Source organism: Amycolatopsis rifamycinica (assembly GCF_000695625.1).
GTDB classification, from domain to species: domain Bacteria; phylum Actinomycetota; class Actinomycetes; order Mycobacteriales; family Pseudonocardiaceae; genus Amycolatopsis; species Amycolatopsis rifamycinica.
Genome location: NZ_JMQI01000011.1, coordinates 275,666 through 332,270, shown reverse-complemented (window position 1 = coordinate 332,270; position 56,605 = coordinate 275,666). Strand labels below are relative to the sequence as shown.

General features: G+C 69.4%; 54 protein-coding genes (2 of these 54 cut by a window edge). 33 read left to right on the top strand and 21 right to left on the bottom strand.

From position 1 onward, the window contains the following. The 5 genes from DV20_RS06330 to DV20_RS06310 all read right to left on the bottom strand — a co-directional run. A protein-coding gene (locus DV20_RS06330) for a multifunctional oxoglutarate decarboxylase/oxoglutarate dehydrogenase thiamine pyrophosphate-binding subunit/dihydrolipoyllysine-residue succinyltransferase subunit (protein WP_084093340.1) crosses the window boundary here: on the bottom strand, window positions 1–1,056 show its 5' end (the start). The gene continues 2,658 nt to the left of window position 1, outside the view; the window shows 1,056 of its 3,714 coding nt (coding positions 1–1,056); the start codon lies at window positions 1,054–1,056; its stop codon lies off the left edge, out of view. 201 nt (window positions 1,057–1,257) lie between these two features. Beyond that, entirely contained in the window at window positions 1,258–1,761 is a 504-nt protein-coding gene (locus DV20_RS06325) for a DUF4291 family protein (RefSeq protein WP_051735813.1), read from the bottom strand. A gap of 180 nt (window positions 1,762–1,941) precedes the next feature. Then, on the bottom strand, window positions 1,942–5,688 hold the full coding sequence (locus DV20_RS06320; protein ID WP_043777129.1) for an ABC transporter ATP-binding protein: 3,747 nt from the start codon (window positions 5,686–5,688) through the stop codon (window positions 1,942–1,944). A 96-nt stretch (window positions 5,689–5,784) separates the two neighbouring features. Then, entirely contained in the window at window positions 5,785–6,666 is an 882-nt protein-coding gene (locus DV20_RS06315) for an ABC transporter permease subunit (RefSeq protein WP_043777126.1), read from the bottom strand. Beyond that, window positions 6,666–7,727, bottom strand: coding sequence for an ABC transporter ATP-binding protein (locus DV20_RS06310; RefSeq protein WP_043777125.1), 1,062 nt, complete (start codon window positions 7,725–7,727; stop codon window positions 6,666–6,668). Before DV20_RS06310 ends, DV20_RS06315 begins: the two co-directional genes overlap by 1 nt. A gap of 438 nt (window positions 7,728–8,165) precedes the next feature. Between DV20_RS06310 and DV20_RS06305 the strand changes: the two genes are divergently transcribed. From DV20_RS06305 to DV20_RS45430, 4 genes are all read left to right on the top strand, one after another. Next, window positions 8,166–8,843 (top strand): response regulator transcription factor, encoded by a 678-nt coding sequence (locus DV20_RS06305; protein ID WP_043777249.1) that lies wholly within the window; start codon window positions 8,166–8,168, stop codon window positions 8,841–8,843. Further along, window positions 8,836–9,282 carry a hypothetical protein gene (locus DV20_RS06300; protein ID WP_235190719.1) on the top strand — a complete coding sequence of 149 codons (447 nt, stop codon included), beginning with the start codon at window positions 8,836–8,838 and terminating at the stop codon, window positions 9,280–9,282. The genes DV20_RS06305 and DV20_RS06300 overlap by 8 nt, the downstream gene beginning before the upstream one ends. Continuing rightward, entirely contained in the window at window positions 9,246–9,539 is a 294-nt protein-coding gene (locus DV20_RS44725; RefSeq protein WP_043777122.1) for a hypothetical protein, read from the top strand. Before DV20_RS06300 ends, DV20_RS44725 begins: the two co-directional genes overlap by 37 nt. Before the next feature lie 65 nt (window positions 9,540–9,604). Then, window positions 9,605–9,781, top strand: a complete 177-nt coding sequence (locus DV20_RS45430; RefSeq protein WP_160169702.1) for a hypothetical protein — start codon at window positions 9,605–9,607, stop codon at window positions 9,779–9,781. 1 nt (window position 9,782) lies between these two features. Here the strand turns inward: DV20_RS45430 and ald are convergent, their stop codons facing one another. Beyond that, window positions 9,783–10,898 carry an alanine dehydrogenase gene (gene ald, locus DV20_RS06285; RefSeq protein ID WP_043777121.1) on the bottom strand — a complete coding sequence of 372 codons (1,116 nt, stop codon included), beginning with the start codon at window positions 10,896–10,898 and terminating at the stop codon, window positions 9,783–9,785. Window positions 10,899–11,070: 172 nt separating this feature from the next. On the opposite strand from ald, the gene DV20_RS06280 reads away from it, so the two are divergent. Both DV20_RS06280 and DV20_RS06275 read left to right on the top strand, forming a co-directional pair. Beyond that, window positions 11,071–12,006 (top strand): zinc-binding dehydrogenase, encoded by a 936-nt coding sequence (locus DV20_RS06280; protein ID WP_043777245.1) that lies wholly within the window; start codon window positions 11,071–11,073, stop codon window positions 12,004–12,006. Between the two features lie 176 nt (window positions 12,007–12,182). Continuing rightward, window positions 12,183–12,380 carry a hypothetical protein gene (locus DV20_RS06275; protein ID WP_043777119.1) on the top strand — a complete coding sequence of 66 codons (198 nt, stop codon included), beginning with the start codon at window positions 12,183–12,185 and terminating at the stop codon, window positions 12,378–12,380. A 50-nt stretch (window positions 12,381–12,430) separates the two neighbouring features. Here the strand turns inward: DV20_RS06275 and DV20_RS06270 are convergent, their stop codons facing one another. Together DV20_RS06270 and DV20_RS06265 are read right to left on the bottom strand one after the other, a co-directional pair. Then, window positions 12,431–13,348, bottom strand: coding sequence for a zinc metalloprotease (locus DV20_RS06270; protein ID WP_043777117.1), 918 nt, complete (start codon window positions 13,346–13,348; stop codon window positions 12,431–12,433). A gap of 164 nt (window positions 13,349–13,512) precedes the next feature. Continuing rightward, window positions 13,513–15,069, bottom strand: coding sequence for a PucR family transcriptional regulator (locus tag DV20_RS06265; RefSeq protein WP_043777114.1), 1,557 nt, complete (start codon window positions 15,067–15,069; stop codon window positions 13,513–13,515). A gap of 711 nt (window positions 15,070–15,780) precedes the next feature. Here DV20_RS06265 and DV20_RS06255 point away from each other — a divergent pair. Both DV20_RS06255 and metX read left to right on the top strand, forming a co-directional pair. Continuing rightward, window positions 15,781–17,085, top strand: a complete 1,305-nt coding sequence (locus DV20_RS06255) for a bifunctional o-acetylhomoserine/o-acetylserine sulfhydrylase (protein ID WP_043777111.1) — start codon at window positions 15,781–15,783, stop codon at window positions 17,083–17,085. After that, a complete protein-coding gene (gene metX / locus DV20_RS06250; RefSeq protein WP_043777108.1) occupies window positions 17,082–18,191 on the top strand; it encodes a homoserine O-acetyltransferase MetX in 1,110 nt (369 codons plus the stop codon). The genes DV20_RS06255 and metX overlap by 4 nt, the downstream gene beginning before the upstream one ends. 57 nt (window positions 18,192–18,248) lie before the next feature. Here the strand turns inward: metX and DV20_RS06245 are convergent, their stop codons facing one another. From DV20_RS06245 to DV20_RS06235, 3 genes are all read right to left on the bottom strand, one after another. Further along, entirely contained in the window at window positions 18,249–18,755 is a 507-nt protein-coding gene (locus DV20_RS06245; protein ID WP_013229665.1) for a hypothetical protein, read from the bottom strand. 49 nt (window positions 18,756–18,804) lie between these two features. Then, window positions 18,805–19,392: an SACE_7040 family transcriptional regulator gene (locus DV20_RS06240; protein ID WP_043777105.1), complete on the bottom strand. Its 588-nt coding sequence runs from the start codon at window positions 19,390–19,392 to the stop codon at window positions 18,805–18,807. Between the two features lie 68 nt (window positions 19,393–19,460). Then, entirely contained in the window at window positions 19,461–19,925 is a 465-nt protein-coding gene (locus tag DV20_RS06235; RefSeq protein WP_043777103.1) for a hypothetical protein, read from the bottom strand. Between the two features lie 278 nt (window positions 19,926–20,203). Here DV20_RS06235 and DV20_RS06230 point away from each other — a divergent pair, with 278 nt between their 5' ends. The 4 genes from DV20_RS06230 to DV20_RS06215 all read left to right on the top strand — a co-directional run bounded on the left by DV20_RS06230 (window position 20,204) and on the right by DV20_RS06215 (window position 25,854). Continuing rightward, window positions 20,204–20,974 carry an SGNH/GDSL hydrolase family protein gene (locus tag DV20_RS06230; RefSeq protein WP_043777101.1) on the top strand — a complete coding sequence of 257 codons (771 nt, stop codon included), beginning with the start codon at window positions 20,204–20,206 and terminating at the stop codon, window positions 20,972–20,974. A 127-nt stretch (window positions 20,975–21,101) separates the two neighbouring features. Further along, complete coding sequence (locus tag DV20_RS06225) at window positions 21,102–22,715, top strand: carboxyl transferase domain-containing protein (RefSeq protein WP_043777097.1); 1,614 nt, start codon at window positions 21,102–21,104, stop codon at window positions 22,713–22,715. Window positions 22,716–22,717: 2 nt separating this feature from the next. Beyond that, the gene (locus DV20_RS06220) at window positions 22,718–24,703 is read left to right on the top strand and encodes an acetyl/propionyl/methylcrotonyl-CoA carboxylase subunit alpha (RefSeq protein ID WP_043777096.1); all 1,986 of its coding nucleotides are present in this window, start codon (window positions 22,718–22,720) and stop codon (window positions 24,701–24,703) included. Beyond that, window positions 24,700–25,854 carry an acyl-CoA dehydrogenase family protein gene (locus DV20_RS06215; RefSeq protein WP_043777092.1) on the top strand — a complete coding sequence of 385 codons (1,155 nt, stop codon included), beginning with the start codon at window positions 24,700–24,702 and terminating at the stop codon, window positions 25,852–25,854. Before DV20_RS06220 ends, DV20_RS06215 begins: the two co-directional genes overlap by 4 nt. Before the next feature lie 42 nt (window positions 25,855–25,896). Here the strand turns inward: DV20_RS06215 and DV20_RS06210 are convergent, their stop codons facing one another. Genes DV20_RS06210 through DV20_RS06200 form a run of 3 tightly spaced genes read right to left on the bottom strand, consistent with a single transcriptional unit; the run spans window position 25,897 to window position 28,079 of the window. Beyond that, window positions 25,897–27,201, bottom strand: a complete 1,305-nt coding sequence (locus DV20_RS06210; RefSeq protein ID WP_043777089.1) for a hypothetical protein — start codon at window positions 27,199–27,201, stop codon at window positions 25,897–25,899. Beyond that, entirely contained in the window at window positions 27,198–27,533 is a 336-nt protein-coding gene (locus tag DV20_RS06205) for a hypothetical protein (RefSeq protein ID WP_043777086.1), read from the bottom strand. Before DV20_RS06205 ends, DV20_RS06210 begins: the two co-directional genes overlap by 4 nt. 12 nt (window positions 27,534–27,545) lie before the next feature. After that, window positions 27,546–28,079: a YbaB/EbfC family nucleoid-associated protein gene (locus DV20_RS06200; RefSeq protein ID WP_235190718.1), complete on the bottom strand. Its 534-nt coding sequence runs from the start codon at window positions 28,077–28,079 to the stop codon at window positions 27,546–27,548. 137 nt (window positions 28,080–28,216) lie between these two features. Between DV20_RS06200 and map the strand changes: the two genes are divergently transcribed. The 7 genes from map to DV20_RS43695 all read left to right on the top strand — a co-directional run bounded on the left by map (window position 28,217) and on the right by DV20_RS43695 (window position 34,078). Continuing rightward, window positions 28,217–28,981: a type I methionyl aminopeptidase gene (map, locus tag DV20_RS06195; RefSeq protein WP_043777082.1), complete on the top strand. Its 765-nt coding sequence runs from the start codon at window positions 28,217–28,219 to the stop codon at window positions 28,979–28,981. Between the two features lie 9 nt (window positions 28,982–28,990). Further along, window positions 28,991–29,503: a GNAT family N-acetyltransferase gene (locus DV20_RS06190; RefSeq protein WP_043777080.1), complete on the top strand. Its 513-nt coding sequence runs from the start codon at window positions 28,991–28,993 to the stop codon at window positions 29,501–29,503. Between the two features lie 59 nt (window positions 29,504–29,562). Next, the gene (locus DV20_RS06185; RefSeq protein ID WP_043777077.1) at window positions 29,563–30,414 is read left to right on the top strand and encodes an SDR family oxidoreductase; all 852 of its coding nucleotides are present in this window, start codon (window positions 29,563–29,565) and stop codon (window positions 30,412–30,414) included. A gap of 101 nt (window positions 30,415–30,515) precedes the next feature. Continuing rightward, window positions 30,516–31,571: an alpha/beta fold hydrolase gene (locus DV20_RS06180; protein WP_043777075.1), complete on the top strand. Its 1,056-nt coding sequence runs from the start codon at window positions 30,516–30,518 to the stop codon at window positions 31,569–31,571. Between the two features lie 694 nt (window positions 31,572–32,265). Next, on the top strand, window positions 32,266–32,778 hold the full coding sequence (locus DV20_RS06175; RefSeq protein ID WP_043777073.1) for a TIR domain-containing protein: 513 nt from the start codon (window positions 32,266–32,268) through the stop codon (window positions 32,776–32,778). Continuing rightward, window positions 32,775–33,635: a macro domain-containing protein gene (locus DV20_RS44720; protein ID WP_152603637.1), complete on the top strand. Its 861-nt coding sequence runs from the start codon at window positions 32,775–32,777 to the stop codon at window positions 33,633–33,635. Before DV20_RS06175 ends, DV20_RS44720 begins: the two co-directional genes overlap by 4 nt. 2 nt (window positions 33,636–33,637) lie before the next feature. After that, the gene (locus DV20_RS43695; protein ID WP_084093338.1) at window positions 33,638–34,078 is read left to right on the top strand and encodes an HIT family protein; all 441 of its coding nucleotides are present in this window, start codon (window positions 33,638–33,640) and stop codon (window positions 34,076–34,078) included. On the opposite strand, the gene DV20_RS06170 is transcribed toward DV20_RS43695, so the two are convergent. After that, window positions 34,075–34,545, bottom strand: coding sequence for an NUDIX hydrolase (locus DV20_RS06170; protein WP_043777071.1), 471 nt, complete (start codon window positions 34,543–34,545; stop codon window positions 34,075–34,077). The two genes, DV20_RS43695 and DV20_RS06170, sit on opposite strands and share 4 nt — an antisense overlap. A gap of 9 nt (window positions 34,546–34,554) precedes the next feature. Continuing rightward, a complete protein-coding gene (locus tag DV20_RS06165; protein ID WP_043777068.1) occupies window positions 34,555–35,298 on the bottom strand; it encodes a DUF5919 domain-containing protein in 744 nt (247 codons plus the stop codon). 237 nt (window positions 35,299–35,535) lie between these two features. Between DV20_RS06165 and DV20_RS43690 the strand changes: the two genes are divergently transcribed. From DV20_RS43690 to DV20_RS06125, 9 genes are all read left to right on the top strand, one after another. After that, window positions 35,536–35,760, top strand: coding sequence for a hypothetical protein (locus DV20_RS43690; RefSeq protein ID WP_084093337.1), 225 nt, complete (start codon window positions 35,536–35,538; stop codon window positions 35,758–35,760). A gap of 22 nt (window positions 35,761–35,782) precedes the next feature. Next, entirely contained in the window at window positions 35,783–36,229 is a 447-nt protein-coding gene (locus DV20_RS06160; RefSeq protein ID WP_043777067.1) for a hypothetical protein, read from the top strand. Window positions 36,230–36,475: 246 nt separating this feature from the next. Then, entirely contained in the window at window positions 36,476–36,742 is a 267-nt protein-coding gene (locus DV20_RS06155) for a hypothetical protein (protein ID WP_043777064.1), read from the top strand. Beyond that, window positions 36,729–36,974: an AMED_5909 family protein gene (locus DV20_RS06150; RefSeq protein WP_235190721.1), complete on the top strand. Its 246-nt coding sequence runs from the start codon at window positions 36,729–36,731 to the stop codon at window positions 36,972–36,974. Before DV20_RS06155 ends, DV20_RS06150 begins: the two co-directional genes overlap by 14 nt. 334 nt (window positions 36,975–37,308) lie before the next feature. Beyond that, window positions 37,309–38,862 carry an FtsK/SpoIIIE domain-containing protein gene (locus tag DV20_RS06145; RefSeq protein WP_043777060.1) on the top strand — a complete coding sequence of 518 codons (1,554 nt, stop codon included), beginning with the start codon at window positions 37,309–37,311 and terminating at the stop codon, window positions 38,860–38,862. After that, a complete protein-coding gene (locus DV20_RS06140) occupies window positions 38,859–39,245 on the top strand; it encodes a hypothetical protein (RefSeq protein ID WP_043777058.1) in 387 nt (128 codons plus the stop codon). The genes DV20_RS06145 and DV20_RS06140 overlap by 4 nt, the downstream gene beginning before the upstream one ends. Beyond that, a complete protein-coding gene (locus DV20_RS06135) occupies window positions 39,245–40,840 on the top strand; it encodes a replication initiator (RefSeq protein ID WP_043777056.1) in 1,596 nt (531 codons plus the stop codon). The genes DV20_RS06140 and DV20_RS06135 overlap by 1 nt, the downstream gene beginning before the upstream one ends. A 14-nt stretch (window positions 40,841–40,854) precedes the next feature. Then, entirely contained in the window at window positions 40,855–41,043 is a 189-nt protein-coding gene (locus tag DV20_RS06130; protein WP_043777054.1) for a helix-turn-helix domain-containing protein, read from the top strand. Next, the gene (locus DV20_RS06125; RefSeq protein ID WP_043777052.1) at window positions 41,043–42,293 is read left to right on the top strand and encodes a tyrosine-type recombinase/integrase; all 1,251 of its coding nucleotides are present in this window, start codon (window positions 41,043–41,045) and stop codon (window positions 42,291–42,293) included. Before DV20_RS06130 ends, DV20_RS06125 begins: the two co-directional genes overlap by 1 nt. A 92-nt stretch (window positions 42,294–42,385) precedes the next feature. Here DV20_RS06125 and DV20_RS06120 read toward each other — a convergent pair whose 3' ends face one another. From DV20_RS06120 to DV20_RS06110, 3 genes are all read right to left on the bottom strand, one after another. Then, window positions 42,386–43,591 (bottom strand): acyl-CoA dehydrogenase family protein, encoded by a 1,206-nt coding sequence (locus tag DV20_RS06120; protein ID WP_043777050.1) that lies wholly within the window; start codon window positions 43,589–43,591, stop codon window positions 42,386–42,388. 23 nt (window positions 43,592–43,614) lie between these two features. Beyond that, on the bottom strand, window positions 43,615–44,910 hold the full coding sequence (locus tag DV20_RS06115; protein ID WP_043777048.1) for an acyl-CoA dehydrogenase family protein: 1,296 nt from the start codon (window positions 44,908–44,910) through the stop codon (window positions 43,615–43,617). A gap of 96 nt (window positions 44,911–45,006) precedes the next feature. After that, entirely contained in the window at window positions 45,007–45,807 is an 801-nt protein-coding gene (locus tag DV20_RS06110; RefSeq protein WP_043777047.1) for an SDR family NAD(P)-dependent oxidoreductase, read from the bottom strand. Window positions 45,808–45,907: 100 nt separating this feature from the next. On the opposite strand from DV20_RS06110, the gene DV20_RS06105 reads away from it, so the two are divergent. Then, window positions 45,908–46,732 (top strand): helix-turn-helix transcriptional regulator, encoded by an 825-nt coding sequence (locus DV20_RS06105; protein ID WP_043777045.1) that lies wholly within the window; start codon window positions 45,908–45,910, stop codon window positions 46,730–46,732. Here DV20_RS06105 and DV20_RS06100 read toward each other — a convergent pair. Continuing rightward, window positions 46,727–47,947: a low temperature requirement protein A gene (locus tag DV20_RS06100; protein WP_235190717.1), complete on the bottom strand. Its 1,221-nt coding sequence runs from the start codon at window positions 47,945–47,947 to the stop codon at window positions 46,727–46,729. The genes DV20_RS06105 and DV20_RS06100 overlap by 6 nt on opposite strands. A gap of 158 nt (window positions 47,948–48,105) precedes the next feature. Between DV20_RS06100 and DV20_RS06095 the strand changes: the two genes are divergently transcribed. The 4 genes from DV20_RS06095 (at window position 48,106) to fxsT (ending at window position 56,072) form a co-directional block, all read left to right on the top strand. Beyond that, window positions 48,106–49,029, top strand: coding sequence for an effector-associated domain 2-containing protein (locus tag DV20_RS06095; RefSeq protein WP_051735812.1), 924 nt, complete (start codon window positions 48,106–48,108; stop codon window positions 49,027–49,029). A gap of 96 nt (window positions 49,030–49,125) precedes the next feature. Then, window positions 49,126–50,598: a VMAP-C domain-containing protein gene (locus tag DV20_RS06090; protein WP_051735807.1), complete on the top strand. Its 1,473-nt coding sequence runs from the start codon at window positions 49,126–49,128 to the stop codon at window positions 50,596–50,598. Further along, entirely contained in the window at window positions 50,576–51,682 is a 1,107-nt protein-coding gene (locus DV20_RS06085; protein ID WP_043777039.1) for an AAA family ATPase, read from the top strand. Before DV20_RS06090 ends, DV20_RS06085 begins: the two co-directional genes overlap by 23 nt. A 94-nt stretch (window positions 51,683–51,776) precedes the next feature. Next, window positions 51,777–56,072: an FxSxx-COOH system tetratricopeptide repeat protein gene (fxsT, locus tag DV20_RS06080; RefSeq protein ID WP_235190716.1), complete on the top strand. Its 4,296-nt coding sequence runs from the start codon at window positions 51,777–51,779 to the stop codon at window positions 56,070–56,072. Window positions 56,073–56,198: 126 nt separating this feature from the next. On the opposite strand, the gene DV20_RS06075 is transcribed toward fxsT, so the two are convergent. Continuing rightward, window positions 56,199–56,605: the end of an HEXXH motif domain-containing protein gene (locus DV20_RS06075; protein ID WP_043777038.1), read on the bottom strand. Its footprint extends 1,435 nt past the window's final position; 407 of the gene's 1,842 nt are visible here — the last part of the coding sequence; the start codon falls outside the window, past its right edge; the stop codon is at window positions 56,199–56,201.

Below are 56,605 nucleotides of genomic sequence, written 5' to 3'. Positions count from 1 at the left end.
GAGGAACTCGCCGGACTCCGCGCCCTGGATGATGCGGTGGTCGTAGGTCGAGGTCAGCGTCATGATCTTGCTGATGCCGAGGTCGACCAGGGTCTTCTCGCTGGTGCCCTCGAAGGCCGCCGGGTACTGCATGGCGCCGACGCCGATGATGGCGCCCTGGCCGGCCTGCAGGCGCGGGACCGAGTGGTTGGTGCCGATGCCGCCCGGGTTGGTCAGCGAGATCGTGGTGCCGGAGAAGTCGTCCGCGGTCAGCTTGTTGTTGCGGGCCTTCTTGACGATCTCCTCGTACGCCTGCCAGAACTGCAGGAACGACATGTCCTCGACGCCCTTGATCGAGGCGACGACGAGGTTGCGCGAGCCGTCCTTGCCCTTCATGTCGATCGCGAGGCCGAAGTTGACGTGCTCCGGCGTGACCGCGAACGGCTTCCCGTCGATCAGCTGGTAGTGCCGGTTCATGTTCGGGAAGTTCTTCAGCGCCCGCACCATGGCGTAGCCGATGAGGTGCGTGAAGGAGATCTTGCCGCCGCGGGTGCGCTTGAGGTGGTTGTTGATGACGATGCGGTTGTCCGCCATCAGCTTCGCCGGGACCGCGCGCACGCTGGTCGCGGTGGGGACGCTCAGCGAGGCGTCCATGTTCTTGGCGATGGCCGCCGCGGCGCCGCGCAGCTGCTTCGACTCCGGCTCTTCCTTCTTCGCCTCGGCCTTGGGCTCGGCCTTCGCGGCCGCCGGCTTCGGCTTCGGCTCGGCCTTCGCCGGAGCGGTCGTCTTGGCCGGGGCCGGCTTGGCGGGCGCGGCTTGCTTGGCCGCCGACTCCGCGTTCTGCACGGCCTTGGCCGACGGCTGGGCGGCCTGGCCGTTGGTGGACGGCTTGGCGTCGGCCTGCTGCTGCCGGGCGGTGTCCGCCTTGGCCTGCGCGTTCTGCGTCGGCTTGAAGTCCGCGAAGAAGTCGTGCCAGGCGGCATCGACTGAAGAAGGGTCGGCGAGGAACTGGTCGTACATCTCTTCGACCAGCCACTCGTTGGGGCCGAACTGTGACGCAGGGCTGCTGCTGGACACGGCTGGGACTCGCCTCTATCCGTCTCGATCTCGATCTTGAATCCGCTGATGCGCCTACCAGGCTAACCCCCTTGGTAACCGCGATGTGATGGAACCGGCCTGTGTGAGGCGTGGCGCACTAGGGTATCGGTCACTGACTCGATCAAGATGTGCTAAGGGAACCTTAAGCGCTGGACCCGGTACAGGGTTCCGGGCGCTGCCTCAGCCCGCCGCGTCGATGGCCTTGGCCAGGGCTTCGGCGAGCGGGTACGGCGGCTCGTGGGGGACGAGCTTGACCGCCAGGTGCAGCTGGTCGGTGGCCAGCAGCCCGGCGACGTCGCGCATCACCGGTGTGACGTCGCTGATGGCGATCATCCCTTCGCGCGCGGGCTCGCTGCTGATCAGGATCGCCTGGAAGTTCAGGGCCGTGTGGTCGAGATCTCGCTCCGGTACCCATTCGACGTGCTCCCGGAAGAGCCGCTCGAAGCCTTCGCGGGTGAGGTCGACGGCCAGGACGCGCTCGTGCCCCGGCTTGCTCCCGTTGCCGCTGAGGTAGGCCGCCAGGCGGAACGACGGCACAAGCCAGGTGGTCCCGCCCCGCTCGAAGGCCTGCTTCCCGAGCGCGTCATCGGCGACGGCGGGCGAGCAGGCCAGGTAGACCCGGACGGTGGTCTCGGTCTGCATGGCCCGGACCTGCCGGTCGGGCACCCGCTTCTCTTCGAACATGCCCGCCATGCTCCCAGCGCCGGCCGGCCCCGGCCACGAACTTTCGTGCGCAAGGAGGCATCACGCGTGATTGGAGGGGCATCACGCGTGACTGGAGCGGCATCAAGCGTGACTGGAGGGGCATCGGGGTGATGCCTCTCCAGACACACGTGATGCCCCTCTGAGCACGGGTGATGCTCGTCAGCCGAGGGACCAGAGGCGGGCGTAGGGGCCGTTGGCGGCCAGGAGCTCGGTGTGGGTGCCGGTTTCGACGATGCGGCCGTGGTCCAGGACCACGATGCGGTCCGCGCGGGCCGCGGTGGCCAGGCGGTGGGCGACCACGAACGTCGTGCGGCGGCGGGCCACCGTCTCCGTGGCGCGCAGGACCGCCGCCTCCGTCGAGGGGTCCAGGGCCGCCGTGGCCTCGTCGAGGAGGAGGACGTCCGGGTCCACCAGCTCCGCCCGGGCCAGGGCCACCAGCTGGCGCTGGCCCGCCGACAGCGACCGGCCGCGCTCGCCCACCGGCTGCAGGAAGCCCGCCGGCAGGGCCGCGACGCCGTCCAGCGCACCCACCGCGCGGACCGCCGCCTCGACCTCCGCGTCGGAGGCCGACGGACGGCCGTAGCGGACGTTGTCGGCCACCGTGCCCGAGAACAGGTGCGCCTCCTGCGGCACCACGCCCATCCGGCGCCGCAGGCCGGCCAGCTCGTACTCGCGGACGTCCGTGCCGTCGATGCGGACCTCGCCGCCGGTGACGTCGTAGTAGCGCGCCACCAGCTTCACCGCCGTCGACTTGCCCGCGCCGGTTGCGCCGACCAGCGCGATCGTCTCGCCGGCCGCGACGTCCAGCGAGAACTCCGCCAGCGCCGGGGTCTCGGCGCCGGTGTAGGAGAAGCCGACCTCCTTGAACGAGACTTCGCCGCGCAGCCGGGGCGGCACGGCGACCGCGTTCTCCGCCGCCGGCACCGACGTCGGCGTGCGCAGCAGGTCACCGATGCGGTTCAGGCCGACGCTCGCCTGCTGGTAGCCGTCGAACACCGCCGACAGCTGCTGGATCGGCGAGAAGAACTGCTGCAGGTACAGCAGGAACGCGAGCAGCACGCCGGCCGACAGCGTGCCCGCCGCGACGCGGTCCGCGCCCACCACCAGCACCGTCGTGGTCGCCAGGTCCGACAGCAGCGCCACCAGCGGGAAGTACGTCGCCACGTACCGCTGGGCCCGCAGCCGCGAGCGCCGGTAGTCGTCGCTGCGCGACGCGAACGCCTGCGCGGAGCGGTCTTCGCGCGTGTATGCCTGCGCGACCCGCAGCCCGCTGACGTTCTCCTGCATGTCCGCGTTCACGACGCTGACCCGCTCGCGAGCCTCGTTGTACGCCTTGGACGCCGACCGCCGGAAGATCACCGTGGCCACCGCCAGCACCGGCACCATCGCCAGCGCGTACAGCGCCAGCCCGGCGTCGGTGACCAGCAGCGCGGCCGTGATCCCGGCCAGCGTCAGCGCGCTGACCACCGCGGTGGCCAGCCCCGTCTGCAGGAACGTCGAAAGCGCGTCGACGTCCGTGGTCATCCGGGTCATGATCTTCCCGGACAGCTCCCGCTCGTAGTAGTCGAGCCCGAGCCGCTGCAGGTGCGCGTAGCTGCGGACGCGCAGCGCGTACAGCACCGTCTCGCCGACCCGGGACGTCAGCCGTGTCTGCGCGAACACCACCAGCCAGTCGGCCGCGATCACCGCGGCACCGATCCCGGCGGCCAGCCAGATCATCCACTCGACCCCGGCCCGCACGCCGTGGTCGACGCCGAACTGGTACAGCCCCGGCAGCGCGATCGACGCCAGCGCGTCCGCCGCCACCAGGGCGACGACCAGGGACAGCGGCCAGCGGACCGGCCGCAGCAGCCCGGCCAGCCGGAACTTCGGGTCGGGCGCGGTGACGTCCACGCCGGGCAGCCGCGGCTCGTCGACGGCGGCCGGCAGCTTGCGCACGCCTTCGATCAGCTCCGGTGTCGGCGGTACGTCCAGGCCGCCGCCCCCGCCGACGAACCCGCTGCTGTTCGGGTCGCCGCTGCGCATCCGCGCGGCTTCGGCCAGGGCGTCGACCTCGTCGCGGCTCTCGTCCCGCGGCCACAGCGACGGCGTGACCCCGTCCTGGCCGCGGTCGAGGCCTTCGCAGCGGTGCTTCTCTTCGACGTCGTCGCCCGGGCCCGCCACCAGCTCGCGGAACAGCGGGCAGCGCGCCATCAGCTCGGCCTCGGTGCCCACGTCGACCACGCGGCCCTCGTCCAGCACCGCGATCCGGTCGGCCAGGGCCAGGGTGGACCGCCGGTGCGCGATCAGCAGGGTGGTCCGGGCCTCGGTGACCGATCGCAGGGTGTCGTAGATCGCCGCTTCGGTGACGGTGTCGATGGCCGACGTCGCATCGTCGAGGACGAGGATCCGCGGGTCGGTGATCAGCGCCCTGGCCAGCCCGAGCCGCTGCCGCTGCCCGCCCGAGAGCGTGAGCCCGCGCTCGCCGACCAGCGTTTCGTAACCGTCCGGCAAGGCGCGGATGAAGCCGTCCGCCTCCGCGGCCTTGGCCGCCGCGACGATCTCCTCCTCGGTGGCGTCCGGACGGCCGTAGGCGATGTTCTCCCGGATCGACGAGGAGAACAGGAACGCCTCCTCGAACACCACGCCGATCGACTGCCGCAGCTGCCGCAGCGGGACGTCACGGACGTCGAGACCGCCGACCCGCACCGCGCCTTCGTGCACGTCGTAGAACCGCGGCAGCAGCAGCGAGATCGTCGACTTCCCCGAGCCCGCGGTGCCGACCAGCGCGAGGGTCTCGCCCGGGCGCGCGGTGACCGAAAGCCCGGCCAGCACCGGTTCGCTGCGGGTGTAGCCGAACCGGACGCCCTCGAGCTCCACGCCCAGCGGCCCCTCCGGCAGCGGCCGCGCGTCCGGCGCGTCGACGACGTCGGGCTGCGCGTCGATCAGCTCGTACACCCGCTCGGCACCCGCGCGGGTCAGCTGCGCCTGCACGACCAGGCCGGACAGCATCCGGGCCGGCCCGATCAGCGTCGCGAGGTAGGTGGCGAAGGCCAGGAACGTGCCGAGCGTGATGGACCCGTTCAGCGCGAGGACGCCGCCGATGCCGAGCACGGCGACCTGACCGGCGGCCGGCAGCGCCGCCGTGGTCGCCGTCGGGACCGCCGACAGCTTCGCCGCGCGGAGCCGCTCCCCGAACAGCTTGCGCGCGGTGGCTTCCAGCTTCGAGACTTCCCGTGTCTCCTGGCCGAAGCCCTTGACGACCCGCACCCCGGTGACGGTCTCCTCGACCTGCTGCGCGACATCGGCCGCGCGCTGCTGCGCCGACCACGTCGCCGGGAAGAGCCGCTTGCGGCTGCGCGCCACGATGATGCCGACCGCCGGCGTGACGACCAGCGCGATCAGCGTCAGCACCGGGGACAGCCAGAGCATCGCGACGAACGACAACAGCGCGAAGACCACCGAGCCGAACGACAGCGGTACCTGCATCAGGATCCCGGTCACCAGCTGCAGGTCCGAGATCGCGCGCGAGGCGACCTGCCCGGTGCGCAGCGCGTCCTGCTTGCCGCCGTCCAGCCGCGAAACGGCGTTGAAGACACGCTGGCGCAGATCGTGCTGCACGTCGAGAGCGAGCTTCCCGCCGAGGTAGCGGCGCGCGAACGCGGTGCCGAAGGCGACCAGCTGCAGCGCGACCAGGAACACCGCGATCCCGGGCAGCCCGCCGGTCTGCCCGGCCACCGCGTCGTCCACCGCCGAGCGCACCAGCAACGGGCTAGCGGCCTGCACGCCGACGCCGACCGCGGCGGCCAGCAGCGACAGCACCACGAGCACGCGGTGCTCCCACGCCGCGGCGGACAGCCGGCGGATCCAGCCGGCCGTCTCGGCACGTGGGAGCTCTTGACGGGAGCGAGGCGGAGCGATGGTCACGTTGTGACAGTAAGCGCCACCACCGACAAAATATTTCCCCGAACACCGCGAAGGCCACCTCGAGCAGCTCGAGGTGGCCTTCGCGGACAGGGAAAACTACGTGATGTCGCGCTTCTGGTTGCCCGCCCAGCCGAGGCCGAAGAACAGCATCGTCCACGCGAAGAAGATCAGCGCCGACGCCCACCACGAGATCACGCCCGGCGCCCCCGCCGCGAGCTGCAGCCCCAGCGCCGACCAGTGGTCCACGCCGCCCGGCAGGTTCAGCGAGTTGATCCCGAACGCGTCCGCCGCGATCCCGCCCACGATCCCGTTGGCCGTGCCGTTCGGCAGGATCCCGCCCAGGATGTCGGTCTGGCCCCAGAGCGCCACGACCAGGACGTTCTCCACGATCAGGAACCACACCAGGAACAGCACCACGGCCAGCGGCACGTTGCGCAGCACCGCACCGAACCCGATGCCGAACAGCGTCACCAGCACCGAGGCCAGGATCGTCCCGCCGAGCGCGGCCAGCCACTGCCCCGCGCTGGGCCACCGGCCGGAATCGACCGACGCCATCACCGCGATCGCCGAGACGCCGAAGCTGACCAGACCGTAGATCGCGCCCCACGCCACGTACGTGAGCATCTTCGCCGTCAGCGCCGTGACCCGGTTCGGCGCGGTCAGGAAGGTCGTCGTGATCGTCTTGCTGCGGTACTCACCGGCCAGCGCGAAGACACCGAACAGGCCGGGGATCAGCTGCGCGATGTTCACGCCGTGCGCGAACGCCAGCAACCCGACCGGCAGCTTGCTCGCGTCCAGGCCCACCGCCCGCGCGATCTCCCGAGCGTCGGAGCTGCCGATGTAGTCCGCGAAGTCGTTCGTGAGCTTGCCCCAGAAGAACGTCAGCCAGAACGCCACCAGCGCCAGCGGGATCAGCAGCACCCACCACGTCTTGAGCGAGAGCGTCTTGCGGAACTCCGCCTTGATCAGGTTGCCCATCACTGCTGCGGTCCTCCCCAGTACTGCTGTTGCTGCTGCGGACCCGACGGCGGGCCCTGCTGGTAGTGCTGCTGCGGCGGAAACCCGGTCGGCGGCGGGCCCTGGAACTGCGGCTGCGGCGGATAACCCGGCGGCGGGTAACCCGGCGCGCCGGCGTACTGACCCTGCGTCAGCTGGAAGAACATCCGCTCCAGATCGGCGTGCTCCTCCTGCATCCCGTACACCGCGATCCCGGCCTTCGCGGCGATGTCACCGATCTGCTGCACACTCGACCCGGCGACCGCGACCCGGCCGTCCGGCGTCGGCGAAACCCCGCTGATGCCGTTGTCCTGCAAGGCCTTCACCAGCGCCGACGGATCCGCGGGCTGCACCAGCACCCGCGACTGCTGGCTCTTGCGCAGCTGCTCCAGCGGGCCGTAGTAGCGCGTGACCCCCTGGCTGATGATGACGACCTGGTCGATCAGCTGCTCCACCTCGTTGAGCAGGTGACTCGACACGAGCACCGTCCGCCGCTGCTCCCGCGCGTAAGAACGCAGGAAGTTGCGCAGCCACAGGATGCCCTCGGGATCCAGGCCGTTCGTCGGCTCGTCGAGCACCAGCACCTGCGGATCGCCCAGCAACGCCGTCGCCAGCGCCAGCCGCTGCCGCATACCGAGCGAGAACCCGCCCGCCTTCCGATCCGCGGCGCTCCCCAGACCCACCAGGCCCAGCACCTCGTCCGCCCGCCTGTCCGGCACACCGATGGCCGCGGCGTACACCCGCAGGTGGTTGCGCGCCGTCCGCCCCGGGTGGAACCCCTCGTTCTCCAGAACCGAGCCCACCACCCGCGCCGGATTGCCCAGCTGCGAATGCGGCCGCCCGTTGATCGTCGCCGTCCCCGAAGTGGGTGTCACCAACCCGAGCAACATGCGCAACGTCGTCGTCTTGCCGGCGCCGTTCGGACCCAGGAAACCCGTCACCGAACCCGGCTCCACCGTGAAGCTCAAGTTCTGCACGGCGTTCACCTCGCCGAACCGCTTGCTCAGGTTCTGCACCACAATCCGGCCACTGCCGTCGTGCATACCGTCCCCTAACGTTCCCCGCTGATGCGGCGTCATCCTGCCCTACCGGCGGCGCCCGCGCGCACGGAACACCCGAGAGCGACGTTCGTCACTTTCCGCTACCGGCCGGTACCGCCGCGACGGCGCTGACCAGAGGATTCGTGATCTCCGGTCGATCAACTTGGTAAAGAATTCGTGCGACTTGCCGACCCGGTGGCGCAAAGTCCGCCGAAGCCCTCTAAGCTAGGTACCGGCGGCCCGCTCCCAGTGACCCCCAGGCTGGTTGAGCGGGTCGCCCCTTCGTCTCTGCATCGCGGCTTCGCCGCTCATGTCGACTTCGTCCTCTCGCCCGGGGGGCCGAGCCCCCCGGACCCCCACGGTGCCTTTGGCTCGGCTTCCAGCCCTGCCGGGCCTGGCTGGCTTTGCGTGTTCGTTGGGGGGGTGTGGGATTGTGGCCTGATGCGGATCTTGCTCGTCGAGGATGAACGGCGGCTGGCTGCTGCTTTGCGGGCTGGGCTGGGGGCTGAGGGGTATGCCGTTGATGTTGCTCACAATGGGCGGGATGCTCTCTGGTTCGCCGGGGAGCATTCGTATGCCGCCATCGTGCTCGACATCATGCTGCCCGGGCTGAACGGGTACCGCGTTTGTCGGCGGCTTCGGGAGCAGGGGGATCGCACTCCCATTCTCATGCTCACCGCCAAAGATGGTGAGGATGACGAGATCGAGGCTCTGGATACCGGGGCCGATGACTTCCTGGCCAAGCCCTTCTCCTACGGGGTCCTGCTTTCGCGGCTTCGCGCGCTCATCCGGCGTGGGGGTGCCACCCGGCCGGGGGTCCTTCGGCTGGGGGACCTCGAACTCGACCAGGCCGGCCGGATCTGCCGGCGTGGCACCGCCGACATCACGCTCACCAGCAAGGAGTTCGCCCTCCTCGCCTACCTCATGCAGCGGCCCGGGCAGGTCGTCACCAAGGCGGAACTGCTCGACAACCTGTGGGACTTCGCCGCCTCCGCCACCGCGAACCTGGTGGAGGTGCACGTCAGCGCGCTGCGGCGCAAGATCGACGTCCCGTTCGGCGCCGAGACCATCCGGACGGTCCGCGGCGCCGGTTACCACGTGGTGACCGCGGGTGCCTGACCTCCGACGCCATCGTCCAGCTCCTGAACACCGGCGCCGGCCCGCCGACCTCGCCCTGCTCGTCCGCGACTCGATCTACGAAGTCAAGGACGGGCAGGGCGCCTCGGTCGCGTCCTGTCCGGTGCTGCGTGAAGCCACGCTGGCGGCCGACGACCCCGAAGTCACCCTGCGGCCGTACCAGTACGACCGGACCGCCCAGGCGTCCGTCGGCTGCGCGCCCGAGCTGCGCGGGCTCGACGACGACCTCACCCTGCACGTCGTGCACGCCGACAGCGGCGACAGCCGGTACGACGTGTTCGCCGGCGCGCAGCTCGACCCCGAGGGGCAGGCGGCCGTCGATTCCGCCCGCACCGTCCTCACGGCGGGTGTCCCCGCGGTCGCGTTGCTCATCGGCGTCATCGCGTGGCTCGCCGTGCGCCGGCCGCGCTGCTCGTGCTGACGTCGTTCGCCCGCACCGGCAAGACCGCGCTGTGCCTGCTGATCGCCGGTGGCGTGGTGACCGGTGTCCTCTTCGGAACGTTGCCGCTCGCACCTTCGCAGCGGTGGGCGGAGCTCAGCGTGCACTACTGCTCGCTGGTCATCGGCTGCCTGCTCGCGCTGGCGCTGCACCACCCGCGCGGGTTCGCCGTGTTCCGGCCGTTGACCAGCCCGGCCGCGGCGGTGCTGGTCGCACTCGGGTTCGGGGCCGCCCGCTGACCTACATCGGTGATCGGTCGTACGCGCTCTACCTCGCCCAGACCGGCGCCGCGGGCGTGGCCGGTGTGGTGCTCCCGACCGGACCGGCCAAGGCCGTCGCGACGTGCGCGGTCGCGCTGCTCTTCGCGTGCGGGCTGCGGCGATGGGTCGAGCTGCCTTCGATCGCCTTCGGGCAGTGGCTGCTGGAAAAGGGGGAGCGGGCTCCTGCCGGGGTGCGGCAGGAACCCGCTCGGGTGAGGTAGGTCAGGCGAGGACGGTGTCCAGGGAGGTGCAGGGCAGGTCGTGGGCCACCGCGACCGGGCCGTTCGTCAGCGCGCCGTCGTGCGTGTTGAGGCCCTTGGCCAGCGCCGCGTCGGCCCGCAGCGCCGCCTTCCAGCCGTGCTCGGCCAGCTGGACCGCGTACGGCAACGTCACGTTGGTGAGGCCGTAGGTCGAGGTCCGGGGCACCGCGCCCGGCATGTTCGCCACGCAGTAGAAGACCGACTCGTGCACCGTGTACGTCGGGTCGTCGTGCGTGGTCGGGCGCGAGTCGGCGAAGCAGCCGCCCTGGTCGATCGCGATGTCGACCAGCACGCTGCCCGGCTTCATGCGCGCGACGAGCTCGTTCGAGACCAGCTTCGGCGCCTTCGCGCCCGGGACGAGCACCGCGCCGATGACCAGGTCCGCCTGCAGCACCGCCTCTTCGACCGAGAACCGGGTCGACGTCACTGTGCGGATGCGGCCGCCGAAGTCGTGGTCGATCTGGCGGAGGCGGTCGACGTTGGTGTCCAGGATCTCCACGTCCGAGCCGAGGCCGAGCGCGACGCGGGCGGCGTTCAGGCCCGCGACGCCGCCGCCGATGACGACGACGCGCGCCGGGTGGACGCCGGGGATGCCGCCGGGCAGCACACCGCGGCCGCCGCTGGGCTTCATCAGGGAGAACGCGCCGACCTGCGGGGCCAGCCGGCCCGCGACCTCGGACATCGGGGCGAGCAGCGGCAGCGCGCCGTTCGCGGTCTGCACCGTCTCGTAGGCGATGGCGGTCGTGCCGGCGGCCAGCAGCGCGTCGGTCAGCGGCCGGTCGGCGGCGATGTGCAGGTAGGTGAAGAGGACCTGGTCGGCGCGCAGCCGGGGGTACTCCTCGGCGATCGGCTCCTTGACCTTGAGGACGAGCTCGCCCTCGGCCCAGGTCTCCTCGGCGGTGGAGAGGATCTTCGCGCCGGCGGCGACGTACTCCTCGTCGGTGATGGACGAGCCCACTCCGGCGCCGGTCTCGACGAAGACGTCGTGCCCGCGGCCGACCAGCTCGTGCACCCCGGCCGGGGTCAGCGCGACCCGGTATTCGTGCTTCTTGACTTCACGGGGAACGGCGATACGCATGGTCGGCCTCCTGGGTCGGTCAGCGTCCGGAATCGGTGCGGTGTTGCCACTCACGGTGAACCACCCGGACGGCGGTGTCATCGTGCTGTCCGGACAGTTCTGAGCCGCAATCGTGGTGCTATGCGCACAAGTGTCTTGACCTCAACTTCACTTGAAGCTGCACCGTGACGGCATGCGTGCGGTGTGGTTGAGCGAGTTCGGCGGTCCGGAAGTCCTCGTCCCGGGCGAGGCGCCCGATCCGGTTCCCGGCCCGGGCCAGGTGCTGGTGGAGGTGGGCTTCGCGAACACCACGTTCGTCGAGACGCAGTTCCGGGCGGGGGCGCCAGGGCCGTTCAAGGCGTCGCTGCCGGTGATCCCGGGCAACGGCGTCGGCGGGGTGATCAGCGCGGTCGGCGCGGGGGTGGACCCGGCGCTGGCGGGACAGCGGGTGGTCACGTCGACCGGCGGCTCGGGCGGGTACGCCGAGCGCGTCGCGGTCGACGCGGCGGCGGTGTTCGAGGTACCGCCCGCGCTGTCGCTCGACGCGGCGGTGGCGCTGCTGGCGGACGGCCGGACGGCGACCGGCTTGGTGCACGCCACCGCGGTCCGCCCGGGCGATCGGGTCCTGGTCGAGGCCGCCGCGGGCGGCGTCGGCGGCCTGCTGGTCCAGCTGGCGAAGGCGGCGGGAGCGACGGTGGTCGGCGCGGCGGGCGGGCCGGCGAAGGTGGCTCGCGTGCGGGGAGCGGACGCGGTGGTCGACTACCTGCGCCCGGACTGGACGTCTTCGGTGGGGCCGGTCGACGTCGTGTTCGACGGAGTGGGCGGCGAGATCGGCACGGCGGCGTTCGGGCTGGTGCGCCCGGGCGGCCGGATGGCGGTGTACGGGCTGGCGGGCGGCTCGTGGGCCGAAGTGTCCGAAGAGGACGCCGCGGCGCGGGGAGTTTCGCTGGTGCGGTCGATCGGAGACCCCGCGCGGATGCGGGCGTTCACCGAGTCGGCGCTGGCCGCGGCGGCCGGGGGACGGCTGGTCCCGGTGATCGGGCAGCGCTTCCCGCTGGAGAAAGCGGCCGACGCCCACGCGGCGATCGAGTCGCGGGCGACGGTGGGGAAGACGTTGCTGGTGCCGTAGCGGTTTTCGGTGCCGGCGCCCGACTACCACGCCCCACCCATCCCTGGGGGACGAGCCCCGCTCAGTCTATCGGCCGGTGCTGACAGTTCCGGCGATCCGAGGGCGCCACGGCCGAGACCATCCACAACCGGAGCGGGCTGTGGACAGTGGCGCCGAGTTGGTCTGGAGCGGCCATCGTGCTGCGGAAAGCCGGACGGGAACCGGAACATCGCCGCCGCGGCGGGTCCGGCGGTGGCGGAAGTCACAGCGGTACCTGGGGGAAGCGGTGGTTCCGCGAGTACCTGCACGGTGATGTCGGCGCGGTCTGGGTGTACCTGCGGCCTTCGCGGCTGGTGGAGAAGGACCTCAGCTACCGCGTCAGCGGCGAGCCGTGAAGGCCTCCCCGGAAGAGGAGGCCTTCACGGTTTCCGCGGGAGACGGAGGCTCAGGCGCGGTACGCGGACCAAGCGTTCTGCATCCGCGTGTTCTGGCCCGCGGTGAACTCGTACATGCAGCTGTCGTAGCTGTAGTCCATGAAGTTGTGCACCGGGTCGACGCCCGTCGACGAGCAGGTGTCCTTGCTCGCCGGGCAGCCCGACGTCGCCGTGGCCTCGGCCGGGGTGTCCGACACGTAGTCGCCCGAACCCGAGCAGCCGCCCTGGAACGTGTGGTACAGCCCCATCCAGTGGCCGACCTCGTGGGTGGCCGTGTCGCCCTCGTTGTAGTTCGTGGCCGAGCGGCCCGGGAGGGACTCGTCCAGCAGCACCACGCCGTCCAGCTTCGGCTGTGACTTGTAGTTCGACGGGAACGTGGCCCAGCCGAGCAGGTCGTCGCCGAGCTTGGCCGTGTAGATGTTCAGCGCGTTCGCGCCGCCCTTGCGGAGCGCGTTCTTCATGTTGCGCTCGGCCGAGGTGCCGTCGGTGATGCCGTTGTACCAGGTCGAGTTGTTCGTGTAGTCCGTGCTGACCAGCGAGAAGCTGAAGCCGCTCGGGGCGTACGCGCTGTTCAGGACCGAGATCTGCTTGCTGATCGCCGTCGCCGGGAGGTTGCCCGCCGAACCGCTCGTGATCACGTGGAAGTACACCGGGATGGAGACCGCCGCGGCCTGGGCGACGCGCGCCGTGCGCTTGCCGGCGAGCTTGCTCTGCATGTCCGCTTCGATGCGGGCCGCCTCGGCCGGGGACACCGAGTCGGCGTGTCCGTCCTTGCTGCGGTCCGCGGCGTGCGCGGGGGTGAAGCAGTCGCCGCCCGGCGCCGCGACGGCGCCCCCGGCTCCTGCCGCCGGGACGACCAGGGCGACCAGGGAAAGCGCGGACACCGCACCCAGCTTGACGGCCCGGCCGAACCGCTCGGAACTGCTCATGGACGAACTCCTCTTGCCACGACCCGGCTACCCCGGGTGGTGAAGAGAAAATGCGGCACGCGGCCTTCCGGAACCACCATCTTTCGGCTGGAAAAGACAATCCGAACGATCGGCGCGATCCATGCGGGCTAGTGCATACGTCAGGGGTTGGGCCGAACGGCCCATCAGCTCCACCGGATGGCGACGAGCTGGGTCAGCAGCGCCAGCCGGACGTCGGGGTCGTCGAGGTCCAGCGGCACCAGTTCGAGGAGCTTCCGCATCCGGTACCGCAGGGTGTTCGGGTGGATCCGCAGCTCCCGCGCCGCCGCCCGCGGGTCGCCGGGGTGCCGCAGCCACTCGTAGAGCGTCTCGACGTAGCCCGCCTTGCCCGATTCGTCGTGCGCGCGCAGCGTGCTCAGCGGGCCGAGGTCGGCGACGCGCGCCGCGGCCGCCGCCGTCGCGCCCCGGTGCAGGGTGAGTGCCGTCCAGGCCTCGTCGAAGGCGATCACGCGCTCGCGCAGGATTTCGGCGCGCAGCAGCCCGAGGGCCTCGTCGGCCTGGGCGCGCGACTCCGAGAGGTCGCCGATCCCGCCGGGGGCGCCCGCCGCCGCCCGGGGGGCGCCGCCGCGCCGGGTCGCCGGTTGCGCGGCCAGCGCCTGCCGCAGCTCGGCCCAGCCGCCCGGACCCGGCCGGTCCGGCACCACGGCGTAGAGCAGCCCGGCGAGCTCGGTCGCCACCGGGCGGCTGCCGATGCCCTGGGAGATCCGTTCGAGCAGGGCCAGCCGCAGGCCTTCGGCGTCGCGCCCGTCGCCGCCGGTGACTTCGATGACGACCACGCGGTGCGGCTCGTCGGACAGGTCCAGCTCCGCCATCGCCTTCCGCGGGTTCGCCCGGCCTTCGAGCACCCCGCGCAGCAGCTCGGCCGACGCGCGCCGCTGCGCGTCGGTGTGCGCGCGGCGCCGCAGCAGGTGCAGCGCCACGACCGGGGCGGCGTCGGCGAAGGCGGCCGCGCGCTCGTCGGACACCGGTCCGGCGACCACCGCCCACATCGACCCGAGCAGCTCGCCGCCCATCCGGATCGGCACGATCAGCCGCGGCAGCGTGCCGTCGCGCTGGGCCGGGACGAAGATCGTCTGCCGGCCGCGGGACAGCTCGCGGAACACCCCGCGCGACCGGAACCGCGCGAGGACGTCGTCGGGGATGCGCCGGCCCATGATCGTGGCGACGCGGGCCGGGTCGGTCAGGTCCTGGCGCGCGGAGTAGGCGAGCACGCGCGAGTTGGTGTCCTCGATGGTCACCGGCGCGTCGACGACGCTCGCGACGGCGTCGGCCAGCCGGAACAGGTCGCCGGAACCGGGGTCGAGGTCCTCCGACTCGTCGGCGAGGGCGTCCAGGACGGTCCGCAGCAGCCAGACGAGCTGCGCCCACGACGTCGCCGCGTGCACCTGGATCAGCGCGATCCCGCTGGCCTTCGCGGCCCGCTTGACGGCCGGTTTCGCGGCCAGCGGCGGCTTCAGCAGCACGGCGGCGGCGCCCTGCCCGGCGCTCTGCTTCACCAGCTCGGCGGCGTCTTCGGGCCCGGTCGTGGCGACGCCCAGCACGAGGTCGCCCGCGGACAGGGTGAGGGCTCCGCCGGGTTCGGCGATGACGACGTCGGCGACCGCGGGCGAGTCGTCGGGCACCTGGAGCGCGTGGAGCAGCGTCGGCCCCACCCGGTCGACCACGCTGCGTACCGAAACCACGAGAGCATTCTCGCCGAGAAGCGCCTTGGACGAGTCACCCAGGACCTCCGACGCGCCCTGAACGACCCGTTCAGGACACCGGCGGCTCGGCCGGGCCTGCCGGGGTGGGCGGGCGGACGCACCACCCCGGCAGGCGTTCCGGGGTCGGAGCTCAGGCTCGCGCACTTCACTCCGGTGATTTCTCCGAATGCCGGCCCCGGCGATCGATCCCGGGCCGGGAAGGCGCCGACTCTATTTCAGTTCGACGAGGGTTCCCAGACGGTTCCTGACCCGGCGCACCGGAGTGGCCGGGTTCGACTTCACCGCCAGTGCCGGTCGCGCGAGCATGGCCTGCCTGCTCGACCGCATCTCCGAGGCCGCGTACAACGAGGCGGGCGGACGGCTGCTCGGCGCGCTGGTCCGGAACCTCGGCGCCGACGACGCCGGCTGTTCTGGGCCCAGCACGTGCGTGAGCTGCACGAGCACTTCGCCGGTATCGGACGCCGTCCCGCGGCGGGGTGAGCGGCGGGACGGCCCTCGTGCGGTCGGTTCCCGCCCAGTGGAACAGCTCCGGTCCGTGAATCTCCCTTGCCGAATACCTCGGACACGGAGAGATTCGCCGGGCAAGGCAACGGGACTCCCAGGACGTGGGAAAGGTTGGGTAGGCCGTTCGGCGCAAGTAGCTTCGTCCTGGCAGCCCCCCACGAACCCGTTGAACCCAAGGAGAAACCGATGGCCGAGACTTCGGCGTGGTCCTTCGAGACCAAGCAGATCCACGCGGGCGCCGCCCCGGATCCGGCCACCGGGGCGCGGGCGACACCGATCTACCAGACGACGTCGTACGTCTTCCGCGACAGCCAGCACGGCGCCGACCTGTTCAGCCTCGCCGAGCCGGGCAACATCTACACGCGGATCATGAACCCGACCCAGGACGTGCTGGAGCAGCGGCTCGCCGCGCTCGAAGGCGGCGTCGCGGCGCTGGCGTTCGCGTCCGGCTCGGCCGCGACCACGGCGGCGATCCTGAACCTCGCCGGCGCCGGCGACCACTTCGTCTCGAGCCCGTCGCTCTACGGCGGCACCTACAACCTCTTCCACTACACGCTGCCGAAGCTCGGCGTCGAGGTCACGTTCATCGAGGACCAGGACGACCTGGAGCAGTGGCGCGCCGCCGTCCGGCCGAACACCAAGCTCTTCTTCGCCGAGACGCTCGCCAACCCGGGCAGCAACGTCCTCGACATCCGGGGCGTCGCGGACGTCGCGCACGAGGCCGGCGTCCCGCTCGTCGTCGACAACACGGTGCCGACGCCGTACCTGCTGCGCCCGATCGAGCACGGCGCCGACGTCGTCGTGCACTCCGCGACGAAGTACCTCGGCGGCCACGGGACGACGGTGGCCGGCGTGCTGGTCGACGGCGGCACGTTCGACTTCGGCAAGGACCCGGCGAAGTTCCCGGGCTTCAACGAGCCGGACCCGAGCTACCACGGCCTCAAGTACTGGGAGGCGCTCGGCCCGGGCGCGTACGCGGCGAAGGCGCGTGTGCAGATCCTGCGCGACACCGGTGCGGCGATCGCGCCGCTGAACAGCTTCCTGATCCTCCAGGGCATCGAGACGCTGTCGCTGCGCCTCGAGCGGCACGTCTCGAACGCGCAGGCGCTGGCCGAGTGGCTGGAGCAGCGCGACGAGGTCGAGCAGGTCTACTACGCCGGCCTGCCGTCGAGCCGGCACTACGCCAACGCGCAGAAGTACCTGCCCCGCGGGGCCGGCGCGGTCCTGTCGTTCGACCTGCGCGGCGGCGTCGAGGCCGGCCGGAAGTTCGTCGACGGCACCGAGCTGCACAGCCAGCTGGTGAACATCGGCGACGTCCGCAGCCTGATCGTGCACCCGGCGTCGACCACGCACAGCCAGCTGACGCCCGAGGAGCAGCTCTCCAGCGGCGTCACGCCCGGACTGGTCCGGCTCGCCGTCGGGCTGGAGGGCATCGAGGACCTCAAGGCCGACCTCGAGGCCGGATTCCGGGCGGCCAAGGCGGAACTGTGACCGTCACCGGCGCCTGGCGGATCGGTGATCCGCCGGGCCGCCGGGAGTTCGTCACCGGCCCCGGCGCGCTGGCGCTGGAGGCCGGTGGCGTGCTACCCGCCTTCACGCTCGCGTACGAGACGTGGGGGACGTTGAACACCGACGCGTCCAACGCGATCCTCGTCGAGCACGCGCTGACCGGGGACAGCCACGCGGCCGGGCCCGCGGAACCGGGGCACCCGAACGCGGGTTGGTGGGACGGGCTGATCGGGCCGGGAAAGGCCGTGGACACGAACGAGTACTTCGTCGTCGCCCCGAACGTGCTGGGCGGCTGCCAGGGCTCGACCGGGCCGTCGTCGCCCGCGCCCGACGGGCGGCCGTGGGGCAGCCGGTTCCCGGTGTTGACGGTCCGGGATCAGGTGGCCGCGGAGGCGGTACTGGCCGACCACCTCGGCATCGACCGCTGGGCGGCCGTCGTCGGCGGCTCGATGGGCGGGATGCGCGCGCTGGAGTGGGCGGTGACGCTGCCCGCGCGGGTGGCGTCGGTGCTGGTGCTGGCGTCGACCGCGCGGGCGTCGGCCGAGCAGATCGCCTGGGCGGCCCCGCAGCTGCACGCGATCCGCGGCGACCCGTTCTTCCACGGCGGCGACTACTACTCGGCCGGGGACGGGCCGGTCCACGGCCTCGGCATCGCCCGCCGGATCGCGCACGTCACCTACCGCAGCGAGCCGGAGCTGGCCCAGCGGTTCGGCCGGTCCCCGCAGGACGGCGAAGATCCCCTGTGCGGCGGCCGGTTCGCCGTCGAGTCCTATTTGGACCACCACGCGGCCAAGCTGGCCCGCCGCTTCGACGCGAACAGCTACCTGGTGCTGACGGAGTCGATGAACACCCACGACGTCGGCCGCGACCGCGGCGGCGTGGCGGCGGCGCTGGGCCGGGTAACGGCCCGTGCGCTGATCGCCGGCGTCGACAGCGACCGGCTCTACCCGCTGTACCAGTCGGCGGAGATCGCGGCCGGCATCCCGGGCGCGCCGGAGCCGTCGGTGGTGTCGTCGCCCTACGGGCACGATTCGTTCCTCATCGAGACCGGCCAGATCGCGGCCCTGGTGAAGCAGCTGCTCGGCTGAGTTTTCTCACGGGCCGGTGGGTGGGGGCGCGCAGCCCGGCGCGCCGCGGGCTCCCACCTAGTCCGAGACGGCTTCGGAGATCCAGGGGGCCACCGGCAGGTCGCGGTCCAGGCACTCCACCGACAGCCGGATGGTCCAGCGCAGGGCCTGCAGGACGAGGCTGTCGACCTCGTCCGGGGCCGCGTTGGCGAGCGCGATCTCGACCTGCTCCTGCGCGGCTTCGGTGTTGCCGTGCACTTCCGCCAGCAACGTCCGGACCGCGGTGCGCACCGGCGGGTCGGCCTGGTCGATCGAGACCTCTTCGCCGTCCTCGTCGAACACCTGGACCTTCACCGGGGCGCTGCCCCCGTCGCCGAGGGTGGAGACCATCGCGCTGCACTCGCCGAAGAGCAGCAGCATCAGGGCCTTCGTCTCGTCCGCGCGGGCCTGCGGCTCGGCGGCCGAGGGGGCGACCTCGCCCAGCGCTTCGGCGTCGTCACCGAGGCTCAGCGCGGTCAACGCGCGCTGAGCCTTCTCGACGAGCCGGCGCTCCTGCTCGCTCCAATCCGGGTCCACGTGCCCCATCAAACACCACGACGGCGGTCAGCGGGATACCTTGATCCGCCGACGGGCGTCAGGCCGCGCGAAGGGCACCCAGCGCGAGCCGGCAGAGCAGTTCCGCGAGCTCATCGTCACCGAGATGGCGGTTGTACGGTGTCGAGTTGATCAATCCGAACACGGCGTGTGCCGCCGACCGCGCCTGCCGTTCACCCAGGTCCGGGACGGCTTCGCGGATCACGCGCACCCACACTTCGACGTACTGGCGCTGGAGCGCGCGCACCTGCTTGCGGTCGGCGTCGGTGAGGTTGGCGAGGTTGCGCTCCTGAACGGTGATCAAGGCCGGGTGCGCGAGCGCGAAGTCGACGTGGAACCGCACGAGGCCGGTCAGCGTGTCGTCGGGTTCACCCGGCCGGGCCGCCCGCGCCGTGCCGCCGTCGAGCAGGTAGCGGCTGATCGAGTTCAGCATCTCGCCCAGGATCGCGTCCTTGCTGCGGAAGTGCCGGTAGAGCGCGGGGCCGGAGATGCCCACCGCGGCCCCGATGTCGTCGATGCCGACGCCGTGGAAGCCGTGGTGGGCGAACAGCTCGGCGGCCGCGGACAGGATCTGTTCGCGCCTGCTCGCCTTCTCGCCGTTCACGAGAGGGGTGGGGTTGGCCGGCATCCGGTCAGTTTAGAGCGGCAGGTTAGCGAGCGCTAACGTCCCGCCCGGGCCGGTGCCGGCCGGGCCGGTCACACGAACGGCGACACGCCCAGACCCACACCCTTGGCGGTGCCCGCCGAGTCCACCGAGCTGCTTTGGGTGAGGGTCTGCCCGAAGCACACCGACCACGAGTTGGCCCCGACTCCCGAGGACGCGCAGGACCAGAAGCCCAATTTGGTGCTCGAGGAGGTGTAGAGGTCCATGGACGCGTCCACGGAGAACAGCGCGGACCGGTTGTTGCGCACGATGACCGCCCCCTGCACGGCGCCCCCGCCCGCCGATCTGATCGCGCAGACCTGGGCGACCACGCTGGTGGCGATCGTCTTGGAGCCGGCGCAGTGCCACGTGGCCGAGCTGGAGGTGATCGGGTTGGTGTTGCCGTAGGCGCGCCACGTGCCGGTCGCCGCGGCCGCGGGGCTCGCGGTGGCCACGCCCAGGCCGAGACCGGCGGCGATGACGGTCAACCCGGCGAGGGTCCTTCGCGCGAACGTCATGGTGTTCCCCTTCCGTCGGGCCCCGGTCGTCTCCCGGGGCTTCCCGGGGGTACTGGCCTGGCACCGGCCCGCGGTTGAGCCGGAACGCCCGGTTCACCCGAACGTCGGCTGACCCGGCACCGAGGTTTCACACTTCCGGTGTGGGCCGAGTGGGTACCTACCGGTAACAAGGGTTTCCTTGGCAGGCTTTCACCTGCTGTCCTATTCGGGTCGGCCCTGTCACAAAGGAGTGACCCATGGCTGTTCCCACCCGTAATTTCCGGCGATCCCTCCTACGGTTGAGTACGGCCCTGGGGGCCGTTGTCCTTGCCACTCTCGGCGTCACGGGCCTCGCCCACGCCGCCGGGACCGTCTACGCCGCGCTCGGCGACTCCTACTCCTCCGGGGTCGGGGCCGGCAGCTACGGCAGCTCGGGGAGCTGTTACCGCAGTTCCAAGGCCTACCCGCAGCTGTGGGCCAACGCCCACAGTGGAACCTCGTTCACGTTCCTGGCCTGCTCCGGGGCCCGCACCGGGGACGTGATCAACCAGGCGAACTCGCTCCCCTCGTCGGCCACGCTCGTCACGGTGACCGTCGGCGGGAACGACGCCGGCTTCAGCGACGTGATCCAGACCTGCACCCTGGGCAGTGATTCCGACTGCGTGAACCGGGTCAACACGGCGAAGACGTACGTCAACAACACGCTGCCGCCGCTGCTGACCAACACCTACAACGCGATCAAGGCCAAGGCGCCGGGCGCGAAGCTCGTCGTCCTGTCCTACCCGCGCTTCTACACCGTGCCCGGCTCCTGCTGGGTGGGGCTGAGCGACACCGAGCGCACGGCGATCAACTCCGGCGCCGACGCGCTGGCGTCGGTGATCCAGTCGCGGGCGGGCTCGGCGGGCGCGACGTTCGTCGACGTCCGGCCGTCGTTCGTCGGGCACAACATCTGCTCGTCGGCCGATGACTACCTGCACAGCCTGACCTGGCCGGTGATCGAGTCCTACCACCCGACCGTGGCCGGGCAGTCGGGCGGCTACTACGCCCCGCTGCGGGCGGCGATCGGCTGATCGGGCCCGTGGAGGCCACCCCGGCCCGCCGGGGTGGCCTTTTCGCGCGTTCCGGCGACTGGACACCCACGTTAGCGGTCGCTAACATCGGAGCGGAGGTTAACGCCTGCTAACTTCGAGGGAGCCCATGGACACGCCGGTACTGGGGACGACCGCTCCCCCGGACAGCGAGGCCTACGCCCGCAACGCCACCTCACACGCGGAGCTGGTGGAAGACCTCCGCAAACGGCTGGCGGCCGCCCGGCTCGGCGGGCCGGAGAAGGCCCGCACGCGCCACGTCGAACGCGGCAAGCTGCTGCCGCGCGACCGCGTCGACACGCTGCTGGACCCGGGTTCGCCGTTCCTCGAGCTCTCCCCGCTGGCGGCGAACGGGCTCTACGACGACGAAGCGCCGTCGGCGGGCATAATCACCGGCGTCGGGCGGGTCTCCGGCCGGGAATGCGTGGTCGTCGCCAACGACGCCACCGTCAAGGGCGGCACGTACTACCCGATGACGGTGAAGAAACACCTGCGCGCCCAGGAGGTCGCGCTCCACAACAACCTGCCGTGCGTCTACCTGGTGGACTCCGGCGGCGCGTTCCTGCCCAGGCAGGACGAGGTCTTCCCGGATCGTGAACACTTCGGCCGGATCTTCTACAACCAGGCGACGATGTCCGCACGCGGCATCCCGCAGATCGCCGCCGTGCTCGGCTCCTGCACCGCCGGCGGCGCGTACGTCCCGGCGATGAGCGACGAGGCCGTGATCGTCCGCAACCAGGGCACGATCTTCCTCGGCGGCCCGCCGCTGGTGAAGGCCGCGACCGGCGAGGTCGTGACGGCCGAGGAGCTCGGCGGCGGCGACGTCCACGCCCGCCAGTCCGGCGTCACCGACCACCTCGCCGACGACGACGCGCACGCGCTGCGGATCGTCCGCTCGATCGTCTCGACGCTCGGCCCGCGCGCGCCGCGGCCGTGGGACGTCCAGCCGACCGAAGCACCCGCCGTCGACCCCGCCGAGCTGTACGGCGTCGTGCCGACCGATCCGCGCGTGCCCTACGACGTGCGCGAGGTGATCGCCCGGATCGTCGACGGCAGCCGGTTCGGCGAGTTCAAGAAGGAGTACGGCGCCACGCTGGTCACCGGGTTCGCCCGGATCCACGGCCACCCGGTCGGCATCATCGCGAACAACGGCGTGCTCTTCGCCGAGTCGGCGATGAAGGGCGCGCACTTCATCGAGCTGTGCGACAAGCGCTCGATCCCGCTGCTGTTCCTGCAGAACATCACCGGCTTCATGGTCGGGCGCGCGTACGAGGCGGGCGGCATCGCCAAGCACGGCGCGAAGATGGTCACCGCGGTGGCCTGCGCGCGGGTGCCGAAGCTGACCGTCGTCATCGGTGGCTCGTTCGGTGCCGGAAACTACTCGATGTGCGGCCGGGCGTACTCGCCGCGGTTCCTGTGGATGTGGCCGAACGCGCGGATCTCGGTGATGGGCGGCGAGCAGGCGGCCTCGGTGCTGTCGACCGTCCGCCGGGACTCGATCGAGGCGCGCGGCGGCGAATGGTCCGCGGAGGACGAAGAGGCGTTCAAGGACCCGATCCGTGAGCAGTACGAAGCTCAGGGCAGCCCGTACTACTCGACCGCGCGGCTGTGGGACGACGGCGTCATCGACCCGGCGGACACCCGCACCGTGCTCGGCCTCGCCCTCTCGGCCGCGGCCAACGCACCCCTTTCCGATGTCAGCTACGGCGTCTTCCGGATGTGATGATGTTCGACTCAGTGTTGGTCGCGAACCGGGGCGAGATCGCGGTCCGGGTCATCCGCACGCTGCGGGCCCTCGGCATCCGCGCGGTCGCCGTGTACAGCGACGCGGACGCCGACGCGCGGCACGTCCGCGAGGCGCAGACGGCGGTGCGCATCGGTCCGGCGGAAGCTTCGAAGAGCTACCTCTCGATCTCGGCCATCGTGGACGCCGCCGTGTCGTCGGGGGCGCAGGCCGTGCACCCGGGTTACGGCTTCCTCGCGGAGAACGCCGAGTTCGCGCGCGCCTGCGAGGCCGCCGGGCTCGTCTTCATCGGCCCGCCGGTGGCGGCGATCGACGCCATGGGCGACAAGATCCGCGCCAAGGCGACGGTGTCGGAAGCCGGTGTCCCGGTGGTGCCCGGCGCGTCCGATGTGGACATTCCGGAAGGCGGCTTCGCGGAGGCCGCCGCTCGCGTGGGGTATCCGCTGCTGCTCAAGCCGTCCGCCGGCGGTGGCGGCAAGGGCATGCGGCTGGTGCGCGGTCCCGAGGAGCTGGACGCGGCGATCGAGTCGGCGCGGCGGGAGGCGAAGGGGTCCTTCGGCGACGACACGCTGCTGCTCGAGCGGTTCGTCACGACCCCGCGGCACATCGAGATCCAGGTGCTGGCCGACACGCACGGCCACGTCATCCACCTCGGCGAGCGCGAGTGCAGCCTGCAGCGGCGGCACCAGAAGATCATCGAGGAAGCGCCGTCGGTGCTGCTCGACGAAGCGACCCGCGAGAAAATGGGCTCGGCCGCGGTCGAGGCCGCGCGCTCGGTCGGCTACGTCGGCGCCGGCACCGTCGAGTTCATCATGTCGGCCCACGACCCGGACGAGTTCTTCTTCATGGAGATGAACACCCGGCTGCAGGTCGAGCACCCGGTCACCGAGCTGGTCACCGGCCTCGACCTGGTCGAGTGGCAGGTCCGGGTGGCGGCCGGGGAACACCTCACCGTCAAGCAGGAGGACGTCGTCTTCACCGGCCACGCCGTCGAAGCCCGCGTGTACGCCGAGGACCCGGCCCGCGGCTTCATCCCGACCGGCGGCACGGTGCTCGCGGTGCACGAGCCGGACGGCGACGGCGTCCGCGTCGACTCGTGGATGACGCCGGGCGCGGTGGTCGGCTCGAACTACGACCCGATGCTGGCCAAGGTCATCGCCTGGGGCCCCGACCGCGCGGCGGCGCTGCACCGGCTCGACCTGGCGCTGGCCGACACGGCGTTGCTGGGCATCGGCACGAACACGGCGTTCCTCCGCGGGCTGCTCGCCGACGCCGACGTCCGCGCCGGCCGCCTCGACACCGAGCTGGTCGACCGGCGGCTGGCCGAACTGGTCTCCTCGGACGTGCCCGCGGAGTTCTTCGTCGCGGCCGCCTTGGACCGGTTCCTCCAGCTGCAGCCGTCCGGTCCCGTGGTGGACCCGTGGGACGTGCCGGACGGCTGGCGGATGGGTGGGTCCGGCGGGGTGACGTTCCGGCTGAAGTCCGGCGCCGCCCGCGCGGTGGTCCGGGTGCAGGGCACGCCCGCGGCCGCCACGGTGTTCGTCGACGACGCCGAGCCGGTCCACGTGTCGGCTCGGCGTGACGGCGACGTCCTGGAGATCCGGCACGCGGGCGGGTTCCACCGCTACCGGCAGGCCTGCGGTCCCGACCGGACGGTCTGGCTGGCCCGCGACGGGCTCGGCTTCCCGTTCGGGGAGCAGGAGTTCGTGCTGGCCTCGCGCGGCGAAGCCGCCGGCGCCGGCCCGGTCACCAGCCCGATGCCGGGCACCGTGCTCGTGGTCAAGGTCGCCGCCGGTGACGTCGTGAAGGCCGGGACGCCGTTGCTGGTCGTCGAAGCGATGAAGATGGAGCACACGGTCACCGCGCCGATCGACGGCGTGGTCAGCGAACTCCCCGTCCGGGCCGGCCAACAGGTCGCGCTGGACGAAACCCTTGCCGTCGTTACGCCCCAAGAGGAGCAGCAGTGATCGACTTCCGCCTGGACGAGGAGTACGAGTCCCTCCGCAAGACGGTCGAGGACTTCGCGCGCGCCGAAGTCGCGCCGGTGATCGCCGAGCTGTACGAGAAGGAAGAGTTCCCGTACGCGATCGTCGCGAAGATGGGCGAGATGGGCCTGTTCGGCCTGCCGTTCCCCGAGGAGTTCGGCGGCATGGGCGGCGACTACTTCGCGCTGTGCCTGGCGCTGGAGGAGCTGGCGCGGGTCGATTCGTCGGTCGCGATCACGCTGGAGGCCGGCGTTTCCCTCGGCGCCATGCCGATCTACCGCTTCGGCTCCCAGGCGCAGAAGGAGAAGTGGCTGCCCGACCTGTGCGCGGGGACCGCGCTGGGCGGCTTCGGCCTGACCGAGCCGGGCGGCGGCTCGGACGCCGGCGCGACGCGCACGCGCGCCTCCTTGGACGGCGACGAGTGGATCGTCAACGGCAGCAAGGCGTTCATCACGAACTCGGGCACGGACATCACCCGGTTCGTCACGGCCACCGCGGTCACCGACGTGATGGAGAACGGCCGCAAGGAGATCTCGGCGATCCTCATCCCGTCCGGCACACCGGGCTTCGAGGTGGCGCCGAAGTACTCCAAGGTCGGCTGGAACTGCTCGGACACGCACGAGCTGTCCTTTTCGGACGTCCACGTGCCCGCGGAGAACCTGGTCGGCGTCCGCGGGCGCGGGTACGCGCAGTTTCTGTCCATTCTGGACGAAGGGCGCGTCGCGATCGCGGCGCTGTCGGTCGGTCTCGCGCAGGGCTGCGTGGACGAGTGCCTGAAGTACGTCAAGGACCGGGTGGCGTTCGGCAAGCGGATCGGCGAGTACCAGGCGATCCAGTTCAAGATCGCGGACATGGAGGTCCGCACCCACACGGCCCGCCTGGCCTACTACCAGGCGGCGTCGAAGATGCTGCGCGGCGAGCCGTTCAAGAAGGAGGCGTCGATCGCGAAGCTGGTGGCGTCCAACGCGGCCATGGACAACGCGCGCGACGCCACGCAGATCTTCGGCGGCTACGGGTTCATGAACGAGTTCCCGGTCAGCCGTTTCTACCGCGACGCGAAGATCCTGGAGATCGGCGAGGGGACGAGCGAGGTCCAGAAAATGCTGATCTCCCGCCACCTCGGCGTCGCCTGACCCACCACGAGGGGCACCTCCGGCGGAGGTGCCCCTCGGTGGTCAGTGCGGCTGTTGCTGTTGTTGCTGCTGCTTCTTGTCTTCCTCGGCCCACGCGGCTTCCGCCTGCATCTGGATGTCGGTGAGCCCGCGGTCGACCTGCACGATGTCCTTGCCGCCCCAGCCGACGAAGTTCTTCGAGCTCTTGGCGTCGGAGAGCGCCTTCAGCATCGGGTAGTACTCGGGGTGGTTCTTCTTGATCCAGTCGTCGGCGAACTTCATCTTCTGGTAGCTGTCGCCGAACTTGGTCTTCAGCCAGTCCTCGTGCTTCTTGATCATCGGGAAGTCGTGGTCGCTCAGGTGCGACTGCGGCGACGGCGGCTTCGGCGCGGGCGGCGGGTCCGCGGGCTTGGGGAACGGCCGCGAGAAGTTCGGGACGGTGCCGTCACCCGGGGGCCGGGTGCTCGGCGTGGCGCCACCCGCCCCGGGCCGGTCGTGGGTGATCGCGGTGCCCGGCGGCGGGGGCAGCGGCCGTGAGAAGTTGGGCACGGTGTTCCCGTTCCCGCCCGGGCGCGGCACCGGCGTCAGCTCGTGGCCCGCGTTCGACGCGCCCGGCTTCGGCTTGACCAGCTTCGACAGGTGGGTGAGCCGGGCCAGGGTGCGCCCGGCGTAGGCGACGACCTTGGCGAGCTTGGCCGCCATCGCCGCGACCTGGATCGAGACCTGGACGACGATCTTGCTCACGCCGACGGCGATCGAGGCGCCGAAGGTGAACGCGGCCATCGCCAGTGCGATCAGCATCGTGGAGATGATGTCGCCGAGGATCGTCGTGATAATGTCCCGCAGCAGCGTGCGGACCGCGGCGATCAGCGCCCCGGTGGTCTCGACCATGTAGCCGGCGACGTCGGACGCCTTCGCGTTCGCGTCGATCCAGCCCTTCCGGTCGTCGATCGACTTCTTGAAGCTGTCGTAGCCCTTGCCCTGCCACTGGGTGATCGTCGACTTGAGCGTCTCGTCGAGTTCGGTGCCGGTGTTGCGCAGCGACTCGCCGATCTTGTGCAGCTCGTTGGCGACCTTCGTGACCTCGGACGGGTTGCCCGCGACCTGGTCCAGCGGCCACTTCAGGAAAGAGACGTGCTCGATCAGCCAGCCCAGGCCCGCCGCGATCAGCTTCGACAGCGGGTCCATGACGAACGCGACGGTGTCGAGCGCGGCGCTGATGACGTTGATGCCCAGCTCCACGCTGACGGCCGCCAGGTCGCCGCCGTGTTCGGTCTGGACCTTGCCGATCGAGTCGCCGACCTGCTTCCAGCTGTCGAAGACGCCGGCCCCGGTCGTCGAGTTCGATGCCGTGATGGGAACGGTCACTTGCCCAGCTCCGTCTCGAAGGTGCTCAACCCCTGCGCCGTGTCGGCGTCGTGGGTCGCGTACGTTTCGGCCGCCTTCTTCACGTCGGCCGCGGACTTGCCGATGTCGCCGGCGAGCTTGCCGATCTCGCCGGTGATCACCGCCATCGTGATCCGCGAGGGCACGGCGAGCACCTGCGCGAGCAGGATGCCGAACGCGGCGTTGTCGAACCCGTTGGCGGCCTGCATCCGGTTCGCGGCGTCCTGCACCGCCGGTTGCGTGGTGCCCGACAGGAACTGGCTGAACTTCTGCAGCTCGGCCGGATCGACCGAGAACCCTGCTCCGGAAACCACGGTTTTCCCTTCCTACCAGGGGTTGCTTTCGCCGTCGTCCTCGTCGGGCGCGGGCCGGGGACGGCGTCGCGGCTGACCGGGCTGCGGCGGCCGGTTCTGCGGGGGCGACGGTGGCCGCGGCGGGCGATCCTCGGCCTCCTGCTCCGGCATGAAGACCTCGCTCTTGCCCGCGGGCGCCGCGTCGTCCTCCGGGGGTTCCGGCAGGAACTCGTCGAGCAGTTCGCGGGCGGCGGAGTTCTCGCCCACCATGCCGCTGAACGCGTCGGCGACCTCGGCCGAGACCTTCTGCTGCGCCCGGCCGACCAGCTGCATCACCAGACCGGCCAGGGCCTGTGGGGGGCGCTCGTACGCACGGGGGCCGAACCGGAGGTCCTGCAGCACCCCGCTCGGGCCGAGCGTCACCGAGACCGCGCCGTCCGGGGACTGCACGCTGGCGGTGGCGGATCGGAGTCGTTCCTGCGCTGCGGCGGCCTTGGCCCGGATTTCCTCGAGTTCAACGGTGAACGCGGCCAACGGGTCGCCGCCGGACGGCACTGACTGGGTCAATTTGTCCTCGTCGCCAAAGAGGTTGTGAACGAAGGAAGTCAATCAGTGCTCGTTGAACTCCGGATGACGCCGACAGAGCCACCGGCTTAACGCGGCCGCCACTGGACAGCGATAACTATACCGGTATAGTTATCGCCATGGTCGAGATCAAAACGGAGTCCGAGCTGGCGATGATGCGCGAAGCCGGCCGGGTGGTGGCGAACACGCTGCACGCGGTCAAGGAGGCCGCCGCGATCGGCGTCTCCCTGTGGGAGCTGGACGAAGTCGCCGCCCACGTCATCAGCGACGCCGGCGCGAAGCCGTCGTTCCTGCACTACCAGCCGCGGTCCGCGCCCACGCCCTACCCGAACGTCCTCTGCGCCAGCGTCAACGACGTCGTCGTGCACGGCATCCCCACCGCCTACCGCATCCAGGACGGCGACCTGGTCAGCATCGACTGCGGCGCGATCCTCGACGGCTGGAACGGCGACGCCGCGATCAGCTTCGTCGTCGGCGACGCCGACCCGGCCGACCTCGCGCTCATCGAGGCCACCGAGCGGGCCCTGGCCGCCGGGATCGCCGCCGCCCAGCCGGGTGCGAAGCTCGGCGACATCTCCTGTGCGATCGGCACCGCCGGCCGCGCGCACGGCCACGGCATGCTCGACGACCACGGCGGGCACGGCATCGGCCGCGCGATGCACGAGGACCCGCACCTGCCGAACGAAGGCCGCGCCGGCCGCGGGATGCGGCTCAAGCCCGGTCTCGCGCTGGCCATCGAGCCGATGCTCACCCGGGGTGGCGACGCCTACCGGTACGCCCCGGACGGCTGGTCGATCCGCACCGCCGACGGCAGCCGGGCCGCGCACGTCGAGCACACCATCGCGATCACCGAAGACGGCCCGCGCGTGCTCACCGTGCGGTAGACAGGGGACATGGACAACACGGTCATCCGATCGGGTGATTCTGGGGATACGGACACGTTGCTGCGGTTCTTCGACGAAGCCGTCGAATGGCTGGTCGCCCGCGGCAGCGCGAAGCAGTGGGGGACCGAGCCGTGGAGCCGGGTCCCGAAGCGCGTCGAGCGGGTCAAGGGCATGGCGGCGGACCCGGGTCTGCGCATCGCGGTGGTCGACGGCGAGGCCGCGGGCGCGCTGATCGTCTCGGAGGAGCGCGACGAGCACGTGCCTGCGGTCGACGAGCGTGAGCTGTACATCCGGCTGCTCATCACGTCGCGGCGGTTCACCGGCCGGCGCGTGGGCGGGCGGCTCATCGAGTACGCGCTCGACGAGGCCCGGCGGCGCGGCATCGACCTGGTCCGCGTCGACTGCTGGGCCGGCGGCGACGGCGAGCTGCAGCGCTACTACGAGAGCCACGGCTTCAAGCCGACGGTCCGGTTCGACGTCGGCGAGTGGGCCGGGCAGGTGCTGGAGCAACGCGTGGGGTAGCGCGACGCGGTGGTACGGGCGACACTGTTGACGCGGTGCCAACAGACGAAGGAGTCGCCATGGCCGAGGAACTCGCGGGCAAGGTCGTCGTCATCACCGGCGGCGGGCAGGGGATCGGCGCGGCGACCGCGTCGGCGCTGTCCCGGCTGGGCGCGAAGGTGGTGATCGGCGACCTCGACCAAGTGCGGGCCGAGAAGACCGCCGCGGAACTGGGCGCCGACGCGCTGCCGCTCGACGTCACCGACATCCGCGGGTTCACGGAATTCCTCGACGAGGTCGAACGCCGGCACGGCCGGATCGACGTGCTGATCAACAACGCCGGCATCATGCCGCTCGGCGACCTCGACACCGAGAGCGACGCGACGACCCGGCGTCAGCTGGAAATCAACCTGCACGCCGTCATCCACGGCACGCGCGAGGCGGTGCGGCGGATGCGGCCGCACCGCAGCGGGCACATCATCAACATCGCCTCCTTCGCGGGCAAAGCGGGCTTTCCCGGCGCGGCGACGTACTGCGCCACCAAGCACGCCGTCGTCGGCTTGTCCGAGGCGGTGCACCTGGAACTGCACGGCAGCGGCGTGCACGTCTCGTGCGTGATGCCGGGCGTCGTGCGGACGGAACTCGCGAGCGGCTTGGGCGAGGCGAAGCTGTTCAAGTCCGTGCGGCCGGAGGATGTGGCCGACGCCATCGTGTCGACCCTGCGCAAACCTCGTTTCGACGTTTTCGTGCCCCGCTCGCTGGGCGCTATGGGCAAGCTCACGCGGTTGCTGCCCCGGCGGGCGGGCGAGACGCTCGCGCGGGCGCTGAAAGCGGACCGGCTTTTGGCTTCGGCGGCCCATTCCCCGGCCCGTGCGGCGTACGAAGCGCGGGCCGCGGAGAGCGGGCCCGGGGTAACTCGGACGGACCAGTGACCGTCCGAAATGGACGTGCTCGCGGGTGAGCTGGTGTTGAGTCCGCCCGCCCGGCCCGGCAAGATTGCCTCCGGACCGGCTTTTTGGGAGGCTCGAGAACCATGGTTTCACCACCCGCGCGGCTGGCCGCCGCGGCGTCGAACGTGGTCGGCAAGGTGCTGCACGGCGGCGTCGCCGACCTGCGGCCGATGCCGCGGGTGCTGATCGACCAGGGCCCCAACCGCTCGCTGTACCGGATGACGCACCGCGGCGGGGCGGTGTCCGGGCCGCCCATCCTGCTGGTGCCGCCACTGGCCGCGCCGGCCATCTGCTTCGACCTGCGCCGCGGCTGCAGCCTCATCGAGCACCTGATCGACGGCGGCCGCAACACCTACCTCGTCGACTACGGCATGGTGGCGTTCTCCGACCGGCGGCTGGGCATCGAGCACTGGATCGACGAGGTGCTGCCGCGCGCGATCCGGCGCGTGAGCGCGGACGCCGGCGGCCAGGACGTGCACTTGGTGTCGTGGTCGCTGGGCGGCATCTTCTCGCTGCTGGTGAACGCCGACCAGCCGGACCTCCCGATCGCGTCGATCACGGCGATCGGCTCGCCGGTCGACTTCACGGCCATCCCGATCGTGGCGCCGTTCCGCCCGCTGGTCGACCTCACGAACGGCCACCTGCTGACCCCCATCTACCGCGTGTTCGGCGGCGCACCGTCCTATTTGGTCAGCCGCGTCTTCCGCGCGACGGGCATCAGCAAGGAGATCACCAAGCCCCTGGCCATCCTGTCCCACCTCGACGACCGTGATTACCTGGCCCAGATCGAGGCGGTCGACCACTTCATGAGCAACATGTACGCATACCCGGGCCGCACGTTCGGCCAGCTGTACCACCGCCTGTTCCGCACGAACGACCTGGCGGAGGGCAAGGTGGACCTCAACGGCCGCATCATTTCCCTGTCCTCGGTCCGCGTGCCGACCCTGGTGGTGGCGGGCGAGAACGACACGATCGCGCCTCGGCCATCGGTCGAGCGCGTGGTACAGCTGCTGGACAAGGCACCGGAGGTCCGCTTCAAGACCGCGCCGGGTGGGCATTTGGGCGTCCTGACCGGGCGAAAGGCCCGTGGGACCACTTGGCGGTACTTGGACGAGTTCCTGGACGACCAGCTGTCCTGAGCGCGTTGAAGGCCACCCCGAGGTCGGGGTGGCCTTCAGCGTGTCACTTCAGCTCGGCGCTCGTCTTGCCGAGGATCCGGCGAGCGACGATCAACTGCTGAATCTGCTGCGTCCCCTCAAAAATGTCCAGAATTTCTCAGCCGGTTTTCCTTGACCTGGTGATCTTGGGCGAAGACGGCCTCTGAGCTGCGCTGATGCGTCTCGTTAGTTCTCGTCGTCTGTCGCTGCTCCCTGGCCTCTGACGGCCTGGAGACGGCCTGGCGGACCAGCCACACCTACCCCTGCATCCCGATACGAAGCCAGCACGCGGCCGGTGGTGCCGGGTCAAGACATGCTTCACCGTCTTGACGCGGTGCTACCGGCCGTTGTCACGATCAGGCGTCGGGATGGAGGTCCCCCACGACGGTACGTAACGGAGATCGAGTCACGAACGACCCGTATGGCACAGCCGCTCGCAGAGGAGGCCAACGTTGGCTCTGGGTACCCGTGTGCCGCCGCCGCGCGGCGCTGCGCCAGGTGACCCGCTGGCGGCCGCACCGCCCGGCCGGCGGGCGAAGCGGAGCGGCAGCCCGCCGTGTCGGAAGCGGATGCGGCCGCCCAGGCGAGGGGCTGCGTAGGCGACAGGCGCGCCGCCACCGGCGGCGCGCCCTTGATCCCATAGAGCCAAGTTCGGCAGCTGTCAACGGAGGAAATAGTGAGCTATCGCAATAAGACTTACGTGGCTTTCGCGAGTGAAGATATTCATCTGTACAGGATGATGGAAGTCTGGCGAGACAACGATAACATTGACTTTTCCTTCTACGACTCACATGACTTGTATGTCGCCAGGGACACGAGTTCGCGTGAGCAGATCAAGCGCAGGCTTTACGAACGAATCTCTAACACTGCCAAGCAAGTGGTCCTGATCGGTACGGCTGATGCGCGACGTAAAGGCGGTGACGGCGACTCATTCCTTGCGTACGAGGTGGCGACAGTAATCAAGCTGGGGCTGCCCGTGGTCATTGCAAACAAGGGCGGGAGTCGTTCGATAGAGAGGTCCCTGATTCCGCAGCCATTCTTGGATGCCGACTACTACACACTCTCCACATCTTTTCAGCCTTATACGATCAAGTTTGCGTTGGACAATTACGCGGAGAAGTTTGCGAGTTCGGATAAGAGTGGCCCGCATTTCTACGGCGATGATGTTTACGCAAGGAATGGTTTATGATCACTAGGCTTCGGAGTGATCTGAAGACTCGCAGGTTCTGGCTCGGCCTGTTCGTAAAGATCTTCGCGGGAGTCGGCTTCCAGGCGGTCATCCTTGGCCTTTATGACGTCATCAGGCCAAATGACATATCTAAGGTCGGCGGCCTCGTCTCGGCAATCGTGCTAATCTTGGCTATCGGTTACGGGGTGGTTAGATCGTGGCCTAGGCTGATTCGTCAATCGTACGCGTCCCCTGCTACCGAGATTCGCCTGGTTGTGGGAGACCTATTTGATCGATCGGAAAGCCTTGTTATAGGTATGAATGACACCTTTGACACAGCAGTGCCGCACGTAATCGCTAGAAGTAGTATTCAGGGCCAGTTTTTGGAGCGTGTCTACAATAATGATTGCGCTGAACTTGACCAGGATCTCCAGCGGGCGTTAGCGGAGGTCTCCCCGGTTGGGTCAATCGATAAGCCGGGGAAGCAGAAAGTTTACCAAATCGGCACGATTGCGGCGATTCGAAGCAAACGCAAATACTACTACTGCGTTGCTTACTCGTCAATGAATGCGAGAAATCAAGCTCAGGCTGATATAGAAGGTCTTTGGACGAGCCTATCCAATCTGTGGAATGAGGTTCGGGCTGTCGGGAACGACGACCCGGTCGCTATGCCGATTATCGGCGGTGGTCAGTCTAGGATCTCTCAAATATTGCCAGCGCAGGACTCATTACGGTTTATTGCGCTCTCGTTCATCCTTGCCTCAAGGCGGACTAAGGTCTGCAGTAGGCTCGACATTGTATTGCGCGATGAAGATGTGGAAAAGATTGACATGCTTGAATTTCAAAGGTTCCTGACTGCGCTCAATGCGGGCAGATAGCCGTGACTAATATCGATGTTCCCGTATGGGACCCTTGTCCATTCTGTCAATATCTGTCCGGCGAGCGAGAGTACTCAATACTCTGGAGAGATGAAAGAGTCGCCATTCTTGTTACGCGGGAGCAGAGGGGCAAGTCGCACGTTTTGGTGATACCCACTGCGCACAAGGAAACTGTCTTGGCCCTGACTGACGAGGAAAGCGCGCGTCTAATGGTAGCCGTCCGACAGGTGGCAAAGGCGATTGTTGAATCTTCGAACTCGACTGCGATCTCGATCTGGCAAAACAACGGCTTGCTGGCAGATCAAAAGGTGCCTCATGTGCATTTCCATGTAGCTGGCGCTCTAGATGGTGGCGGGACGCGAAGAGGTGAAGTACGCGAACTTTCGGTAGCCGATACTGAGAAGATAAAAGAGGTACTGCTAGATTTCTTCAGTATTGACTAGGTCCAAATTACTCGGCGTTCTTCACTGAGACCATCTTCTATTCTCCTGATAATAGACGGATGAATTTGAACCTCGAAGCGCTTCGATGCGGGAAGCCAAAGGACTTCCTTGCTCTCTGTACTCGTACGCAGATGGCCTCCAGATGGATTAGCTCGAAAGCAGATGGAAAATTCCTGGCGGACTTCGCCATCGTCGTATGCGATGACGTGCTTGGGGTCTGAGTACAAGCCGATCACGTCAGTGACCGCACACTCGATGCCGGTTTCTTCCCGGACCTCTCGGACTGCGGCCTCGGCTAGGGTCTCGCCCAGCTCCAGCTGTCCACCCGGGATCGAGTATAGGTCGTTGTCCGTGCGCCGGATCATCAAGATCCGGCCTTCGTCGTCTTGGATGAACGCTGAGACCGCTACCGCGATGCTGTTGGCTTTGGGCGCGTTCGGGTCGTTGTAGTAGTCGACTCGGGTCATGCTGCCTCCCTAGAAGGTGGCTGGCTTGGCAAGCTTCCAGACTGACTCGAAGCTCTCCGAGTAGGTCTCGAAGAGGTCTCCGGCGGAAAGTCGCCGCAGGTGGAGGGATGGAGCGTGGGCTCCCTGGAACCCGTACACGTGCGTGTTGATGATCATCTCGTCGTCGAACCGGAAAATCGAGTTGTAAAGCGTCGTGTTGTGGAACCGCATCTCGACTCCGTCGACGCCGATTAGCGGACGGTAGAACGCCAGCGCGTTGCGGATGCGCGCCGCGAGCGTCCCGTCGCCCAACTGCTCTTCCTCACCGCGCAGCGCGACGCTGTCTCCCTCGGGATCTCCGAACGTGAGCCGGATCTTCGCACCGGCCGCTGCCTTGGCTGTCAGGTCCTTAATGAACCGCGGGCGTTCCACCAGGAACAACGCCGCATGTACCAGGATCTCGACGGTCTCCGATGCGTCCTTGATCAGCCGGTCCCACAGCTCGACGGGGACGGCGTTGCGGTGCGGGAAGACCTGCACAAGCTCGGCAGCGGCCGTCTCGGCCTTGCGCTCCGGGGCCACGGAGTCTGGCCACAGGTAGGTCTCTGACTCGCGCGCCATGGCGGCGATCTTGTGCCGGTGCTTGGGGTAGGGCGTCCGGTTCTTGGTAATCCAGCGCTCGACGGTCTTCTGATCGACGCCGACGGCCTTGGCGACCTGCTCCAGCGTCAGGCCGTTGCGCAGTAGCGCGTCACGCAGGCGTTCGTTCGGCATCGGCACCCCTTGGGACGTGTAGGGACGTCTTCGACGGTACCAGGGACGTCCCAAGATGTCCTGCCACGTGGTGATCACGTCCCGCCTTTTGGCGGAGTCTGGGTGTCAGGTTGCCGGGGCAGGCCCGGTGACCAGGACACCGAGGAGGTAGGCGTGATCATTCCAACCGCCGTCCGGCCGGCTGGCTTGGACAAGCGGGCGGTACCTCGCCGACGTGCGGCGTAGGCGCGGCGTGGCATGCGCGACACGGTTCAGATCCACGTCACGGCTGATCTGCCGATTCGTGTCCGGGCACTGACGTACGCAAACCGCGCGGAAGTCCGGTTCGGCAAGGCGTTCCCGGTGGTCCTGCTCGTGGACTCCAACGCTATCGCCGTACTGCGGAGGGAACTGGACGAGGTGAGCGCGGCACTGGACGCCGCAGCGGCACGAGGCGGAGAACCGCCCGAAGTAACCAACTAACGGACGACACAAGGGATTCAGCATGGCTATCGACAGAGGACACCGGTTCGGGATCGACTTCGATGACGCGTTTCCGCAGGGCTTGGTGATGGTGGGCGAGGTGTCGCCGGACAACGAGTACCAGTCGCGTGAGGACCGGGCTGCCAATCGTCCGGTGCGGCAGCGGGTCGACGAGATCACGGGTAAGCGGCAGTGGAAGGTGATGGTCACCGACCCGGCCGAGACCCGCGCGAAGCGGGCCTCGTTCGAGATCACGCTTCTGGCGGATGTGCAGCCCGTGCCGACGACGTCGGAGGCGTTGCCCGGGATGCGGCCGATCGAGCTGGACGGCCTGACGGCGGAACCGCGTGTGGCCGGGCAGGGCGAGTTCAAGTACCAGTCCTACGTGTTCCGCGCGACCGGCTTCAAGCAGGCCGCGAGCAAGGCGTCTCGGTCCGGTGGGACCAGTGAGACGGCGAAGGCGGCGTGACAGGGATGGGCTTCCGCGAGCGGGTCGAGGCGTGGGAGCAGGCGTATCGGGACTACATGGCCGCGTGGGAGCACGGCCGTGCGGTGCTGTCGCCGATCGCGGCAACCAACACGGCGAATGCTGCGCGGCGGGTGTCGCGGGCGTGGCACGAGCTGGCGCAGGTGCGTGGGTTGCCGTGGTGGTGTGTGGCGGCGTTGGAGTCGGCGGCCGAGGGGTTCGCCGACCTGGCCCGGGAGTGGGAATCGCATGACGGCAACGTGGGACGGGCTGGGGCTGCGCTGGACGGTGGGCGCGGGTACCGAGGTGACGGTGGAGGAGACCGGGACGGGCGCGTCGCATCCGCCGGTTCTGGTGCTGACGGGTGGGCTGTGCGTGGTGACGCTGGTGCCGCCGGAGGACCAGGCCGCGTGGACGGGATGCGCGGTGTTCCTTCGCCGGCTCCGCGACCACGCCGAGGACCTGGCGGCGTTGCTGGAAGCCCGCGCGGGGAGGCGTGATCGTGCGCAAGGGTGATCCAAGGACGCTGCGCGAGGCGCACGAGGTCGTGATGGACCGCCGGCCGCCGAAGGATGCGAACCCGTCGGTGTGGCTGGCGTTCCGTCTCGGCAACGCGCGGCTGTACAAGGCGGTCGCGGACGTCGACCGGGGTCATCACCACGAGGCGTTGTACTGGGCTGGATACGAGGAGCGGAAGGCGGGTGAGATCTCGGCGAACCTTCAGGCGGAAGGGACGCCTGCTGATTAGTCGCATGTAGACGACCGAAAAGTCGACAGTATCAGCGAAAACGCACGTTATTACGTGCGGCGGTGAAGCGCGTCCTGATTTGGGTGTGTGTGATCCGTTAAGGCGCAGAAGCGGTGCCTGGCTACCAACCTTGCCGCTCCTGCGCTGTCCACAACCAGCGGAAGTGAACAATGACAACGCTAAACGACGACAACCGGCGAGCGTCAACGGGGGTCACCCGAACGCGCTGCGCCTCCTGCAAACGATTCGCCAAACTCCTGCCCGGCGAGACCCAGTGTGCCCCGTGCTTGGGGATGCTGCCGTTGGACCTCGACGTGAAGCGGGGTGGTCGGTGATGTCTCCCGGCTTCGCGGTAGTGGCCCTGGCTGGGCTGGGGCTCGGTGTGTGGGTGCTGCACAAGATCGGCCGTGCCCTGGCCTCGATTCTGGAAGCTTTGGCTGCGGCGGCCGTGGTGTTCGTGGCGCTGTGGTGGCTGTGCAAGGCGGTCGTGTGGATGCTCGCGCAGGTTGTGACGCGCTGGCGGACCAGCCTCGCCGTCGTCGCGGTCTACGCCTGGTGCGCGCTGGTCGGCTGGCTGTCGCTGGCGGTCACCTTGGGCAGCGTCGCGGTCATCTTGGCGATGTGGTGGGTGTTCGACGCGGTCTCGTTCGATCAGTGGTGCTGGCGGTTCCTGCGCTCGTGGTGGGCGCGGTGGGCGGTTTACGGGCGGAAGCTGCCGGAGTGGCTGCACGCGTGCGGTCTGTCGGTGCGGGATGAGGCGCTGCCGGTGGTGGTGAACGTGAACCTCGTCGGCCGTCGACGAGCACTGTCCCGCTCGACCTCGACCCGCTCCGGCACCCGGATGCCCAAGGTGCTCGGCGTCCGGTCGGGTGCGTCGTGGGATGAGGTGCGGGTGGAGCTGGTGGCCGGGCAGAAGCCGGAGGACTTCGACGAGGCCGCCCGGGCTCTGGCGGTCGCGCGGAAGGTCGCTCGCTGTCAGGTCCGCGAGCTGGCCCCTAACGTCGTGTCGATCGACTTCCAGCGCCGTGACCTGCTCAGCGGCGGCGTGGCTGGTCCGCAGGTCCCGGAGACCGTCGACCGGACCAGCGTGGACCTGCGCAACGTCTGGGCCGGGCGGACCGAGTACGGGCGTGACTGGCGAGTGCCGCTGCTCGGGTCCGGTGCGCACTGCCTGACCGCCGGTGCGTCGGGTGCGGGCAAGAACTCGGTGATGTGGTGCCCGCTGGTGGCGGCTGCTCCGGTGATCCGGGCTGGGGTGGTGCGCATGTCCGGCATCGACCCGAAGGGCATGGAACTGGCCTACGGGCGCGGCATCTTCGCCCGGTATGCGGTCGGTGGGAAGGACGCGGTCGGGCTGCTTGATGGCCTGGTGGAGGAGATGGAATCCCGCAAGCGCGCGTTCGCCGGGCGGCTGCGGACGATTCCGGTGTCGACGGAGTACCCGTTGGAGTTGCTGGAGTTCGACGAGATCGGCGCGCTGACCAAGTACACCGACCGCAAGACCCGTGAGGCCATTGTGGAGCGCGTTGCCCTGCTCACGACACAGGGGCGGGCGCTGGGCATCTCGGTCCGTGGCTACGTCCAGGAGCCCACCAAGGACACCGTGCCGGTTAGAGAGCTGTTCACGCGTCGCGTGTGCCTTCGCGTGACCTCGAAGACGCACGTCGGGATGGTCCTCGGTGACGGCGCGTACGAGCGGGGGGCGTGGGCGAACCGGATCGGTGACTCGGAGGCGGGCGTGGGCTACGTGTGGGGCGAAGGCATCCGCGAACCCCTGCGCATCCGCGCCGGATGGGTCTCCGACTCCACGGTCAAGGCGCTGGAGGCGTACGTGACCAACGGGGGTGTCGCGGATCTGCGACACGGCGGCGAGGAGGTGGCCGCGTGAACCAGCTCATGATCTTCCTCGACGCCATCCGCGATCACCTCGACTCCCACCAGCTGCCGCCGGCCGCGTCGGTGGATGTCAACGTCTGGTCCAGCCCGATCACGGTCCAGCTCGACGTCGACGGCCTGCCGGAGGTGTCGCGGGCGTTGCTGGTGTGGAGCCAGACGCTCGAGGACGTCTCGGCTCGGCTGTGGCGGCTCGTCGACGGAAGGTGGGTGCACCTGTCGATTACTGGCCGAACGCCGTGCGGTATTCCGGTCCTGGTGTTCGGCGTGGTCCGGTTCGAGCCGAGCACGTTCCCCGACCTCCCGGCTGGAGCGAAGCAGGACATGCCGGTTTACCCGCTGCGTGGCTGGTCGACGCCGGGGGAGGTGGCGGCTTGATGACCGAGACACGCGCTGAACGGATGCGGGCGCCGCTGGCTGCTGACGTGATCCGGGCGACGGCGGAGAAGCACGGTGTCTGCGTTCGCCCGTTCACGATGGAGGTTGGCGACACCACGACCGGCGAACTCCGTTACGTCCCGGTCCCGTGCGGATCTACCGTCGAGTCGGTGTGCCTGCCGTGCGCTCGGAAGGCAAAGGCGCTTCGGCAGGCCCAGTGTCGCGAGGGCTGGCACCTGACCGAAGAGCCCACCCTCACCGCCGAGCCGCCCTCGGAGGACCACAAGGAGCTGCTGACTTACCGCGCTGACCTGGTAGCGGCGTATCAGGAGGTGGTCGAGCACGACCCGGCCGAAGCCGAAGAACTGCGGGAGGAGATCGCCGGGGTCGACGCGGAACTTCGGCAACTCGGAATGCGGGGCCGGCTGCCCGCCCTCGACCCGCCGACCAAACGGGCAGTGAAGCGGTCGACCAAGCGGCGGCAGGATGCGCCGAACCTGCCTCGCCGGAAGGTCGCGAAGACGACGGTCGGGCGGGAGTTCGCGGGGAGGTTCCGGCCGTCGATGTTCGTGACGCTGACCTGCGACACCTACGGGCCGGTCCGTGGTGACGGCTCGCCGGTCGACCCGAGTCGATATGACTACCGGCGGGCGGCTCGGGATGCGGTGCATTTCTCGGCGCTGGTGGATCGGTGGTGGCAGAACCTGCGCCGGGTTGTCGGCTGGGACGCGCAGTACTTCGCCACGGTCGAGCCGCAGCGTCGGGCCGCTCCCCATCTGCATACCGCGATCCGGGGTTCGGTGCCGCACGACGTGATCCGGCAGGTCACCGAAGCGACCTATCACCAGGTCTGGTGGCCGGCGCATGACGAGATCGTTTACGTCGACCGGTTCCCGGTCTGGGGCGGCCCGGATACCGGCTTTGTCGACCCGAAGACGCGCGAGCCGCTGATTAGGTGGGACGACGCGGTGGAGGCGGTCGAGGTCCCGGCGCACGTCGTAACGTTCGGACGGCAGGTGCACTCGAAGGGCGTCCTCGGCGGCACTGAGGAGGCCGGCCGTCACATTGGCTACCTGACCAAGTACCTCACGAAGTCGACCGGTGAGGTGGTCGAGGCGGACAGCGCGGCCCAGGCCGATCACCACGACCGGTTGCATGCCGAGTTGTCGGTCACGCCGTGTTCGCCGCGCTGTGCGGTCTGGCTGCTTTACGGGATTCAGCCCAAGGGCGTCACGGGCAAGACCACGCCGGGGCACTGCAAGGGCCGGGCCCACCGCCGGACCACGCTCGGGCTGCCCGGCCGTCGTGTCCTGGTCTCCCGGAAGTGGTCGGGCAAGACGCTCGTCGACCACAAAGCCGACCGGCGGGCCTTCGTGCTCCAGGCGCTCGCTGCGGTCGGAATCGAGAAGCCGGAAGCCGACCGGGCACAGCAGGTCTGGCGCAAGGTCGAGCCCGGAGACCCGCAGGTCCCGCCTCGGCCGCACCTGATCATGCGCGCCATCGCGGAGCGGATCACGTGGAAGGCCGAGTACGACCGGGCGCTACTGGCAGCGGAGAGACCTCCAGAAACTTCGGCAACTGGACTCGCGGCCTGATCAAAGGGGGAGCAATGAACAACGTCAGCAGCATCGAACGCCTCTGGACCGTCGAGGACGTCTCCGACTACCTCGGCGTCCCGGTGAAGACGCTCTACCAGTGGAAATGGCGCGGCGAGGGCCCGCCGGTCAAGAAGATCGGCAGGCACCTGCGCTATGACCCGGCCAAGCTGCGCGCCTGGGTCGACGCGGAGGCGGCCTGATGGGGCACATTCAAGACCGCTGGTATCGCCCCGCGCGGGATGCGGTGACCGGGAAGGTCATCCTCAACGCGCGGGGCAAGCCCGTCATGGAACGGTCCGAGCTGTACGGCATCGGGCTGCGGTACAAGGTCCGCTACCTCGATCCGGACAACAACGAACGCTCGAAGTCGTTCGCGGACAAGCAGAAGAAGCGCGCTGAGGACTTCCTGATCGGCGTCGAGTCCGACAAGCGCGAAGACAAGTACATTGATCCGCGGGCCTCGATGACGACGTTTCGCCAGCAGGCGGAGAGCTGGTTGAAGAGCCAGTCTCCGGACCCGGGCACGCGGTCGACCATCCTCAGTCGGCTCGAAAGCCAGATCTACCCGGTCTTCGAGACCAAGAAGGTCGGGCAGATCAAGCCGTCGACCATTCGTGACTGGGTCGGCTCGATGGAAGAGCGGAAACTCTCGGACAACTACCAGGCGGTCCTGTTCAACACCGTCTCCGGCGTGATGGACTCGGCCGTGGACGACCGCCGGATTCGTGAGAACCCGTGCCATGCGAAGACCGTGCGGCGACCGGTCGCGAGTAGCCCGCCGATCGTCGTATGGCCGGAGGAACGGGTTCAGGCTGTGCGGTCGGGGCTGGTGGATCGGTTCAAGATCGCGGTTCCGCTCGGTGCCGGGTTCGGTTTGCGGCAGGGTGAGATTCTGGGCTTCTCGCCGGACGACGTCGATCGAACGGCGATGACCGTGCGGATTCGTCGGCAGATCAAGACGGTCAGGGGCGTGATGATGTTCGCGCTCCCCAAGCGGGGCAAGGAACGAACCATCCCGCTGTCAGCCGCCATGCTGGCCGAGATTGACGACCACGAGGACCGGTTCCCGTCAGTAGCCGTCACGCTGCCCTGGCAGAGCGCGGACGGTGATCCCGTGACGGCTCGACTGCTGATGACCGGGGACGGTGGACGGCTGTACTCCGGGGACCTGTTCACGAAGGTCGCTTGGCACGGAGCGTTCCGGGCGGCCGGGGTCAAGTACCGAGGTCGCGCGGACGGGATGCACGCGCTCCGTCACTTCTACGCCTCGACGCTCCTGGCCCGTGCGGTGTCGATCACGGAGCTGGCCGACTACCTTGGCCACGCGGACCCGGGCTTCACGCTCCGGACGTACACGCACCTCGTCCCGTCGAGCCACCAGCGGGCGCGGGAGGCGGTCGACGCGGTGTTCGGACGGCCTGCCCTCGATGACGGCCTGGACGCGGCCTGATCATGAAACCCCGTCCCCGCCGACGCGAAAGCCGCCCGGTCGCAGAGCCCCGAGAAGGGCAAGCGACCGGGCGGCTTTCCGTTACGTCACAACTACTTCAGCTCAGCCGACGTCTTCCCGAGCACCCGCCGGGCCACGATGAGCTGCTGAATCTGCTGCGTCCCCTCGAAGATGTCGAGGATCTTCGCGTCCCGAGCCCACTTCTCCAGCAGCGACTCCTCGCTGTACGCCCCGGCCAGCTCGACGCACTTCAGGGCGATCTCCACCACCGAACGCCCCGCCTTGGCCTTCGCCATCGACGCCTGCAGCGAGTTGGGCTTGCGGTTGTCCGCCATCCACGCCGATTCCAGCGTCAGCAGGTACGCCGACTCGTAGTCCGCCTCGAGGCGGAGGAACTCCGCCGCGGCCGCGTGCTGGGTGTTCGCCGGGCGGTCGTAATCGATCGTGACGCCGGCGGACGCCAAGATCGAGCGCGTCTCGTCCAGGGCCGCGCGGGCCACGCCGATCGCCATGGCCGCGACCAGCGGCCGGGTGTTGTCGAACGTCTGCATGACGCCCGCGAAACCCTTTTTCGTGTCGATCTCCGGTGTGCCCAGCAGGTTTTCCTTGGGGACGCGGCAGTTCTCGAAACGCAGCACCGCCGTGTCGGACGCGCGGATGCCGAGCTTGTGCTCGGTGCGCACCACCTCGAAGCCCGGGGTGCCCTTCTCGACCACGAACGACTTGATCGCCGCGCGGCCCTTGGACTTGTCCAGCGTCGCCCACACGACCACCGCGTCCGCGCGCTCGCCCGACGTCACGAAGATCTTCTCGCCGTTCAGCACGTAGTGGTCGCCGTCGAGCCGAGCCGTCGTGCTGACCGCCGCCGAGTCCGAGCCGAAGCCCGGCTCGGTGATCGCCATCGCCGCCCACATGCCGGAGAAGCGCTCCAGCTGCTCGTCCGTGGCCACCGAGCTGATCGCCGCGTTGCCGAGGCCCTGGCGCGGCATCGACAGCAGCAGGCCGACGTCACCCCAGCACATCTCGATCGTGCCGAGGACGACGTTGAGGTTGGCGCCGTTGCGGTTTCCCTTGGCCTCCTTGTCGGAGCCGGAGCGGCGGACGCCGGCCGCGCCCGCGCCGCCCTCGCCGGAGGAGTTGAGGCCGTCCAGCAGCGCCGCGAACATGTCGAGCTCGGTCGGGTACGTGTGCTCTGCGCGGTCATACTTGCGCGAGATCGGCCGGAACACCTCGGCCGCGGCCTGGTACGCCTGGTTGATCAGCGCGCCGGCCTTCTTGGGGACTTCCAGGTTGATCATTTGTCCAAAGCCTTTCCGAAAGCCTAGAGAAGGACGGCGCCTTCCATGACGCCGATGGCCCGCAGGTCCCGGTACCAGCGCTCGACCGGGTGCTCCTTGACGAAGCCGTGCCCGCCGAGCAGCTGCACGCCCGCGCTGCCGATCTGCATGCCCTTGTCCACGGCCAGTTTCCGCGCCAGCGCGACCTCGCGGGCATACGGCTTGCCCTGCTCGGCCCGCGCCGCGGCGCGCAGCGTGACCAGCCGCAGGCCCTCCAGCTCGATCGCGATGTCGGCGACGGAGAACGCCACCGCCTGCCGGTGGCTGATCGGCTCGCCGAACGCGACGCGCTCGTTGACGTAGGGGACGACGTAGTCGAGGACGGCCTTCGCGGTGCCGGCGGCCAGCGCCGCCCAGCCCAGCCGCGACAGCCGGACGACGTCGGCGAAGACGTCCGCCTTCCCGCCGCCGAGCAGCGCCCCCGCCGGCAACGCGACGCCCGAAAGGTGCAGCTTGCCGGTCGCGGCGCCGCGCAGACCCATCGCCGGCTCGGCCTCGATGGACACCCCGGCGTTCGACGACTCGACGAGGAACAGCGCCGGGCCGCGGCCTTCGAGGTCGGCCGACACGATGAACAGCTCCGCCTGCGTCGCCCGCGGGACGAGCGACTTCACGCCGTCGAGCTGGTAGCCCTTCGGCGTGCGGCGCGCCTTCGTGGCGGGCTTGAAGGGGTCGTAGAGCGCTTTCTGCTCCTGCAGGGCCAGCGCCGCGGCCGGGACGTGCTCGCCGGTGAACGCGGGCAGGTAGTCGGCCTGCTGCTGCTCGTCGCCCCAGCTGACCAGCGCGGTGCTGACGGCGGACGGCGCGAGCACGGCGACGGCCAGGCCGAGGTCGCCGTGCGCGAGGGCCTCCGCGACCAGCGCGTTGGTCACGACCGAGCGTTCCGTGCCGACGCCGCCGAGCTCCTCAGGGATGCCGACCAGGCTGATGCCCAGCTCGGCGGCCCGGCTCAGCAGGCCTTCGGGCGCCTCGAGCTTGGCGTCGGCGTCCGCGGCGGCCGGTCGCAGCTGCTCGGCCGCGAACTCGGTCACCGTCTCGACGATGAGCTGCTGGTCCTCGGTCGGCGTGAGGTCGAACAGCCCGGTGTCGGTGGCCGGCGCGAGCCGCGCGGGCTTGCCCAGCTTCTGCACCGACTTGAACGACCGGGTCGCCGCGCCGGCGACGCGGAAGCCGTTGCGTGTCCCCGCGGTGACCAGGCCCTCGAGCGGCTTGCGCAGCCCGGCCCGCTCGACGACCTTGTTCCCGGCCAGCCGGGTCAGCGCGGACAGGCCCCAGCCCATCGCGTCCCGTTTCCTTGGCGCAGCCATGTGGCCCTCCATCCCGTTACCTACTCGCGAGTAGGTTAACCCGCGAGCCGGGATCGCGCCAGTGTGGGTTCACGCACGAGTCAGCCGGACCGAAATCTCCCACAGTTCCCGGGCGAGACCGGCGTCCGTCCGGCGGCGTTCGAGCCGGGGCCGGCCGCCCGACCGGTCGCCCGGGCCGACGTAGGCGTCGCCCGGGACGTCTCCGGTCGCGGCGAACAGGATGGGCAGGGCGCCGTACTCGGCCTTCTTCTGCGCGATCAGCGGGTAGAGCGCTTTCAACGCGAAGCCCTGGACGCCGCCGAAGTGCCGGTCGAGCCCGGTCCGCGCGACGCCGGGGTGCGCGGCGACGGCCCGGACGGTGCTCCCGGACTCGGCCAGCCGCCGCTGGAGCTCGTGCGTGAACAGCAGGTTCGCCAGCTTCGACTGGGCGTAGGCGGCCACCGGCGAGTACTGGCGGCGTTCCCAGTTCAGGTCGTCCAGCGGCAGCTTCCCGCGCCGGGACAGGTTCGAGGAGACGGTGACGACCCGGCCGGTGAGGTGCGGCAGCAGCAGGTTCGTCAGCAGGAACGGGCCGAAGTGGTTGACGGCCATGTGTGTCTCGAAGCCGTCGGCGGTCTTCGCGTACGGCACGGCCATCACGCCCGCGTTGTTGATCAGGACGTCGAGGTCGCCCGACCAGCCGGCCGCGAACGCGCGCACCGAGGCCAGGTCGGCGAGGTCGAGGCGCCGGACTTCGGTGTGGCCCGGCGGCGGTGTGACGCGGGCGGGGTCGCGGAGGGCGAGCACGACGCGGGCTCCGGTGGCGGCGAGTTCGCGGGCGGCGATGGCGCCGAGGCCGCCGCCGGCCCCGGTGACGAGGTAGGTGGTCATGCGCCCAGCGTCGCCGCGCCGGGAGAGCCGCGGCAGAGCGCGCCGATCGGGGGATCGGCGATCCCTGGCTCCGGCCGGGCGGACGTCGATAATCGACGACGTGGACCGTGCCGAGCTCGCCGACTTCCTGCGCCGCCGCCGGGAGGCCCTGCGCCCCGACGACGTCGGCCTGCCGCCGGGGCAGCGGCGCCGCACGTCCGGGCTGCGCCGTGAGGAGGTCGCGACGCTTTCGGGTATGTCGACCGACTACTACACGCGGCTCGAGCAGGAGCGCGGACCGCGGCCGTCGGAACAGATGCTCGCCGCGATCGCCCGCGGGCTGCGGCTCACCCTGGACGAGCGCGACCACCTGTTCCGGCTGGCCGGGCACACCGCGCCGGCCCGCGTTTCGCGCGCCGGCCACGTCAGCCCACCGTTGATGCGCGTGCTGGACCGGCTGCACGACACACCGGCGCAGGTGATGTCGAACCTCGGGGAGACGCTCGTGCAGAACCGGCAGGCCGAGGCGCTGCTCGGGGACGAAACCCGCCATCGCGGCCCCGCGCGCAGCGCCGTCTACCGGTGGTTCACCGATCCGGCGGAGCAGCGCATCTACCCGGAGCCCGACCGCCCGCGCCACGCCCGGTTCCTGGTCGCGAGCCTGCGCGCCGCCAGTGCGACCGACCGCCGGGCCGTCGAGCTGGCCCGGCTGCTGACGGCGAAGAGCGCGGAGTTCGCGAAGCTGTGGGAAGCACACGAAGTCGCGGTGCCGTTCGAGCGGCGCAAGACGATCGTGCACCCGAGCCTCGGCGACATCGCGCTCGACTGCCAGCTGCTCCTCACCGACGACCTCGCGCAGCTGCTGCTGGTGTTCACCGCCACGCCAGGCACCGAGGACGCCGAGAAGCTGCAGCTGCTGTCGGTCGTCGGCCCGGAGCTCCTATGAGTGCTCGGCGTGCACCTTCCGCCGCCACTCGCCGAAGCGCAGCCGTTCGAAGGCGATGAGCCCGAGCACCAGGGCGGCCACGACCGGCAGCAGCACCGCGGCGGGCACGTGCTCCAGCACCGGCGTCGCCGCGACCAGCAGCACGCCGAGGACCAGCCGCTGGTGGTTCCAGCTGCCGAGGTTGCGCTTGCGCAGGGCGCTCAACGCGATCAGGTAGAGCGCGAGGCCGCCGGTCAGCGTCCAGATCGGCACGCCGTGCAGTGCTTCGCCGGGGGTGTGGTGCTCGGTGTCGGCGATGTAGAGGAAGGCCTTCTTGAGGCCGAGGGCGACCAGCACGATCCCGGCGATCAGCGGCAGGTGCAGGAAGGTGTAGGAGTCGGTGGCGAGCTTCGTGCGCTCGGTCCCGGTGGCCTGGGTGAGCCGGTGTTCGGACACGCGCGCGACGACGTCGAAGTAGGTCCACCACATCCCCGCGGCCAGCCCGAGCCCGCACACGGCGGCCCCGGCGATCAGCCACGACATCGGCAGCGCCCCGATCCCGATCCCGATGGCGACGATCGACTCCCCGAGCGCGATGATCACGATGAGCCCGAACCGCTCGGCGAAGTGCGCGGGAGCCTCGAGCCGCCACCCATCCGGCCCGGCGAGGTAGACGTTGAGGTAGTCGACGGCCAAGGCGACGACCCACAACCCCAGCTGCCACGGCCCGTCGAGGAAGGCGGCCACGCCGAGCAGCCCGACACTCGGCAGCAGCCCGACGAACATCTTGAGCAGAACCCGCCGCAGTCCCGGATCGTTCTTCGCCGCACCCAGGTAGGCGACGAGGTGAAGAAGCCGCACGAGCGCGTAGCAGACGACGAACAGCGCGGGCGCGTACAGGCCGCCGGGGTGGTCGACGAAGGCTTCCGGGATGGTCAGCGACACCAGGAACATGACGGCCATGGCCCCGAACATCGCCAGCCGCGCGATCCCGTGGTCGACGTGGATGGTGTTCCCGAGCCAGGCATAGGAGCACCAGCACCACCAAAGCACGGCGAGCATGGCCACCCCCTGCCCGACACCGGTGGGACTCAGGTGGTCGGCCATCAGCTGGGTGACCTGGGTGATGGCGTAGACGAAGACCAGGTCGAAGAAGAGCTCGATGGTGGAGACGCGGTGGTCCTCATCCGCGCTCACCAGGTGCAGGCGTCTCGTGGGCACGCCGAATCTTCGCATGTCAAGGACAGTATTCGGACAGCTTTCGCCCAGAGTGGACACCTTGCCGACCCCCGCCGCGCGAGCTTGGCCGGGCGGCAGTGACCTGCGACAATCGATCCGTCGAGTAATGGGGAGGTCCGTTGACCGGGGACCCAGCCGCACTGCACAAGACGATCATGGCCGTCGACATCGCCGGGTACAACGACCCCAAGCGCACGGCGGCTCACCAGCTGGCAGTGCACGAAGGCTTCTGGGACCTGTTGCGGGCATCGTTCGACGAAGTCGGCATTCCCTGGGACGACTGCTTCACGGAGAACACCGGCGACGGCGCGATGATCCAGCTGCCCGCCGAGATCGCCAAGGCCGGCCTCGTTGCCCGGCTTCCGGACTGCCTGCTCGCGGGGCTTCGCCGCTACAACACCGTCCACGCCGCCGAAGCGAACGTCCAGCTGCGGGTCGCACTGCACGCCGGCGAAGTCCTGCAAGCGAGCCACGGCACCGTCAGCCAGGCCACGAGCTTCGCCTTCCGCATCCTCGACGCGCCGGAAGCCAAGAGCGCCTTGAAGGAATCGGGCGCCGCACTGGCATTGATCGTGTCGGACGAGTTCTACCGCCACGTGGTCGCCCACGATCCGGCTGCGGATCCGCGTTCATACCAGCGAATCCGAGTACACGTCAAGGAAACTGCCGCCGAAGCGTGGCTCCGGCTGATCGGCGGGGTGGCCAACGGTGTCGCGCCGTTGCCGCGGGCCGCGCTCTCCACGGCATCCGTCAACGGCGAACACAGGGAGGCACTGGGCACAGATCTTTCCCTCGACCAGATCTGGGAACTCACGGAGCTGTTGCTGACCATTCCTTCCGTTGCGGAGGAAAGCGGCAGACGAGTGCTGCTGAGCTGGCTCCGGCCGGAGATCCGGGCAATGGTGCCACATCATTCACAGACCCGGCTGCACGTTCTCGAACTCGTTCGCACCTGCGCCCGCTACCAGGGCGGGCTGACCGAGCTGGTGATGACCATCCAGATGCTCGAGCCCGGGTCGGAACCGGTGCGCCGATTGAGCGATCATGTTGCTCGCTGGCGCACGATCGACCGCAGATGACCGTATTTCGGCGGCGGGAAATTCTCGTTCGCCGGGTAAAATCGTGCTGCCCGAGCGAGATCAGCCGGTCGTGATGGGAGGTGCCATGCCGAGGAGGTGTTGCGCCAGGTGCCGGCCAACGTGATCGAGGCGGTGGTCGATGTGCTGGCCGAAGCCGGGCTCGCGGACGACGTGACCGGCAGGTCCCTGATGATCCGCTTGATCAGCCAGGCACTCGACGTCGAACTCGCCATCCCGCAGCACGCAACCGGCCGGAGTCAGCTGATCGAGCTAGTCACAGCCTGCTCGCGGTACGAGGGCGGCATGCTGGCGCTTGCTTACGTCGTCGGTTTCATGCGCCCCGGTTCGCCCGAATGCGAACGGATCCGCCAGCTGGTGCAACGTCCCCGCGTGCTGGACCTGCTTCCGTCTGCCGAGCAGGACCGCCTGCGCGAGTGGCTCAGCGGAATCGTGTTCCCCGGCCTCAGCGCGCTGATGCGCCGGGCGGGAGGTCCGGGAATGCCGCGGTCGTCCGGTGTGCACAACGCGTGGGACGCTTTCTCCTACCTTGCGGACTTCAATGCCGGCCTCGATGGGGTCCCCCCGGCGTTCGCCTTTCTCGAATTGGTCGCTCACCGGATCGGCGGGCAGCTGCGCGGTCGGCTGATCGAATGGAACGACTTCCAAGCCCGGCGGCTACGTCTCGAGCCCGCCCTGCTGGCCCGGCGTGCGGCCGCGGCTCAGGATCAGCCGGAGACATCACGACTGCATCTGATGATCGTGGTCGAGCACGACGCCATCGACGCCGACCGCTACCTCGTGTCCCACTGGTGCCAGGAGGACCCGGCGGAGTGGCCCCCGCCGTGTGGTGGTTCCGAGCTCGTCTTCGACGCCGACCTCGAGCGGTGCGTCGACCGCCTCGTCGTCGCGGCCGAGCGACTCTGGTCCGAGCACCGCGGCACCGTCGCCCTCGAATTCGTACTGCCTCGGGCATTGCTGAACCTCCCGGTGCACCGCTGGCACCGGGAGCACGACTCGGGGACGCCGCGGCCGCTGGCCGTCGACTACGTGATCGTGGTTCGCTCCCTCGAGCGGATGAATTCACGCCACTGGCACCGGCTGTGGCACATGCACTGGGACGCATTGATGGCCGACCCGTCCGCGGCCCGAGTGTATTTCGAGAACGGCGACGACAGTCCCGATCTCGATCTCGTCCTGAGCGAACCGGAATGGGGATTGGTCGTCCTCGCCGCAGCACCCTCGGCGGCGCCGCCGACCGGTGCGGACAGTCTCACCGCCGCCTTGCGTTCGGGAATTCCGGCGGTACTCTGGCATCCTTGTGCAGCGCCGGACACGCTGCGGGAATTGGTGGCGAAGTTCACCGAAGGTGAAGGGATCGGGGATCTGCCGATGCGTGCCAAAGACGCGCGGCGCCCAGCACAACGGGATCCGGTCTCCTCGCTTGAAGATGTGATGCGAGATCTGGTGATATTGTGGGACGATCCGAGTCGGCTTGTACTTTTTGACCGACCGATGGGTCACCCGCAGCGGCGGGAGGAAATCGTCGATGACCGTGAGCAAGCCTCCTGAGGAACAGGCATCCGTCGCGGATGTTTCCCGGCCAGTCGATCCCGGCTGGTGGATCTACCGCGGAACCGGCCGTCCGATCGAGGGCATCGACCTGGCCGAGGTCATGCCGCCACCACCGCCCTGGCGTGCCTTCGACGGCGGTCCGCTACCCGAGCTCGACGAGCCTCCACCGGATGACGGCGAGGCGGTCCGGCGGCTCGGCCAGGCTCACCACCGTTCCGGGCAACGTGTCAGCGCCGTGGAGCTCGACATGGTCAACGCGGCGTTGTACCTGCGGCGCCCGTTGCTGGTAACCGGGCGGCCCGGCACCGGAAAGTCGACGTTGGCCTACCGGATCGCGCGGGAACTCGGGCTTGGCCGGGTGTTGCGGTGGTCGATCACGAGTCGCACCACGTTGAAATCCGGACTTTACGAATACGACGCGATCGGCCGGGTCCAAGCGGCCGGCGCCCGGTTCGCGGTCGCGGGGGATCCCGGTGTCTCCGTGGAGGAGCCCCCGATCGGGGAGTTCCTGCGGCTGGGTGTTCTCGGCACAGCTCTGCTGCCCCGGCGGCTGCCCAGGGTCTTGCTCATCGACGAGCTGGACAAGAGCGAGGTCGATCTCCCCAACGACCTGCTCGGCATCTTCGAAGATGCCGAGTTCCCCATTCCCGAACTGGAGCGGATCCGGAACCGCTCGCCCGAGCTCGCCGTGTTCACCGACGACCCGGACGGTTCGGCCATCGTGGCGGGTGGCCGGGTGCGCTGCCGCGCGTTCCCGGTCGTCGTCATCACCAGCAACGGCGAACGGGAGTTTCCGCCGGCCTTCCTTCGCCGTTGCCTCCGACTCGAGATGCCCGAACCCGACGCGGAGCAGCTCGCCGCCATGGTGGTCTCGCACCTGCTCGAGGTGAAGGGTGACACTCGCCGGGAGCTGATCGATGAGTTCGTCCGCCGCAGCACCGAAAGCGGCGGCGGCCTGCCTGCCGACAAGCTGCTCGAGGCCGTCTACCTGGCCACCTCGGGCGCGTACTCGGCGGATGGAGTCGCGTGGCCGCGCCTGATGGACGCCCTGTGGCAGCAGTTGAGTTCGGCGGTGCGCTGACGTGGTGGGCCGGGCGGTTCCGCCGACACCGGGTCGCACCGGAGGGGGCAATCCGACGGCGGCACACGGCAGCAACCGAGCGGGGGCGCACACGATGTCCAGCCTCGACTGGCGGGATTTGGCCGACGCGGTATGGCTGACCACTGTCACCGGTGGCCGGGTACCCGAAGAGCAGGAACAACGGGCCGCGGATGCCCTGCCGCGGGACAGCTCGTTCCTTTCCGCAGGCGGCGGAAAGCCGGACGGCCGTCCGCGCCCGGCCCCTCCCCGGGCACATGCCGGCGAGCCGGTGAAGCCCGTGACGCGGAAACAGGTGCCGACGGCGGGTGAGAGTGCCACGACATCGCTGTCCGCGGTGCCGCTTCCCGTCCAGGACTCCGCGTTGATCAGGGTTTCCGCCGTCGTTCGCGCCCTCCGTACGCTGAAGCGCAAGGTCGAGTCGCGGCACGCGGGCGAGGTGGTGCTCGACGAGGTCGCCACCGCCGAACGGGTCGCCGAGGACGGGCTCTGGCTGCCGATCACCACACCGGACACCGAACGGTGGCTGGATCTGACCGTGGTTACCGACGCGGCGCCGTCCATGCGCCTGTGGCAGTCCACGGTCGCGGCGTTCCGCACCGGTCTCGAGCAGCTGGGCGGTTTCCGGACCATCCAGTTCCGTCGGCTCGATACCCGGACCGGCGACGGCGACCGGATCAGACCGGTGCTGCACGGCGACGCGCCGGCCTCGCAGCCTCGTGATCCGGCCGAGCTGATCGACCCGACCGGCCGGCGGCTCGTCCTCGTGCTGACCGACGGAGCGGGCGAACTCTGGCGGACGGGAGCGGTTCCGGCTGTTCTCGCCGAGTGGGCCGAAGTGATGCCGACTGCGGTGGTGCACATGCTGCCGCAGCGGCTCTGGGCGCGCGGGCTGGAGGTACGCCGAGCCAGGTTGAGCGTGCCGGTGCCGTTGGCCCCGAACTCCCGCTGGGGCCTGGAGCTGCCGGACGCCTGGGCCGACGGACCGACGCACACCGAGCGGCACGGGGTCGTGCCCGTGCCGGTGCTGGAGATGGGGCCGCGCTGGCTGGATTGGTGGGCCAGGCTGGTATGTGGCGAGCACGCGGGACCAGTGATGGCCAGGGTGCTGCTGGGCGGAGCCTGCGCCGATGGTGCCGCAGCGGGGTTCGAGCACCGGGAGCAGGAATCCGCTCAGGACCGGGTCCGGTACTTCCTGAGCACGGCTTCGCCGCCGGCACATCGGCTCGCCAAGATGCTCGCGGCCGTACCGGCCACCTTCCCGGTGGCGCAGTTCGTCCAGACCGAGCTGCTGCCGGAAGCAGGCTCGGAACACCTGGCGGAAGTGCTCTACAGCGGTCTGCTGCCGCCGATCGGTGACATGGACGACGACCGGATCACGGACACGCTGACTTTCGACTTCCCCGTATCCGTGCGGCAGGTCCTGCTGGGCGGGGCTCGACGGTCGGAGACCGCCGAAGTCGTCCGCGCCACGTCGGCACGATTCGGCGATTCCCTGGGCACGTTCAGCCGGCTCCCAGCCGCCGTCGACGCGCCGGACAGCGCGCCCGACCCCGAGCCGGGTAGGGAACCCGTCGGGGCCACCGCACTCGAGCGGGTGGTGATGCAGGCATTGAGCGGTCCCTATTTGCCCCGCGCTCAACGACTTAGCTCGATCGAGCGAAATTCATCCCGTCAATTCCTGTCAGAGGGAAAGTATCGGGACCCGAAAAGCCGAGATCTCGCCGAGAGCTATGGTGAGTCGGTGACTGCGATGAGGCCTGAGACGCCTTTGCCGACAGAAGCACTCGTCATCGAAGGCGGCGCACAGACACCGCCCGTATTGGTAGAAGCTCGCACGACCACGCGTTACCCGGAAGAGGCACACGAGCTGGAATACCAGAAGCGACCCGAGGTGCCCGCCGTCTGGGGCAGCATCCCGCCGCGGAATCCCAAGTTCACCGGACGCCGGGAACTGCTCCGGCGGCTCTCCGAATCCATGGCTGGTGGTGCTTCCGCTGTCCTGCCGTCGGTGTTGCATGGCATGGGCGGTATCGGAAAAACGCAGATTGCGGTCGAATACATCCACAACCACTCGTCGGACTACGACATCGTCTGGTGGATCCATGCCGCGCATCCGACGCAAATCCGGGGCGCGTTCACCGAACTCGCCCGTCAGCTGGGCCTTCCGGGAGCAGAAGAGGCGGACTCCGCGGTGCCGGCCGCTCGCGAGGCGCTGAGAACCGGACGTCCCTACGGGCGCTGGCTCCTGGTGTTCGATTCGGCCGAAGACCCTCGTATGGTTCGTTCGTTCTTCCCCACCAACGGCACCGGGCAAATCCTGATCACCACGAGGAATCCGGACTGGACCAGCGTCGCTCGGCCGATCGAGGTCGACGTTTTCTCCCGCGCGGAAAGCCTCGAACTCCTGCACCGGCGCGGCCCGGAGATCGACGAAGCCGACGCCGACCGGCTCGCCGAAAAGCTGGGGGATCTGCCTCTCGCGATCGAACAGGCGGCGGCCTGGCGTGCGGAAACCGGAATGCCGGTCCACGAGTACCTGCGGTTGTTCGACGAGAAGGTAGCGGAGATCCTGAACACGTCCGCCCCGGCCGATTACGACCTGCCTGTCGCGGCGGCTTGGAATGTCGCGTTCGACGAGCTGAGAACCCGGAACGCGGCTGCACACCAGCTGCTCCAGGTGTGTGCCTTCTTCGCTCCCGAACCCATTTCGCGAACGGTCTTTTCCGGGGTGCGCGGGGTGACGATATCGCCGGAGCTCGACTCGGCCCTGCGAGACCCGATCAAGCTGTCCATGGCCATCCGGGCCATCAACCGCTACAGCCTCGCCAAGATCGACTACCGTAGTGACACCCTGATCGTGCACCGCCTGGTCCAGCTGGTGCTGCGCAACAGGATGACCCCGGAACTGCGAGCCAAGATGCGGCACGGTGCTCACCTGCTGCTGAGCAACCTCGATCCGAACGATCCGGCTTCGTCGAAGCAGTGGCCGCGCTACCGGGAGCTCCTTCCACACGCCTACGCCGCGGAGATCGTGGAGTGCGACGAGCGCTGGGTCGGTCAGCTGGTGCTCAACCTCATGGGATTCCTCTACCAGTGGGGGGACCACGACGAAGCCGTCCGGCTGGCTGAGCTGACCCTCCGCGAATGGCGGTTCAGACTGGGCGAAGACGACCCGCATACCGTCCAGGCGGCGGAGCGTCTCGGCTATTACTACTGGGTGACCGGCCGTTACGCCGAAGCAGCGCAAATCAACCGGACGACGCTCGAAACGCGGCGGCGGATCTCGGGCGACGAAAGTGAAGAGACGTTGGCCGCGCAGATCGCCGTCGCCGGCGACCTCTCCGCCCAGGGTGATTTCATGGCGGCCCGTGATCTGACCGAAGAGGTCTACCGGAAGTCCAGAGTCCTCTTCGGAGAAGACGATCCGGCAACGCTGCGTGCGGCCCGGATCCACGGCACCAGCCTGCGACTCTGCGGTGACTTCCGGGCAAGTGTCGAACTCGACGAAGCCAACTACCGACGGCAGATCGAGGTGCTCGGCTACGACCACGCCGAAACGCTCAGTTCACTGATGGGCCTTATCATCGGTCAGCGCGAAGCCGGTCGATACGAGTGGGCTCGCCGCGAGCACGAAGTGATCGCCGAACGCGTCCGAAAGATCTTCGGCGACGACAACGCCGAGACGCTTCGGAGACGCGCCTATCTCGCGGTGACCCGACGCAAAGCCGGCGACTACCAAGCGGCCAGGGAGCTGGCCGCCGAAGTGCTGAAACGGTTCGTGCAGCGGTACGGCAACGACAACTTCAACGTGATGGCCTGCGCGCTCGGCTATTCGATCGACCTGCGGTACGCGGGCGAACTCGCACGGGCACGGGAACTGGGCGAGGAGATTTTCGAGCGGTATCGGCGGAACCTGGGCGAGAGCCATCCGCACACCACAGCGGCGGCGGTCGACCTCGCGGTCACCCTCCGTCTGTCCGGCATCCCGGAGGCGAAGGATCTCGACGAGCGTTCGCTGTCTCAGCTCCGGGAGTCGCTCGGGCCCGATCACCCCAGTGCGCTGGCCTGTGGCGTCAATCTAGCCAGCGACTTCGCTGCCTTCGGAAGCACCGAGCTGGCCCTGGAACTGGGCGCGGACATCGTGGTGAGGGCCGAGTGCGTACTCGGCCCCGGCCATCCGATCACCCTGGCCGCGCGCTTCAACCGCGTGCTGGACCTGCGATCGACGGGGCGGCAACAGGGAGTGGAAGCTGTTTACAGCGAGGTGCTCGGGCAGTATCGGCACGTTCTCGGCGATGGGCATCCCGATGTCATCGCCGTCTGCAAGGGCAGCCGCGCGGACTGCGACATCGATCCGCTGCCCCTCTGACCCCGGGGCGGCCGACGGGACGTGCTTCCTCGGGGAATGCCGGGCTGGTGCGGATCGCCGCGATGCACACCAGCCACGGTGGTCGTGGCCCGCTCGGCCAAGCGGGTTGTTCGCCGGCGAGGCACGCTACTCGCCGGGTTGGCCGCCCGCGTCGAGCCAGCCGATCCAGGCGGACAGCCTGTCCGGCGGACAGGGGACACCTCGTGCCCGCACCGCCCGGTGCACCGCGCGCACCAGCTCGGGGCAGCGGAGGAGAGCGTGTCCGGCAGCGGCGTCCGACTTGGCCAGTGCGAGCCCCAAACCCGCCCAGGCCGCGGGCGACTCGGGATCCTCGGCCAATTCAGCGAGGTAGCCCTGCACAGCGGCCGGAATGCGGCCGTCGGCGTAGGCGAAATCGGCAGGGGTGGCGTCGGGCACGGTCGACCAGGATCGCGCCAGTCTTCGGTGGTCGGTGATGGCCAGCCGAACGAGGTCGAGGCGTGCGTGCCGCCAGCGTCCGTCGGGGACCGGTGTGGGCAAACCGTCCTCGATGC

Bases quoted from the DNA above. Each gene is read 5' to 3' on its own strand.
- DV20_RS06325 (WP_051735813.1), bottom strand. From the start codon at position 1,761: ATGTTCGAAGAGAAGCGGGTGCCCGACCGGCAGGTCCGGGCCATGCAG.
- DV20_RS06315 (WP_043777126.1), bottom strand. From the start codon at position 6,666: ATGGGCAACCTGATCAAGGCGGAGTTCCGCAAGACGCTCTCGCTCAAG.
- DV20_RS06310 (WP_043777125.1), bottom strand. From the start codon at position 7,727: ATGCACGACGGCAGTGGCCGGATTGTGGTGCAGAACCTGAGCAAGCGG.
- DV20_RS06305 (WP_043777249.1), top strand. From the start codon at position 8,166: ATGCGGATCTTGCTCGTCGAGGATGAACGGCGGCTGGCTGCTGCTTTG.
- ald (WP_043777121.1), bottom strand. From the start codon at position 10,898: ATGCGTATCGCCGTTCCCCGTGAAGTCAAGAAGCACGAATACCGGGTC.
- DV20_RS06280 (WP_043777245.1), top strand. From the start codon at position 11,071: ATGCGTGCGGTGTGGTTGAGCGAGTTCGGCGGTCCGGAAGTCCTCGTC.
- DV20_RS06270 (WP_043777117.1), bottom strand. From the start codon at position 13,348: ATGAGCAGTTCCGAGCGGTTCGGCCGGGCCGTCAAGCTGGGTGCGGTG.
- DV20_RS06255 (WP_043777111.1), top strand. From the start codon at position 15,781: ATGGCCGAGACTTCGGCGTGGTCCTTCGAGACCAAGCAGATCCACGCG.
- DV20_RS06245 (WP_013229665.1), bottom strand. From the start codon at position 18,755: ATGGGGCACGTGGACCCGGATTGGAGCGAGCAGGAGCGCCGGCTCGTC.
- DV20_RS06240 (WP_043777105.1), bottom strand. From the start codon at position 19,392: ATGCCGGCCAACCCCACCCCTCTCGTGAACGGCGAGAAGGCGAGCAGG.
- DV20_RS06235 (WP_043777103.1), bottom strand. From the start codon at position 19,925: ATGACGTTCGCGCGAAGGACCCTCGCCGGGTTGACCGTCATCGCCGCC.
- DV20_RS06225 (WP_043777097.1), top strand. From the start codon at position 21,102: ATGGACACGCCGGTACTGGGGACGACCGCTCCCCCGGACAGCGAGGCC.
- DV20_RS06220 (WP_043777096.1), top strand. From the start codon at position 22,718: ATGTTCGACTCAGTGTTGGTCGCGAACCGGGGCGAGATCGCGGTCCGG.
- map (WP_043777082.1), top strand. From the start codon at position 28,217: ATGGTCGAGATCAAAACGGAGTCCGAGCTGGCGATGATGCGCGAAGCC.
- DV20_RS06190 (WP_043777080.1), top strand. From the start codon at position 28,991: ATGGACAACACGGTCATCCGATCGGGTGATTCTGGGGATACGGACACG.
- DV20_RS06185 (WP_043777077.1), top strand. From the start codon at position 29,563: ATGGCCGAGGAACTCGCGGGCAAGGTCGTCGTCATCACCGGCGGCGGG.
- DV20_RS06180 (WP_043777075.1), top strand. From the start codon at position 30,516: ATGGTTTCACCACCCGCGCGGCTGGCCGCCGCGGCGTCGAACGTGGTC.
- DV20_RS44720 (WP_152603637.1), top strand. From the start codon at position 32,775: ATGATCACTAGGCTTCGGAGTGATCTGAAGACTCGCAGGTTCTGGCTC.
- DV20_RS06170 (WP_043777071.1), bottom strand. From the start codon at position 34,545: ATGACCCGAGTCGACTACTACAACGACCCGAACGCGCCCAAAGCCAAC.
- DV20_RS06165 (WP_043777068.1), bottom strand. From the start codon at position 35,298: ATGCCGAACGAACGCCTGCGTGACGCGCTACTGCGCAACGGCCTGACG.
- DV20_RS43690 (WP_084093337.1), top strand. From the start codon at position 35,536: ATGCGCGACACGGTTCAGATCCACGTCACGGCTGATCTGCCGATTCGT.
- DV20_RS06160 (WP_043777067.1), top strand. From the start codon at position 35,783: ATGGCTATCGACAGAGGACACCGGTTCGGGATCGACTTCGATGACGCG.
- DV20_RS06155 (WP_043777064.1), top strand. From the start codon at position 36,476: ATGACGGCAACGTGGGACGGGCTGGGGCTGCGCTGGACGGTGGGCGCG.
- DV20_RS06145 (WP_043777060.1), top strand. From the start codon at position 37,309: ATGTCTCCCGGCTTCGCGGTAGTGGCCCTGGCTGGGCTGGGGCTCGGT.
- DV20_RS06135 (WP_043777056.1), top strand. From the start codon at position 39,245: ATGACCGAGACACGCGCTGAACGGATGCGGGCGCCGCTGGCTGCTGAC.
- DV20_RS06130 (WP_043777054.1), top strand. From the start codon at position 40,855: ATGAACAACGTCAGCAGCATCGAACGCCTCTGGACCGTCGAGGACGTC.
- DV20_RS06125 (WP_043777052.1), top strand. From the start codon at position 41,043: ATGGGGCACATTCAAGACCGCTGGTATCGCCCCGCGCGGGATGCGGTG.
- DV20_RS06120 (WP_043777050.1), bottom strand. From the start codon at position 43,591: ATGATCAACCTGGAAGTCCCCAAGAAGGCCGGCGCGCTGATCAACCAG.
- DV20_RS06115 (WP_043777048.1), bottom strand. From the start codon at position 44,910: ATGGGCTGGGGCCTGTCCGCGCTGACCCGGCTGGCCGGGAACAAGGTC.
- DV20_RS06110 (WP_043777047.1), bottom strand. From the start codon at position 45,807: ATGACCACCTACCTCGTCACCGGGGCCGGCGGCGGCCTCGGCGCCATC.
- DV20_RS06100 (WP_235190717.1), bottom strand. From the start codon at position 47,947: ATGCGAAGATTCGGCGTGCCCACGAGACGCCTGCACCTGGTGAGCGCG.
- DV20_RS06095 (WP_051735812.1), top strand. From the start codon at position 48,106: ATGGCCGTCGACATCGCCGGGTACAACGACCCCAAGCGCACGGCGGCT.
- DV20_RS06085 (WP_043777039.1), top strand. From the start codon at position 50,576: ATGACCGTGAGCAAGCCTCCTGAGGAACAGGCATCCGTCGCGGATGTT.
- fxsT (WP_235190716.1), top strand. From the start codon at position 51,777: ATGTCCAGCCTCGACTGGCGGGATTTGGCCGACGCGGTATGGCTGACC.